Origin of the sequence: Roseburia sp. CLA-AA-H209, assembly GCF_020687575.1 — a bacterium.
Lineage (GTDB): Bacteria > Bacillota > Clostridia > Lachnospirales > Lachnospiraceae > Roseburia_C > Roseburia_C amylophila.
The window spans coordinates 57672-98594 of record NZ_JAJEQU010000012.1; the positions used below are offsets into that span (position 1 = coordinate 57672).

Genomic DNA, 40923 nt, shown 5'->3' on the forward strand with positions numbered 1-40923 from the left:
GGTTCGGGATTCCGGTCAGTGCATCGGTCTGGGACTGCTCTAAGAGAATCCTGTTTTCTTTTTCCATCTTCTTTCTGCTGTGGTTCGTCTCTTCCAATGTATAACGCATATCTAAGATGCAGGTCATGATATATTTATTTTCTTTTTCCAGTATCTCGGACAATTCAAAAAACAAACCGCATGCCTGCAGATATTCACGATTCTTTTCCTGCCGCTTATAATAACGGATTTTTAAAGTCAGAATCCGCTTCTGCATATAAATAATCTTAGCTTCCCTTGCCATCTTCTCTAAAAGTTCTACTAATTTCCAGAATTTCTCTTCCTTTCTGGTATCTAACAGCATCTCACAATAAGCATAAAGATCATCAAAAATATCAAGAATCGGCATTCTGGTATCTGATACCTTCTGCACAATTGCTATATTCCGGTCACATTCTTCTTTCTTTCCCATGGCATTACAGAGTCTTGCTTCAAAGCAGGCAAAGGCAATCTGCTCTAACTCTTCCAGATGTCCACTGCACACCTCTTTTGCCCGCAGTGCATATTCCTGTGCCTGCATATACTCTTCCTGATAAAAGCAGCTGTTTCCCAGTCCTATATAGATATTCAGAAGATAACTGTAATATTCCGGTATTTCCTTATTCTTCTGCAATAAATCATATGCCTGCTCTAAATATTTTTCTGCCTGCCGGTATTCCCCAAAATTATTATAAAGCATACCGATATTAATATTGATAATAATACCAATATCATATAATTTATATTTTTCACAATACATTCTGGCATTCAGATAATAATCCATGGCAAAAGGAGCATTTCCACGATTCATGGACGTAATGGCAAGAATATTATAGGCTCTTGCCAATAAACCATGCTGTCTGGAATGCTCCAGGTATGGCAGGGAACAGGAAAGATTGCGAAACAGTTTATCCACATCATTCAGAAGATAATATGTCTCGCCACTGTAATAATAGGCATAGCCTAACAGTTTCTCATCATCCTGCTCTCTGGCATAATCTCTTATATTTTTACATAGCATCAATGTTTTTTCGGCATCTGTTCCCCGATTCTTCCGGACACCCTCTAACCATTCCAATACTTCGCTGCTGTAAGCATTAAAATCCATCTTTTTGCGCACCCTTTTTCGTATTTTTTAATGTCTTTTATTATATAGGTATGCGGCTCTTTTTTCAAGTATGGCTCTTTTACTCAAAGAAGCTTACCGGGTCTACCGGTTCGCCATCTTTCTGCAAGGCAAAATAAAGATTACTTCCTTCCACGGAATAATATTTCGTCGGTTCCGCAATATAACCTACCAGTTTTCCTTTGCCGACAATGTCGCCCACTTCATACGGCACTTCCTTAAGCTGCCCGTAAATAGCACTATAACCATCTCCTAAATCCATAGTCACGGTACATCCTGTGACCGCACTGTTGGAAATATCAGTTATCTTTCCTTCTGCGGCTGCGGATACCCTGTCATTTACTTCTCCGGCAATAATCACTGCCGGATTATATTTATACTGATCCAGCGTTGCAAAATACACGGTCTGATCCATGCTGTAATTTAAGACTACATTACCCTGTAATGGCCAGTTTAATCCATCCTCTTCCGCAAAATGCAGTGTTTTTGTGGTGGCTGCTGCCGCCTTTGTCTCAGGTTCATTTTCTACCTCAGCCACTGCATTTGTTACATTTTCTTCTTCCGTCTGCCCGCTGTCGGACTGTGCCTGTCCATCCGAATCCTTTGAAGCAACTACGTTATCAGAAGGTTTTATGATACTGTCTGTCTCTGCCAGTTTCTCCGATGTTTCTTCCTCTGTCTTTGGAAGCGTTGCCACAAAATCATCCGAAGCTCCATCTTCTTTTTTATTGCCTTTGTCTTTTCCTGCATCCTTATCTGCAACATTTTCCTGCTGCTTTTTTTCTTCCTTCTGGGAATAATTATATACTGCTGTCATTGCTCCTGCTGCCAGTACCATGACAGCCAGGGCAATCATCCATGATCTTCTTCCTTTCATTTTCTCACCATCCATATCTTATTTTTTATAAGTATGAACAGTTTTTTCATATATTATTCTTTTTTATATTTTATTCTTCTTTATATTTCATTTTTTTGTAATTTCAATTCCGGAATAATAATAGCTTAAAATTTCCTGATAAGTTTTTCCCTCTTTTGCCATCTCATTTGCTCCATATATGCTAAGTCCATAACCGTGTCCTAAACCTTTGGTCACAATACGTACCCTGCCGTCGATTTCCCTGATATAAAAACAGGCGGAATTCAGGGAAAATGCCTTGCGGAATTCCTCCCCGCTGACACTACTGTTCCCAACCTGTATGGTTTTTACATATCCGCTTTCTTCCCGCTCTGTCACCACCAGCGTATTCACCCAATCCTCCGTTGTAAGTCCTGCTTCCGGAAATGCCTGATTGCAGGTATCCACCAGTTCTCCTGCATCATAGAATTCCACCTTAAGAAAATCCTCTGATGTAATGTCCCATATGGATTCCACACTTTTGAGATAAGGAAGCTCTGTCCCTCTCGTTTTCTCTGCACTGACTGCAAAATAGGGAGCCTCAATTTCCTGTCCCTGATATGTTAAGACTTCCCCCTCGGTATCTATCAGGCAATTTTCTAATTTCTGATAATATCGATTATAATTTTCATTTCCAAATAATTTGGTCTGCTCTGCAACACTCAGTCCCGTCTCCGGTGCTTTTCCCTGCGACAGGGCATATTCATAATTGGTCCGCACAATAACTGCCTGCGCACGAATCGCTTCTTCTTCATAGGTAACCGGGATATCCCGTGCCAGAATAGACACAAGAGCAGCCATCTTCTCTTCTTCATCGGGATGACTGCTCTTATGTTGTATTTCATTGCTGTCTGTATCCAATAATATCTCATCCCCCTGGAACACCAGGGTCATAAGTATCGGTAATCCTGCAATAATCAGACACAGACACAGTATCATTTTTATTTTTTCTTTCATATCCTGTCCACTCCTGTTCTACATATATATGTAACAGAAATGGATGTATACCAGTAAAATATTACTGATTCATACGCTGTCCTATCTCATTGGAAAGTTCCGCAAACTGCTCTAAGGACAGTGCCTCTCCACGAATGTTCTCCGGAACTCCAAGGCTTACGATACTTTCCTGTATTACCTCTTTCGGCAAATGTATCTCCGGGGAATTATTCAGTCCGTTTGCCAGTGTCTTTCTGCGCTGGTTAAAGGATGCCCGGATAATACGGAACATCAGTTTCTCATCTTCCACTTCTACCGGCGGCTTCTCATGCCGGGTCAGACGGATGACCGCACTGCCTACATTCGGCCTTGGCATAAAACAGTTCGGTGGTACATTTGCCACGATTTCCGGCTTCGCATAATACTGTACTGCAAGGGAAAGTGCTCCATATTCCTTGCTTCCCGGTCCCTCCTGCATACGTTCTGCCACTTCCTTCTGCACCATAATCGTAATGCTGTCAATTGGCACATGGCTTTCAAACAGTCCCATAATAATCGGTGTGGTAATATAATAAGGCAGATTCGCCACTACCTTGATTGGCTTTCCCTGATTCTTCTCTTCTGCCAGCTTACAGATATCAAGCTTTAAAATATCTTCATTGATTACTGTTACATTGGAATAATTCTTCAGTGTGTCCGACAAAATCGGAATCAGATTCTTATCTATCTCCACCGCAACCACTTCTCTTGCCCGCTCGCAAAGATACTGTGTCATGGTTCCGATTCCCGGACCAATCTCCAATACAAAATCATCCTCCTTCACTCCGGATGCATCGATAATCTTATCCAGCACATGAGTATCTATCAAAAAATTCTGCCCGAATTTCTTCTGAAAATTAAACCGGTACTTCTGCAGTACCTCTATTGTATTCTGTGGATTTCCTAATTCCGCCATGCCTGCTCCTTTATTTAACCGCTCTTTCTATCTTTTTTTCGAATAAATGTTCGGTTTTTGTTGCCAACTGCATATTTCTGTGTTACAATCATTTTAGAACAAACGTTCTGATTTGTCCAGTCCTTTTTATGATAACAGAGGAAAATAGTTCTACGCAACTATTATTGGGGATTTTATAGAAAAGGTGATTGCTTTGAATATAACAGAAAACATGTCTTTATTGGAAAAACTGACCATCCTTTCGGATGCCGCCAAATATGATGTTGCCTGTACCTCCAGCGGTGTAGACCGCAAGGGAAACGGCCATGGCATGGGTAATTCCATTGCTCCCGGAATCTGCCATACCTTCTCTGCCGATGGACGCTGTATTTCCCTGCTTAAGATTCTTTTTACCAATGAATGCATTTTCCGCTGTGCCTATTGCCAGAATAACTGCAACAATGATGTGCCAAGGGCTTCCTTTACACCGGACGAAGTCTGTACCCTTACCATGGAATTTTACCGCAGAAATTATATTGAAGGTCTTTTCTTAAGCTCCGGTATTCTCATCAGCCCGAATTATACTATGGAACTGATTTATCAGACACTTTACCAGCTCCGTGTCCGCCATCATTTTAACGGATATATTCATGTAAAAGCTATTCCTGGTGCCGACCCAGTTCTCATTGAAAAAGTAGGCTTTCTTGCTGACCGTATGAGCATTAATCTGGAGCTTCCAACCGCAGACGGACTGAAGGCTCTTGCACCAAATAAGTCCCGCAAAACCATCTTAAAGCCCATGCGTCTGATTCAAAATGGCATTATGGAAAATCAGAATGAGCTGATGGTTTACCATAAGACACCGAAATTTGTACCGGCAGGCCAAAGCACCCAGATGATTATCGGTGCCACCCCAGAAAACGATTATCAGATTATGAAGGTAGCAGAAGGCTTATACCAGAATTTCCAGTTGAAACGAGTCTTCTACTCAGCCTTTGTCAATGTAAATCACAATTCCAATCTGCCAACCCTTCCCGGTGGTCCGCCCCTTCTGCGGGAACACCGCCTGTATCAGGCAGACTGGCTGCTTCGCTTCTATGGTTTTTCTGCCGGAGAGCTATTAAGCGAAGACCGTCCGGATTTTAATATCTTCTTAGACCCGAAATGCGACTGGGCACTCCGCCACTTAGAAGCCTTTCCGGTAGAGATTAACCGGGCAGATTACAACACCTTACTACGTGTTCCGGGCATTGGTGTGAAATCTGCCAACCGTATTGTAAAAGCCCGCCGTCACAGCCGCCTTGATTTTTCCGATTTAAAGAAAATCGGAGTTGTCTTAAAACGGGCTGCCTACTTTATTACCTGCTCCGGTCGTATGATGTATTCCATTCCACAAAATGAAGATTATATCTGCAGCTGTCTGATGCAGGATAAAACTCAGATTCCGAAGGAAATACGGGATTCCAGTTATAAGCAGATTTCCTTCTTCGATGAAGATGCCTTAAGTGATTTTAAACTGACCACCAACGATTTATGCGTCGGATAAACTGCTATAACCATGATTTTTCAGTAAACAGGAAAGGACTTTTTCTTATGCATATATTTCTCTGTGAAGATTCCATCGATGGCATCTTTACCGGCATCTATGATGCCTGGGCCAGCAGATACGGGCACAAAAATATAAAGCTTTGTATCAATGATACGATAACTTACGAACTCTTTTCTGAATATATTACTGTCACACCGGATTCCGAAAAGAGCGAAAAGGTTGGACGCACCATTATTGCCCGTCTTGGCATGGAGGTCTATCAGGATATTCTTCAGGCGGTTCTTGCCCATGATGATAAGAAAAAGAATGAGCATCCAGACAAAGCCGACTGCATTTACCGTACACTCTTATATGGATTTTCTTTAGCGGATGGTCATCGGATTTTACAGGCTCTTGGCAATCCTTATATTGCAAGAGTCTTTGAACTAAGTCGTTCCACCGGAAATGAAGCCCACCATCTGCTTGGTTTTTTACGTTTTCAGGAACTGGAAAACGGAGTCCTGTTTTCTACCATCCACCCTAAGAATCAGGTGATTTCCGTTCTGGCAGAACATTTTACTGACCGCCTTCCACAGGAACATTTTATGATTTATGACGCAACACACCAGATTGCCGCCATTCACAAAGCCGGCAGTGGATACTTCCTTACGGATGCATCCAATTTAAATCCGGACGTTATCACACGGCTTTCCCCTGCCGAAAAGGAATACCAGAAGCTCTGGTGCGGTTTCTTTGACAGCATTGCCATTGAAGCAAGAAAGAATCCGAAGCTGCAAAGTCAGAATATTCCAAAACGATTCTGGAAAGACACGGTGGAACTGGCATCCGGTAAATAAATGTTTCTATTGTTTTCTGGCTGACTTTACCTGGCAGTCTCTACCCGGCAGACATTACCCGGCAGCAGAGTACATGCAGATGAAACCATAAACTGGATAATGTCTACTTTGCGCCATATCCTGGAAAAGATTTGTGTCCTGCCGGTATGACAGAAGAAGAACGTACCGATTATGCACTGTTTGAGCTGAATAAATTATTGAAATATGTTGTCTATCCGGAAGATGTTGCCTGCATTTATATGGAACCGGTTATGGGCGAAGGCGGCTATGTCGTTCCTTCCAGGAAATTCGTACAGAGTGTCCGTGAAATTTGTGACAACCATGGAATTCTCCTGATTTTCGACGAAATCCAGTGTGGCTACGGACGTACCGGCAAAATGTGGGCAAGCCAGAACTTCGACGTTGTACCTGATATTATGACAGTTGGTAAAGCCATTGCCGGCGGTCTTCCAATGAGTGCCGTGATTTCCACCCCGGAAATTATGGATAAATGGCCGCTTGGTACCCATGGAACCACTTTTGGTGGAAATCCTTGCATCTCCGATGTCCGTGGTATCGGTCTTATGGTTGCCATTGAATTTTCCCATGAGGATGGCACCCCGGCACCAGACATCTGGGCAAAAGTAAAGAAGGGCTTCTTAGAACGTCATATGCTCACCTTAAACTGCGGTGTAAATGGAAATGGTATGTGGTTTGCCACTCCATTAAATGTCAAAAAAGAAGAAATCGATGAGGGACTTTCTGCCTTCCGAGCGTGTTCTTGCAACACAATATGGAGTCAGCCGTAATGTCATCCGGGAAGCTATCAAGATTCTTACCGAGAAAAAACTGGTTACGAATGTAATCGGCAAGGGCAATTATGTTACGCTTCCAAATGAAACGGTTCTTGTAGATATGGTTGAATCTGCCCTGAACACTTCCGCTTCCTGTCTTCTATATGACACTGAATAACCTGATCAGTAAATCGATTTATTATGGCGAAGGAAATACCTCTTATGGAAGAATTACTGCACAGCAGGAGCATGAACAAATTTTATTATCCCTTAAGAACCGGGATATGGATGCTTATAAAAAGGCTATCCACTTACACTTAGAATTAATCAGGCAGCTACTCCAGTAGGAGTGCTGCCCTTTTTTTGTTCCATACTACTGATATTTTTCCAGTATCCGTTTCGCCTGCTCTTCATCTATCTGCAGTTCTTCCTGCAATAATGACAGAATTTCCGTATCTTCTTTTCCAAGTTTACGGCTGAGTTTTATAATGCCTTCTTCCAGACCTTCTTTCTTACCTTCTTCCAGTCCGGCTTTTCTTCCTTCTTCTTCGCCCTGTCTTCGAATCCTCTCTTCTCTCTCAAAACTCTTCATATATGCAAGACCTACCTCTCCATCCCGCTTGACTGCTGTTACCATCCGGTGTAACTTTTTCAGATTCTCGGTGGAAGCATTCTCTATGGATGAATGCTCCATGTAATGCAGTAGCTGTTTTAATATCTACTTCACTTTTTGAAATAATTTTTTTGCATTCTCCCAGGTAACTGCTTCCACTTCTTCCGGTGTTGTTCCGGTCAGTTCGGCGATGGTTTTTACTACATAAATAAGATTCCTTGAATCGTTCCGGGTGCCACGATGCGGTTCCGGTGCCATATATGGACAGTCAGTTTCCAATACAATGTGAGGCAGTCCGATTTCTGCTACGGTCTCCTTTAACTTCTTTGCATTTTTAAAGGTAACTACACCGCCGACACCAATGTAATATCCCATTTTCACATATTCTTTCGCCATTTCCTTTGAATAAGAATAACAATGTATGACACCCGGAATGCCATCCTTATGCGCCTGCTGCATAATATTCATGGTATCCTCTGCGGCATCTCTGGAATGAATGATAACCGGAAGACTCATCTCTTTTGCCAGCGCAAGCTGACGGCAGAACATTTCCCGCTGTGCCTGCTGCACTGTTGGCTCCTTATCCCAATAATAATCAAGCCCGATTTCTCCGATGGCAACGGTTTTCTCCCAGGAAGCCTTTCCCTTTATCCATGCTAAATTTTCTTCCGTTGCATCTTCGATATTGCTTGGATGAATTCCGATTGCTGCATAAATATAATCGTATTTCTCTGCCAATGCTACGCTATCCACGCAGCCGGCAAAGTCTGCACCTACGTTAATTACCCGCCTTATGTTCTGCTCCGGAAGAGAAGAAACAAGCTGTTCTCTGTCCTCTTTGAATTTCTCATCATCATAATGTGCATGTGTCTCAAAAATCATAAAAATCCTCTTTCTTTTTTTATAAATGCTGGTAATAAAATACCGCCAGCTGCGTCCGGTCTCTTAGGGACAGCTTTTCTAATATGCTGCTGATATAGTTGCGGACGGTTCCCTCACTTAAAAATAATGCTTCTGCAATTTCTTTATTGCAGCGTCCAAGTGCCACCTGGTGAATGATTTCCTGCTCTTTTTCACTGATATCATAGCTGGCATAGTCAAAGCTTTCCTTATTCTGCATCAGAACCGGAAGCTTATTCACAATTTCTCCACCAAAAACGCTCTGTCCGCTCATGACTGCATTTAACGACGGAACAATTGCTGCAAAATCCTGCTTCAGGCAATAGCCTTTCGCACCGATTCGTAACGCCTCCACAATATATTCATCATCAGAAAATGTGGTCAGAAACAGCACCCTTGCCGTCTTGTCTTCTGCAAGAATCTGCTCTGCCGCATCCAGCCCATTCATAGGCTTCATCTGGATATCCATTAATAAAATGTCCGGCTGAAGCTCTTCATACAATTTTACCGCTTCGCTTCCATCGGTGCCTGTTCCAACTACCTCCACTCCCTTGGCGCAGAGAATGGTCTGCAGGGAAAATACCACATCTTCGTCATCATCTATTATCAGGACTCTCATACTGCCTCCTCTTTCTTTCGAATTGATATAAATATTTTAAAACCTTTTTCGCAGTTTACATGAATGCTTCCGCCCAACGACTCTACACGTTCCCGCATATTCGAAAGTCCCATGCCTCCAGCCGCACTCTTAAGGTCATCCTTTTCTTCCCGCATCTGCTCCGTTGCCTTTTTCTGCTTTTTCTCATCCGTACCATTGTCCTCGATGGTCATCTGATACAGTGCCGGATGTTCCCTGAGAACAATCTCAATCCGGTCACCATTGCTGTATTTTACAATATTTGACATTGCTTCTTTTACGGCTGCGATAAAACAATATTTGACTTTTCGTGGAACATTTTGTGACATATCGTATTCTAAATCCAGATGATAATGCTGCTTCATTTCCCGGGTTGCTTCTAATAATGCCTGCTTTAAATCCACGGAATCATCATGCAGATCATGCACACTTTCCCGGATATTATTCATGGCAAGATTTAAGGTATCATTTACCTTTAAAAGCTGACCATGCAGCGGCTCTTCCTCATATACGGTGCTCAGTGCTCCCATCTGAAGAATTGCCCGGGACAGCATATGTCCCACATTATCATGGATTTCCCTTGCAATCCGGTTCCGCTCCTTTAGCGTTGCCATATAGATTTCTGTATCCTGCTCTTCCAAAAGCTTGCGGTTCTTCTCCCGCATCACAAGGCTTAACTCCGTGCTGGTATCCCGGAGCCGAATCAGATTCCGCTTTAGCTCCGTTGCCTGTCTGGTGCAATAAGCCAACAGCACCGCTGCCAATGACAAAAAGAGCCAGATGGCTGTCATCCATGGCTGGTACACCGGCAGTGCATAAAAGAATAAAACTGCAAATCCCATGCCCCACCACAGGCCAAACCAGAAGCTGTCAAAAAACACCAGCGGCAGCAAAAAGGTAAATCCCGGCTCGATTAGGCACAATACTGCCATTGCTATCAGCAATGCGCCAATGACTTTCCGGTTTTCAATATAAAGAGTCAACGCTGCCACAATCAGACCAATGATGAAGATTACAACTCTGCGGTAGTCTCCCTCTAACTGGTAAATAAGGCAGCTGCACATGGCAAAAAGAAGTAACTTATCCAGTATTCTTAACATTTTTCTTCCCCTTCCTTAGGGTTCTACTGCATTTACTGTATCATTTTTCCTAAGATATGACAAATGTCATTTTATTTCCTGACAGAATGCACTTACCAGTCCTCCGGTCACTCTACTATACTACATTTATAAAACCGCTATTATTTATCTCTATCTACAGGAGGCATAACATGGATGCAATACAGATTTCACACTTGAAAAAATATTATTCCGATATAAAAGCAGTAGATGATATTTCTTTTTCTGTTAAAAAAGGAGATTTATTTGGACTGCTCGGTGTAAATGGTGCCGGAAAATCCACTACAATTCATATTCTTTGTACCTTACTGAAAGCAACTGCAGGAACTGTCAAAATATGTGATTACGATGCTTTAAAAGAAGCCGATGCCATCCGCAATAAAATTGGAGTTGTTTTTCAGAATAATACTTTAGATGATTATCTGACAGTAAAAGAAAATCTTTTGATGAGAGGCTTTCTATATGAAAAAGATTTAAAGACGGTTCAAAAAAATCTCTATGAGATTGCCGAAATTCTTAACATTCAAAATTTATTATCACGACCTTTTCGTAAATTATCCGGTGGTCAGAAACGACGCTGCGAAATTGCCCGGGCACTCATGAATACTCCTGAAATATTATTTCTAGATGAGCCTTCTACCGGGCTTGACCCGCAGACCAGAAAACTTATGTGGGACTGTCTGGAAAGTCTCCGGTTAAAGCGCCATATGACAATTTTTCTCACCACACACTATATGGAAGAAGCCTCTATGGCACAACAACTTTGCATTATGGATGCCGGAAAAATCATTGCTTCCGGCTCTCCATCCCAGTTAAAAAATAAATATGCTTCCGATACTTTAAAAATCTATACTAACAAAATTACACCATTGAACCGGGAATTGGCTGCTCTTTCACTGGCTTCTTATCGTCTCCCTAACGGAATTGCAATTCCCCTATCTACTACCAAAGATGCTTTGCATATCATGCCCCGGATAACCACTCCCTATGATGGCATTGAAATTATTCAAGGCAGTATGGATGATGCTTTTATTCAAATAACAGGAAAAAAACTGGAGGATTAACCTATGATACTAATTTCATTTATAAAACGTAATATCTTACTTTATTTCCGAGACCGAATCAGTGTATTCTTTTCTCTTCTTTCTACTCTTATTGTGTTAACCCTTATGATTGCATTTCTCGGACAGGGAAATATTGATTCCACAATTCAGGTTCTTGGAACCGGTCTGAAATACGAAGCTGTTCATGCATCTTCGCTCATCATTATCTGGACCATTGCCGGTATCCTGGTTGTCAATGCCGTAAGCATTTCCATGACTCTGGTGGGAACCATGGTAAGAGATGAGGAATCCGGTAAGATATCTGCATTTTTTGTTGCACCCGTAAAACGCGGATACTATGTTGCAGGTTATGTCATTGCTGCAATTATTGTCTCCTTTATCATGTGCCTGCTCACATTGATAATCGGAGTCATCTATCTTGGTATTGCTAATGGCTCCTTTATAACTGCCCATGATACTTTAGAAATTCTCTTTGCACTTCTTGCAATTATTTTTTCCTCTGCTTCCTTTGTCTTTTTATGCGCTTCTTTTATTCATACCAATAGTGCATTCAATGGTCTGACCACGCTTTTGGGTACTCTGATTGGATTTTTTGCTGCAATTTATGTTCCATACGGCAATATGCCCCAGACTCTTAAATATATCATCCGCTTTCTTCCAGCCTTTCAGGGGGCTTCCGCCATTCGTGAAATCTGGATGAATCAGGAATTGCAATGGTTTCATTGCCCCTCCGAAATAAAGACCGGATATGCGGATTATATGGGACTTACCATTTCTTTTGGAAATGCCACTCTTTCCCCTCATATGAAAATACTATATATGTTTATCTCAGGTCTTATCTTCCTTGGTCTTGCAACGGCTATTCTTTCAAGGAAAAGACAACAGGAACGTTAAGATATGACAAATGTCATTTTATTTCCTGACAGAATGCACTTATCTTCTGCACCCGCTTCCCCTATACTTAGTTTATAGGCGATTGCGAGAAGAGAAAATTTCATAAAGAAGCTGGCTTGCCAATGTCTGGCAAAAGCGCTGGAGCGTTCATCGGAATACGGATACCTTATGAGGCTTGTTAGGGGCACTTGGAATTTCGCCCAATATCCGGCAACGCCGGTACAGGGATGTACCGGCGAGGCGCATATGAACATGGATGCGAATTTGCGCCGGTTGCCGAAAAAACTACTCATGTTTCGAAATTCTTAGTGCCCCTTTTCAAGCATCATGCAGTATCCAGTTTCGACGAACACTCCAGTGCTTTTGATGTAACACAGCAAAACAGTTTTTATAAATTTCTTTTCTCCTCTCGCAATCGCCTGCACAACCAATCAACCTAAAAAAGGAGGAAACCTATGAGTACCCCAGTTGTAAAAATAGAAAACCTGGTGAAACGCTACAAAGAGCTTGTAGCATTAGACCACTTTAACTTAGAAATTGAAGAAGGTGAGATTTTCGGTCTGCTCGGTCCAAACGGTTCCGGCAAGACTACGACCATCAACTGCCTTCTTTCCCTGCTTTCCTATGACAAAGGAAACATTGAAGTATTTGGGAAAAAGATGAACCCGGATAGTTATGACCTGAAGCGGCAAATCGGCGTTGTTATGCAGAACGTTGCCGTAGTGGATGAACTGACGGTATATGAAAACATTGATTATTTCTGTGGGCTTTATGTAAAAGATAAAGCACTCCGGAAACAGTATGTAGAGGAAGCCATTGCTTTTGTAGGCTTAGATGATTTCCGTAAATTCTTTCCGAAGAAATTATCCGGCGGACTTTTAAGGCGGTTAAATATTGCCTGCGGCATTGCCCATAAACCAAAGCTGATTATCATGGATGAGCCGACCGTTGCCGTTGACCCGCAGAGCCGGAATAAGATTCTTGAGGGAATCGTGGAGCTGAACCGGAACGGTGCCACCATCATTTACACTTCCCATTACATGGAAGAGGTGGAGCAGATTTGTTCCCGGATTGCCATTATGGACAAAGGAAAAAATCTTGCCATCGGCACGAAGGATGAATTAAAGCAGATGATTAAGAAGAGCGAAAGCATTTCCATTGATATCTTAGACCTGCCGGATGCAGCAATTGATGAAATCCGTGCTTTAAAACATGTTTATGAAGTGACTTACGAAAATCACATGCTGACCGTTTTATGCAGCGGTGGAAGCCACAATCTCATTCATGTGCTGGATTATCTGCAGCAGCATGAGATTACCTTCGGAAAAGTGTATTCCGAGCTTCCGACCTTAAATGACGTATTCTTAGAGATTACCGGCAAAGAATTAAGAGACTAGGAGGAGAAAGATATGCTTCAAATCATGAAATATCATTTCCGGATTCTCCTTAGAAATAGGGAGCAGATGTTCTGGATACTGCTTTTTCCGATTCTGCTTGGCATTATGTTCAAGGTAGCATTTTCCAATATCAGCAGTTCCGAAATACAAAAGCCGGTTTCCATTGCTGTTGTAGAAGAAAATAATTCGGATGCATTAAAAAATATCAAGACCTTTTTAGAAAAAACGGAATTGAAAGATGGAGTTGCCCTCTTTGTTCCAACCTACTGCACAGAAGAAAAAGCCGTTTCCCTGTTAAAGGATCAGACGGTGGATGGCATTTTGTATACAGATGATTCTGCATCTGATACAGTCACACTTTCCCTTACGGTTTCTTCTTCCAGCTCTGATACCGTCCGCATGAATCAGAGTATTTTGCAGGCATTTGTAAAGCAGTACAATTCCTCGGTTTCTGCCATTGCGGATACTGCAAAAAATCACCCGGAGAACTTAGAAGCACTGCTTCAAAGTCTCTCTGAGCAGGTTACTTATACCAAAGAAGTTTCTTTAAACAAACATAATACCGATACTTATACACAGTACTTTTACAATCTGATGGCTATGGCATGCCTCTTTACCAGCCTTTCCGGACTGTATGTTTCCCTCAATAACCAGGGAAATCTCTCCGCTATTGGTGCAAGACGCAATGTCTCTCCGGTTCATAAAATGAAGGTCATTATAGCAGAGCTTTTTTCCAATGTGATATTCCAGTTTATCTGTAATCTGGTTTCCTTTGCATTTATTGTACTGGTGCTTAAGATTGATTTAACCTACCATCTCCCACTGGCAATCCTGACGGTATTTGTCGGCTGTCTGACCGGAACTGCCATGGGCTTTTTCGTAGGTGCCATCGGAGCCTTTTCCGAGGGAACGAAACAGGGCATTCTTGTCTCCGGCAGTCTGCTGCTTTGCTTCTTAAGCGGGCTTATGGTTGGAAATATGTGGATCATTGTCGAGAATACCTGTCCGGTTATCAACCGGATTTCACCGGCTGCCCTGATTTCCCGTGCCTTCTATACACTGGGCATTCAGGATAACCTAAACCAGTATTACCAATGTATTCTGACACTGATTGGCATTTCCGCTCTCTTCTGTTTGGGTGGATTCTTACTGACAAGGAGGAAAAAATATGCAAGTATTTAAAACTTTTCTGAAAATTGCAAAGAAGAAATTTCCTTCTGTGCTTTTATACTATATTATTTTTACCGTTATTGTAATTGCCATGAGTAAAATCGGAGCATCCGACCATGAAACTTCTTTTACTGCCACAAAGGCAGACATTTATATTATTGACGAGGATGACAGCACTGCAAGCCACGCTTTAAGTGATTATCTTTCCTCCATGCACAATCCGGTCACTTTAAAGGATACGGATACTATGACCTTACAGGATGCCCTTTATTATCAAAATGTTGACTATATTTTAACCATCCCGGAAGGCTTTGAAGAACAGCTTACTGATTCTGATGCCAGAGATTTCCTTCCGGTTTCCATGCGAAAGGACAACTCCAATGGCTATTTTGTAGACCAGCAGGTAACTGAGTATCTTTCCAGTGTCCGCTTATTTATGGCTGGTGGCTTCTCTCTTTCCGAAGCAGTAACAAAATCCAGTGAATCACTTTCCAAAGGAAACGATACTACGGTTCTTAACCTTGAAGAAAAGGAAACGGATGGTGCACAGATTGGACTTACCTATTTCTTCCAGTATCTTCCTTATGTGCTCATTAATATGCTGTTACTTGGTATGACTCCGATTCTGATGACCTTTAACCAGAAAGATTTAGGTGCAAGGATTTCCTGCTCCTCTCTTTCCTTAAAGTCCAGAAATGCGCAGATTACTTTAGGATGTATCGTATTCAGTCTCTTTGTATGGCTGCTCTTTATCCTGACTGCACTTTTTATCTACGGACCAGACACTCTGTTCTCGATAAACGGACTCCACTCTCTTTTAAACAGTGCCATGGTTCTGCTGTTTTCCATAGCACTTACGCTCCTTGTAAGTACTTTTGCACTCAAACAGCAGTCCCTCAGTATGATTGCAAATGTTGCCTCCCTGGGATTGAGTTTCCTCTCCGGAATCTTCGTTCCGCAATACCTTTTGGGAAAAGGTGTTCTTGCTGTGGCGCATTTTCTTCCAACCTACTGGTATATCCGCCTCAATTCCATGCTGGGCGGCATATCAGATGAAATACTTACCACCGCAAAATACTGGCGCTTTATCGGTATCCAGTTTGGCTTCTTCGTCGCAATATTCTGTATTTATCTGGTTTCCAGCAAATACCAGAAACGCAGCCGCAACGCATAATAGAACCCCCGGAAAAACCAATTTGCAATGGTTCTTCCGGGGGTTCTTTATATAGCTAATCTGAAAATCTTATAATTAGCAGATTTCTGCTCCTGCCGGCATATCCTTTTCCGGTGTCAGAAGTGCTAATTCTCCATTTTCATCCTCTGCGCAAAGTAACATTCCTTCAGATAATACACCTGCAAGTTTTGCCGGTTTTAAGTTTACTAATACCATAACTTTCTTACCGACCATTTCTTCCGGTGTGTACTGTTTGCGGATACCGGATACAATCTGTTTTATCTGGCTTCCGATTCTTACCTGTGAACACAGTAATTTCTTGGATTTCTCTACTGCCTTACACTCGATGATTTCACCAACCTGGAACTGCATTTTCATAAAATCATCATAAGTGATTTCTTCCTTTGGCTCAATGTCGATGACAGCGGCATCTGCTTTTGCTTCTGTCTCAACTTCTTTACCTAATGCTTTCTGCTCTGCTTCGAATTCTGCTTTCTGGGCAGCGCGGATTGCTTCTACCTTCGGCATTACTTCCTTCGGGTCTAATCTTGCGAAGAGAATCTCCGGTTTCTCCGTTACTTTATTATCATTTGGATAAAGTCCAAACTGATTCAGCTCATCAAATCCACGCAGTCCTGTATTAAGCTGCGCTGCGATTTTCTCTGCAGTCTCCGGTAGGAAGCTTGCTAAAAGGCTTGCGCCGATAGCGATGGACTCGATCAGATTATAAAGCACTTCGCTTAAGCGGTCTTTCTTTGCTTCATCCTTTGCCAGTACCCAAGGGGCTGTTTCATCAATATATTTGTTGCAGCGGCGGAATACGTTAAATACTTCTGTAATGGCATCTGCCACACGAAGTCCGGACATCTTATCTGCAATCTTATCTCTTGCGCCGGTTACGACTGCCTTCAAGTCATTATCTACTTCTTCTGTGACTCCGGTGCTCTTTACGACACCGTCAAAATATTTATTGCTCATGGAAATGGTACGGCTTACCAGGTTTCCAAGGATGTTGGCAAGGTCGGAATTGAAACGCTCTACAACCAGCTCCCAGGTAATGATTCCATCATTTTCAAATGGCATCTCATGCAATACGAAATAACGGGTTGCATCTACACCAAAGAGGTCTACCATATCATCAGCATAGATTACATTTCCCCTGGATTTGCTCATTTTCTCGCCACCCTGTAAGAGCCATGGATGTCCAAATACCTGCTTTGGCAGTGGCAGGTCTAATGCCATTAAGAAAATCGGCCAGTAAATAGTATGGAAACGGATGATGTCTTTTCCAATCAGATGTAAATCTGCCGGCCAGTTCTTTTTGAATAAATCGGAAGAATTGCCATCTGCATCATATCCAATCTTGGTAATGTAGTTGGTCAGTGCATCCAGCCATACGTATACTACATGCTTTGGATCAAAGTCTACCGGAATTCCCCAGGAAAATGAGGTTCTGGATACGCACAAATCCTGAAGTCCCGGAAGTAAGAAGTTGTTCATCATCTCATTTTTACGGGATACCGGCTGAATAAATTCCGGATGAGTGTTGATATGCTCGATTAAGCGGTCTGCATATTTGCTCATTTTAAAGAAGTATGCTTCTTCTTTTGCCGGCTGCACTTCACGGCCACAGTCCGGACATTTTCCATCTACTAACTGGGACTCCGTCCAGAAAGACTCACACGGAGTACAATAAAGTCCCTCATAGGAACCCTTATAAATATCACCTTTATCATAAAGTTTCTTAAAAATCTTCTTAACCTGTGTCTCATGGTCTTCATCGGTAGTACGCACGAAATTATCATAAGAAGTATTCATCAAATCCCAGATTCTCTTTACTTCTCCGGCAACTTCGTCTACGAACTGCTTCGGTGTAATTCCTTTTTCCTCTGCCTTTAATTCAATCTTCTGTCCATGTTCATCGGTACCGGTCTGGAAATATACATCATAGCCTTCCAGTCTTTTGTATCTTGCGATTGCGTCTGCCAGTACAATCTCATAAGTGTTTCCAATGTGCGGTTTACCTGATGTGTAGGCAATCGCGGTGGTCATGTAAAACTTTCCTTTGCTGCTCATCTTCATTCTCCTTTTTATACTTTTGGTGCTCCTCAAGCGTTCCTGCGAGCCGCTTCGCTACTCGCGACCTGAGAAACTTCGTTTCACAGGTTTTACGGTATTTCTCAAGTGTTCCTGCGAGCTGCCTTTCGCTACTCGCGACCTGAGAAACTTCGTTTCACAGGTTTTCGCGGTGCTCCTCAAATGCTCGTGCGAGCACGGCATTTTCATCGCTACTCGCGAAAAAAAATCCCGCCTTCTAATGAAAGAAGACGGGTGTTATCCGTGTTACCACTTCTATTTTACACATACCTTACAATATGTGCCTCATGAAGTATCCTGCAATACTTCCCGCTATAACAGGCGGTCCTGTCGAAGCTTTGTCTCTTAAGATTCAGCCCCGCCACTCCAAAGCCATCTTCCATCTATCACCCTTGATTCCATCTCAGCTAAACCCTGCGGTTTATTGGAACTCTCTGTACAATTCCGATAAATGTACTCTCTTCTTCCTTGCGTTTATCATCTAGGTGTAAAACTAACACAATTTATTTGAAAAGTCAACCTTTGCAACCGGACCATCCGATATCCTTAAGCTTCACAAATTGCCTTTATCATCTGGTAAATCTCATCTTTATTTTTCTGCAATACTAATTCAAGTTCAGAATACAGAAGATTTTCTGCCAGATTAAAATAACGTCCATCTACTGTAGTTGTTTTCTTTCCCTGCTCCTGGCGCGTCTTTTTCCTCTGATAGATTAGCTTTATAATACAATTTGTTGGAATCTGCTACAAAATCCGGATTTACAATGTCCTTTATTTTGCATACTCCATTTGTTGATTTTACAATATATGCTCCAATTGGATACATTTTCTCACCTCTGACACCACATATTTTCGCTTTTTATGATAAACTTTTCAGTCTGCAATTTCAAAGGCACTTTTTCACAATTTTAGAATTGCTATGGTTGTATATTTATTCCACATGGAAATACTGTACGCTTCCTGCCAGCTGGTCAGCAATCTCACGAAGCTGCTCTGCGCTCATGTATACCTGCTTAAAGGTATCTACAACCTCTTCCACTACCTTCTGGGTATCCTGCATGCTCTCGCTCTGGCTCACAATGATCTCCTGCCGCTTTCACCGGCTCTGGCTGCCTCAATGGATGCATTCAGACTAAGTAAATCCGTTTCTGCTGCTTTTTCACTGGATTGATGCATGAATTCCGCATTGCTGTTTAAAGCTTCTACCTCTGCGGAAGTCTCTGTAATATTTTCTCCCATCAGACGCATATGCTCAGAAGTACTCTTTGAATTTTCTGCCTGTTCGGCAGAATTCTCCACAATCCGGTTTACAGCGGAGCGTACCTTATTCATCGTTCCATTGGTATGATTTTCTCAAAACAAATGGGTAGGTTGTCCACTAATCTTCAAAGATATTCAGTTTTGCTCCACATTTTCCACAGAACTCGGTGTCCTCCGGAACGGTTGCACCACACTGCGGGCACTGACGCGCTCCTTTAATCTTTAATACTTCCTCTTTCATATGGTCAATTGCTGCAAATGCCTCTGCAATTGCCTGCATCTGCTGTCCATATGCACCATCTGCTTCTTCCTTGTGGTCTTCATAATAAAGCTTTCCAATCTGTGCATACTGCTTTTCAATAAAATCCTCTTTTGCCTTGATGTCAAAGTTTAACTTTGCAGTTCCGGATAAATCTTTTGCCTTCTGTGTGACATCCTTTCCTGCAGTTACCAGTTTCTCTCCCATGCGGTCAAAAAAATCCATTGTGTATCCTCCTGTTCTTACTATATTCCCCTGCGCGTCCGCACTTTACCTGATTATATACCTCTTGATATTGCTTTTCAATTGGGCGAATCTTAAAAAAGAATAAAGTTTATACGAAATGGATATTCCCACCGTTTATCGAGTCCGGACGCGATATAAGGGCTGCTAGGGGCACTAAGAATACCGAATGTCCGTGTTGTTCAGCAAAGTGCAGATGCATGATAAGAGCAGCTAGGGGCACTTGGAATTTCGGATAATGCCAGGCAACGCCGGCACAGGGACGTGCCGGTGAGGCGCAGATGAACATGGATGTGAATTTGCGCCGGTTGCCAGCCAATCTCATATCCCTTCGAAATTCTTAGTGCCCCTTGCCGCCCTTATGTTGCATTCGGACTCACTGAACAGCACGGACATTACGCTTCTTTCACCCCCTAACGCTTTCCCCGGAAAACTTCATTCTTTTTTAAAGATTTTTCCAGATAAAATGTGCTATACTCTAGGTACGAATGCGAACCACAAGGAGATATCTATGAAGCAAAGATTTATTGCCCTGATTTGTATTGCCACCCTGGTCTTTTGCGGATGTGGTGGGAAGAAACAGTCTTCTGTACAGACGGATTCCGGCAGTGAACAGCCGGACGCTACAGAAGAATCAACAGAACAGTCCCGGAATGACCCGGTAACAATAACATTTAATTCCAAAACAGAGACTTATCATGCCGATGATTTATCTACTGTTTTATTATATACCTCCTATCAGAAACCCATGGTGACCATAGACGGTCATCCGAAGATTTCCAAAACCATTACACAATCTTTAAACGAAGAACTGGATGCTTTCCAGGATGCCCGATTAGAAAGTCTGCTTTCCGCAAGAATTTCTTTTGCTGAGTCACCGGATTCCTTTTCCGCCTATCACTTAGATGAGGATTTTTCCTGTACCAGACAGGACAGCCGGATTATCTCTTTTGAGAGTACCAGAAAAGAATTTACCAGTGAGGAGACCCACAGTGCTGCTTATGGTGGGTTTAATTATGATCTGGAAAATGGTGAAACACTTTCTCTTTCTGATATTGCTACAGATTCCAATGCCCTGATAAACAGTGCACTTTCTTTTATTAACCAGCAGCTTTTGTTACCGAACTACAACAAAATCAGCCAGCTTGCCAAACATGACGGCTCCGATGTATCTTCGAACCTTTTAGAACATGTACTGAGGGATGGCAACTGGTATTTTACCAAAGGCGGTATTACCTTTATCGCCAATCATGGTGCTATTACACCGTCTTATTCCGGTACACTTTTATTTTCCGTTCCTTATCAGCAGCTGAATGCCCTGAAGGCTGAATATCATTACACCGGTAATTTTCAGCTGAACGCTTTAATGGGGTCTGCTGTTTCTGCAGATATGGATGGAAACGGAGAAATGGATGCCGTCTACTATGACACCACTTACAACGAAGAAACGGGAATGCTTTCTTCTACCCTGACGGTAGATGGAACAGATTATTCTGAAATGCTTTATGATGGCAACTTTACACTGTCCCGCAGTGCTGCCTCCGATATAACAAATGAATATTATCTCATTGACCTTGATACAACAGATGAATATATCGAGCTTGCCATCCCGGATGATGGATTAAGAACAACCTATTTCTTCCGCTATGCCGGCTTTCATCTGGAATACTTAGGTTCCATTCCGGACCTGATAGACAGCTCCACCTTCCAGCTTAACAATGTACTTTCCCAGTTAGAAGAATCGGAAAATTAGTCAGCATCCTGCAGAATCTGCCACCGGCAGCTTCTTACAGATATTTTTGCTGCGCGCATAACACAATAAGAAGCCCACAAAAACGGGCTTCTTATTTCTTATCAAATATATTATCTCATACAGATATAGACCATATATCCCGCATAGGAAAGCAGCATAATTGCTCCTTCAATGCGGTTTATTTTCTGCCTGCTCCAGGCAAACAGCAGTACCATTATGCTCATTGCAATTAAGATTACAATATCAATCACATTTTCCATGATAAAGGCGACCGGACTTATGGCTGCGGCAATACCAAGAACAAAAAGGATATTGAAAATATTAGAACCAATGACATTTCCCAAAGCCATATCTACTTCATTTTTACGGGCTGCCACAATAGAGGTTACCAGCTCCGGTAATGACGTTCCCATTGCTACTATCGTAAGCCCGATTAAATTCTGGCTCAACCCGAATGCTGCTGCAATAGCAGACGCACTGTCTACTACCATGTCGCCACCAAATGCAATGGCTGCTGCTCCACCTACAATGTATACAAGACAGAGCCATACCGGGATTGGCTTTGCACGTTCAATCTCATCTGCTTCTTCAGAAGCATCTGTTGTAATTCCTGCTGTTCTTGCCTTTAATGCAGAATGCACCATCCAGAACATGAAGAGAGCAAAGAAAATCAATAAAATCACACCATCTATTCTGCCAACGCTCATTCCAATGTAACCCAGCACTAAAAGCAGGGCTGCCATAAGCACAGAAAACGGAAATTCCTGCTTTAAGGTCCTTTTTCCTACTGCAAGTGGTGTAATTACGGCACAGAAACCACAAACCACCATCAGGTTAAAGATATTTGAGCCAACTACATTACTGACTGCCAGGGCATTGTTTCCGGAAATAGATGCTGCCACACTGACGGCACATTCCGGCAGGGATGTTCCCATTGCCACTATCGTAAGTCCGATAATCAACGATGGCACCTTTAATTTCTTTGCAATTCCCGAACTTCCTTCTACAAAGAAATCTGCTCCTTTAATTAACAGTACAAAACCAACTACCAGTAATACATATGTCCAGATTGTTGTCATATTATATTCCTCCTTCTTTTAAAATGCCAAAATTCCAAGATGCTCCAGCAAAATCTTAAGTCCGATTAAGATAAGAATTATACCGCCAGCCAATTCCGCCTTCTTCTTATATCTGTTTCCAAAGAAGTTTCCTACATACACACCAATGACAGAAATCACAAAGGTCGTAATCCCGATGATGGAAACTGCCTCAACGATTGGCACCTGCAGAAATGCAAATGTGATTCCAACGGCAAGGGCATCGATGCTGGTTGCGATTGCCAGAATAAACATCTCTTTGAAATCCAATGGCGGATCCATTTTCCCGACTTCTACTGCTTCATCCTTTTCCCGGATTGCTTCCACTACCATTTTTCCACCGATAAATCCTAACAGGATAAATGCAATCCAGTGGTCAATGCTTGTAATATACTGTTCAAACTGGCTTCCCAGTACCCAGCCAATAAATGGCATCAGTGCCTGGAATCCTCCGAAGAATAAGCCAATTACAAGACATTGCTTTTTGTTTACCTTCCGCATGGAAAGTCCCTTACAAATAGACACTGCAAAAGCATCCATTGCCAATCCGACTCCCATCAGTAAGAGTGTAAAGAACATTACCATAAACACAATTTCCTCCGATAGTATATTTAAAATGAGACTGCATGTATGCAGTTATCCTGTGCTGCATACATGAGTCTCATTCATTAAGATTTGCCAGGCCTTCATCAGACCGAGGTTGTTGACAAATCACGTATTCACGCGAACTACTCCCTCACGGATTGTTATTCAAATATACGCTAAATGATAATTTATGTCAATTCTTTCCATTCTTGTTCTTCCTAAAATACAATTTCTATGGTGGTTCCCTCATCCAGCTCACTGTCTAAGTGAAGGGCAGCATTATGCTGTGCCACAATGTGCTTTACAATGGCAAGTCCAAGTCCTGTTCCGCCGGTGGATTTCGAACGGCTCTTATCTACCCGGTAAAACCGCTCAAATACACGTTCCTGGCATTCCTTTGGAATTCCGATTCCGGTATCCGCTACACTTAAGAACGGACGCTCATCCTTTGTTCCTACCGTTACTGTGACACTTCCGCCTGGCTTATTATAGCGGATGGCATTGCTGCAAAGATTATAAAAGACTTCATCCATCAGCCCCTTATTTGCCATGACCATGGTACTCTCTCCCTGCAGAATAAGTCTGATTCCCTGCTTTTCCGCAGTCACCTGCATCATCTGCACACAGTTCTCCGCCAGTTTATAAAGGTCGATTCTTTCCATTTCCATCTGGTGGTCTGCTTCATCCAGTTCTGAAAGCTTTATAATATCATTAATCAGGCTTAACAGCCGGTTGGCATTGGAATGTATCTCATTAGAGAAACGGATGGTATCCTCTTTACCGGTCATTCCGTTTCCGATTAACTCCGCATAACCGGAAATTGCCGTCAGCGGTGTCTTTAATTCATGGGATACGTTCGCGGTAAATTCCTGGCGAAGCTGCGCATTATTGATAATATTGACGTGCTGCTCCTTAATTGTATTCACAAAAGGACGGATTTCTTCATATACATTATTTACATCCACCAGCATAATATTCGTTGCCAGCTTCTCGATAGGCTCTACCAGCTTCTTCGTCAGATAATGGGAAATTCCCATACAGACAAAGAGGATACAAAGTGCAATTACCAGTACAATCACTAAAGTATTTACCATAATACGGTTTACACTGACGGAATCCCTTCCGATTCGAAGCACATTTCCATTCTGTAAACGCTCCGCATAGTAAAAGGTATGGGTTCCGGAAGTGGCCGAGTAACGGATGGCTTCGCCTTCGCCTTTTTCCCTTGCTTCAATAATTTCCGGGCGTTCATTATGATTGTCCATCTCATCCTTATTTAACAGACTTTCATATAATACTTCCCCTTCTGATCCAATCAATGTGATTCGAAGGTCATCATCGATGGGATTATACGGGTCTTTTTCTATTCCTGCTGCAAGGTCATCTATATTCAAAAGCTCTATCACATGGGCGTAGGCTTTCAAATCTCCAAATACCTGCTCTTTTAAAATATTATAATACACTAACATAGCAGACAGCGCTGTGACCACAATGGCAAGCGCTGCTATCATAATAAATCGTATATTTATTTTTTTCTTCATGAATGCTCCTACGGCTCCATCACATAGCCCACATTACGGACGGTTTTAATCTGTTGCCCGCCATCGCCAAGCTTATGCCGGAGCGTCTTTATGTGCATATCTACAGTACGGCTTTCTCCTTCGTATTCAAATCCCCAGACCTGATTCATCAGCTTGTCACGGGATAATACAATGCCCTGGTTTATCATAAGGTATTTTAATAGTTCAAATTCTTTAAAAGTAAGCTCACAGGTTTCTCCCTGAACGGTTACGCTGTGACGCTTATTATCAATCTCTATGCTTCCACAGGCTAATGTATCACCATCATCTTCCTTTTCGGTGCGGCGGAGTAATGCTTTCACTCTGGAAATCAGCTCCATAACGCCAAAAGGCTTACTGATATAATCATCTGCACCCATATCCAGTCCACGGACTTTATCAATCTCTGTGGTCTTTGCCGTTACCATAATCACAGGAGTCTTTTCTGTTGCCGGATTTTTCCGGACACGGCTTAAAATTTCCAGTCCATCCTCTCCCGGCAGCATAATATCTAACAGCATCAGGGATGGTGCCTGCTCTGCCACTCTCTGGAAGAAATCTTTTCCGTTATCAAATTCCTCTACTTCAAAACCACTGTTTTTTAGTGCATAACGTTCGATTTCCCGTATGTTTATATCATCTTCTACGATATAGATAAGTGCCATTGCATTTTCCTCCCGGCTTTTTTATTTTTCCGGCAAAGCGTATTTTTCTGTATATTCTTTTATCTGCTCTGCAAATTTTCTGTTGTCTTCTTCATCCATATGTGCCGTCAGGTCATGCTCTTCTACCTCTTTATCCTGTTCCTGGATCAGGCAGACTGCAATATTGGAACAATGGTCGGATACACGCTCATAGTTGGTAACGATATCTGCCAGCACCAGTCCTAACTCGATAGAACATTTTCCTTTCCGAAGACGTTTGATATGTCGTTTCTTAATTGCTTTATTTAATTCATCAATAACCTGCTCTAACGGTTCTACGGTCTTAGCCAGTTCTTCATCATCGGCAGTGTATGCAGTCATGGTACGGCAGAGAATGTCTTCTACTGCTTTTCCAAATACATGCATTTCTTCCTCTGCTTTCTTAGAGAAAACCAGCTCCTTCTTTGTCATCTCGATAATGGAATCTACGATATTCGCTGCATGGTCCGAAATACGCTCAAAATCTGTAATACAATGTAACAGCGTAGATACATTCTGGCTGTCTGCATAAGTCAGATTCTGACTGCTTAATTTCGTCAGATAAGCCCTCAGCTTGTCCTCGTATTTATCTACAAGATTTTCCTTTGCAATAATGTCGTCCGCTACTTCCTGTGTATAATTCTCCAAAAGTCCGATTGCTTCTAAGAAGGAATCCTTGGAAAGGTTTGCCATCTCAATGGACATGCTGTGGCACTGCTCAATGGCAAAAGATGGTGTTGCAAGGAAACGGTCGTCTAATAACGGGAACTCCTGTACCTCTTTCTTGCTCTTTTCCTCTTCGGTAATCGGAAGTGTCAGATATGCCAACTTCTCCAGACCCTTTGTAAACGGGAATAAAACTACAGTTGCAAATATATTAAAGATACTGTGAATCAGTGCAATTCCTGCTACACCAACTGTATCATTTGCAAACGGGAAATGAATAACTGCATTCAAAATACTATATAATGTCAGGAACAATACGGTACCAATAATATTAAAATACAGATGCACAAAAGCAGTACGCTTTGCATTCCGGTTTGCTCCAACAGAAGAAATCATAGCTGTAACACAGGTTCCGATATTCTGTCCTAAAATAATCGGAATAACTGAGCCATAAGTAAATGCTCCTGTTACAGACAGTGCCTGCAGTATACCTACAGATGCGGACGAGCTCTGAATCACCGCTGTCAGAAGTGCTCCTACCAGAATTCCTAAAATTGGATTATGGAACATAGTCAGTATATTGGTAAATTCAGGAACATCAGCCAACGGTTTTACTGCTCCGCTCATACTTTCCATTCCGGTCATCAATACTGCAAATCCTAATAAAATCTCCCCTACATCAGCTTTCTTGCTTTTCTTTCCGGTCATCATTAAAACAATACCTATCATCGCAAGAACCGGTGTAAAAGAAGATGGTTTTAAGAGATTAATCCATACATTTCCACTATCTATTCCGGTCAGACTTAAGAGCCAGGATGTTATCGTTGTACCGATATTGGCACCCATGATAATACCAATTGCCTGGGAAAGTTTCATAATTCCGGAGTTTACAAAACCAACTACCATTACGGTAGTTGCTGAAGATGACTGAATAACAGCAGTTACTCCGGCTCCTAACAGCACTCCTTTGAGCGGATTGGAAGTTAATTTCTCCAGTATCCGCTCTAACTTGCCTCCTGATACTTTCTCCAGCCCAGCTCCCATAACATCCATTCCATACAGGAATAGGGCCAATCCTCCAATCAGTGTCAGTATTCCAAAAATGTCCATTTTGTCCTCCTTATGCATCGTATATGCATAGACTTTTCAATTTTTTACATATTTTTCGTCTTACATATACACCATATACACTTTAGAGACTTTTTGCAAGGATATTTTATCAGTTTGTAAGAATTATGTATAAGCAGTGTAAAAAATGTACTTATTTTTTCTCTTTTGTCTAAGAATTTTTAGTCAATATGACTTCCCGTAATGGAATAGATGACCCACTCCGCAATATTGGTAGCATGGTCGCCGATACGTTCAAAATATTTGGCTACCATAAGGATATCTGCTGCCTGCTCGCCATTTTCTGCACTCTTATTAATCATCTGGATTAAATCCTGTTTTACTTTCATAAAAAGGTCATCCACAACATCATCCTGTGCAATTACTTTTTTTGCCAGCTCCATATCGCGTTTTACAAAGGCATCAATGCTCTTGATAACCATGTCTGTGGTTTCCTTTGCCATACCCTGAATCTCTTCCGGGCTGATGATATACGGTTCATCAGACATCAGCAGTGTCATCTCGGAAATATCACCGGCATGGTCACCGATTCGCTCCATATCGGTAATCATCTTTAATGCTGCAGAAATCAGACGCAAATCTCTTGCTACCGGCTGCTGCTGCAATAAAAGCTTCATGCATAAGGATTCAATATCACGCTCCTGATGGTCGATTTCCACATCATATGCCATTGCTTTTTTGGCTTTTTCCGTATCCTGGTTTACCAGGGCAGAAACTGCCATTTCAATGGCATGCTCTATCATGCTTCCCATCTGGATTAATTCATTGTTCAACTGTTCTAGCTGTCTGTCAAAACGATTACGCATTTAACCGAACCTCCCTGTAATATAATCTTCTGTCCGTTTGTCTGTTGGAACGGAGAATAATTTTTCGGTATCTCCACTCTCTATAATCTCTCCCAATAAGAAAAATACTGTTTTATCCGATACACGGGTTGCCTGCTGCATATTATGAGTTACCATAATAATGGTATAATCTTTTTTTAATTCGATTACCAGATCCTCGATTTTGGAAGTAGAAATCGGGTCCAGTGCCGAAGTCGGCTCATCCATCAGGATTACTTCCGGCTGTACTGCCAGCGCTCTTGCAATACAAAGTCTCTGCTGCTGTCCACCGGACATGCCCAGTGCACTCTTATTCAGACGGTCTTTTACTTCATCCCAGATAGCTGCCTGCCGCAGAGATGTCTCCACGATTTCATTTAATTTGGCTTTGTTGTGGATACCGTGGGTCCTCGGGCCGTATGCAATATTGTCATAGATACTCATCGGAAATGGATTCGGCTTCTGGAATACCATTCCCACACGTTTTCTAAGCTGGCTGACATCCATGCCGCTGTAAATATTTTCACCGTCTAACCTTACATCTCCGGTAATCTTACATCCCTCTACCAAATCATTCATTCTGTTTAATGTTTTTAAAAATGTAGACTTTCCACAACCGGATGGTCCGATAAATGCAGTTATCTCTTTTGCATTGATATCAAGATTCACATCTTTTAATGCGTGGAAGTCTCCGTAATATAAGTCAAGTCCTTTGACAGAAAATTTTGCCTGCTCACTCATTTTACTTCTCCATCTCCTTTCGTGAATTTCCTGGCTATCAAAGTTGATACACCATTTATCAGTAATACAATGACCAGAAGAACTACGCCGGTTGCATAAGCCTCATTGGTATGTAAGCCCTCTCTGGAAAGTGAATACATATGAACGGCCAAGGTTCGTCCGGATGCCATCAGGTTCGGTGCAAGGTCTGCTACCGTTCCTGCAGTATAAATCAGTGCTGCGGTCTCTCCTACAATTCGTCCTACTGCCAGAATGATTCCGGACAAGATTCCAGGCATCGCAGATGGGAGTACGATACGGAATACGGTACGAAGTCTTCCGGCCCCCAATCCAAAGCTTCCTTCCCGGTAGGTATCCGGTACACAGAGTAATGCCTCTTCTGTGGTTCGCATGATAACCGGCAATACCATAATGGCAAGGGTTGCCGCACCGGCTAACATGGAATAACCCCAGTGCAGATAAGTTACGAAAAATAACATACCAAACAGACCGTATATAATAGAAGGGATACCCGTTAAGGTCTCTGCCGTAATTCTGACTACTTTAACCAGTTTACTTCCCTTCGATGCATATTCCACCAGATAAACTGCGGCTCCGATTCCAAGCGGCACTGCAAAAAGCAGGGAAAACAGCGTCATTTCCAGTGTATTTATCATTGCCGGAAGCATGGATACGTTATCCGAATTATATTCCAGTGCGAAAAGACTTGGTTTTAAATATGGCACACCGTGAATCAATATGTACGCCACCAGATAAAGTAATACTGCTACTGTTATAATTGCTGCTGCTACTACCAGCAGAAATAAAAGGAAGGAACCCGGATGCTTTTTATAAGAATTCATTTTATCTTTGAATTTTGTCATTATTCTTTATCCGCCTTTCCTTTTACAATTGAAAATACCAGATTGATAATAAGAATAAATACAAACAGTACAACGCCGGTTGCAATCAATGCCTCACGGTGCAGGTCCGTTGCATAACCCATTTCAATTACGATATTTGTTGTCAGGGTACGTACACCCTTAAATATACTGTTTGGAATACGCGCCTGGTTACCTACTACCACCATAACCGCCATGGTCTCACCAATGGCACGGCCGATTCCTAAGATGACTGCTGCCATAATTCCCGATTTTGCTGCCGGAACCACAGTCTTAAAAACACTCCGCTCATGGGTTGCGCCAAGTGCCAGTGCTCCTTCATAATAATGCTCCGGTACTGCACGGATGGCAGCTTCCGATACACTGATTATGGTTGGAAGTATCATGATTCCAAGAAGGATCGATGCGGTAAATATACTGTTTCCGTTTCCTTTAAAATGTTCTCTTACAAATGGTACTATGACTACCAGACCAAAGAATCCATATACGATGGACGGGATTCCTGCTAACAGGTCTACCATCGGCTTTAAGAAGCTATGAAGCTTCTTCGGGCAAAATCTTGCCATAAAGATTGCCATTAAGATCCCAATTGGTACTCCCACCACAATTGCTCCGGCGGTTACATAGATACTGCCTAAAATCATCGGGAAGATCCCGTAGAGGTTATTTCCCGGTTTCCATTTTGTACCTAGCAGAAAATCCGGCAATCCGATTTCTTTGATTGCCGGTATTCCATTTGCAAAAAGGAAAACACAGATTAAGGCAACAGCCAGTATGGAGAAACTGGCTGTGAGTAAGAATACTATTTTCATTGCTTTTTCTTTGAAATTATTCATACTGTTCTTACCTTATCCTACTTGCAGATTTATTTTGCAACTTCATCCCAGGTTGTTACTGCACCTGTGAAGATATCCTTTACATTATCTGAACTCATCTCATCCATTGGGTTGCTGTTGTTTACTACTACTGCGATACCATCCATTGCGATTACCTGTGCGGTAAGTCCGCCTTCTGTTTCGCTGTCTTTTAATTCTCTGGAAGCCATTCCGATATCACAGGTTCCTTCCATTGCTGCTATCATACCTGTTGTAGAATCAGATTCCTGAAGTTCGATTTCTGCATCTTTGTTGATTGCTTTGTATGCTTCAATTAATTTCTCCATTACTGGTTTTACGGAAGAAGAACCGGCTACTACGATTTTTCCGGTAGAACCATCCGATGTAAATGCTCCGTTGCTTCCCTGTGAAATATAACCATTGTCTTCGATTACTTTCTGTCCTTCATCACTCATGATGTAGTTGATGAAATCTGCTGCAAGTCCTGTTGCATCACCTTTGGTTGCAATGTTAAATGGTCTTGCGATTTTGTATGTACCGGCTTTGATGTTTTCTGCAGTTGCTTCTGCTCCGTCAATCTTTAATGCCTTTACGGTATCATTTAAAGAACCAAGTGATACATAACCGATTGCATATTCATCACCAGCTACTGATGTAAGCATTACTTCTGTACTGTTTGTGATGTTTGCTTCCTCAGTTGTGTTATCAATTTTATTTCCATCTGCATCTTTCTCTTCGATGCCGAACAGCTCGATAAATGCTCCTCTTGTTCCGGAACCATCTTCTCTGGACTGTACGTTAATCATTTCACTGTTATCAAAATCTGATGTATCTGCTGCATCACTGCTGCTGTCTGCCTCTGTTGTTGTGCCTGTCTTCTGACTGTCATCTGATGCGGTTTCTTTGCTTCCACATCCTGTTAATGCGCTGATTGCTAATGCTCCTACCAGCATTACGGATAATAATTTCTTTTTCATTTTCTTTCCTCCAAAATGATTTATTTTTTCTTTTCTCGTCTTCGTGACAATTGTTATCATAACGGGGGAACGTAAAATGCAAAGCTATGGTTTTGTAAATTGTATGTAAAAAAGCAGGTAACTGCTCTCACAATTACCTGCTTTCTTCTTATTTTATAGATTTTTGATTTTAATTACTCTGTTGCTACATCTAATAATGCTTCATCAAGCTCTGTCATGCTTCCATCAGAAATGCTGTATACGTTGTCTTCTCCAATCACTTCTACAACAACTTCCTGTGGATCATTGTATGTGATGCTGTCTACTCTTGCACTCATAAGATCATACATCATCTGATACATCTGTTCATACATTTCATCCTCTGTTGGATAAGTATCTGCATCAAAGGAATTTGCCCACTCTGTGAACTCTGTCATAAGTTCTTCCTGGATTCCGTTAAAAAGGCCTGTCATCTGCTCAATTTCAACAGTTACATAATATCCGTCTTTGTCATCCATCTTCTCAGCATCTTTTACAGTGTATTTTGCTTTTGCATATACATCTTTAAAAAGCTGACGATAGCTGTTGCTTAACTCATCGGATAAGTTGAACTGATCCATCTCTGTCATCATAGCGTCGATGTTAGATTCGTAATCAGATTCTGCCTGCTCTTTGCTACGGCCGGTCATTTTCATGTACTGCTCTGTCTCTCCTTTTGTTAAAAGATCCAGACAGGACTCTACATAAGCTGCTGCATCAAATTTTCCACAGCCAGCCAGGTTTACTACCATCATTACGGCAACTAAACCAGTTACTAATGCTTTCTTCAATGTTTTCATGATAATTTCTCCCTTACATTCATTGTTCTTTAGCGCATTAACGCAGTTACATAGAGTAATATACCATACCTTATTCTATTTCGCAACCGATTTCCTTTGTACCAATTGTCCTTTTACCTTATTCCAGTCACTTCTGATTTTTCATACGCTTTACAATCTTGGTTCATTTTTTACGCAAATCCACTTATGGATTTTACCTGCTTCTCTTAGAATGTCATTTGTGCTTATACAAAAAAACGACATTTTATGGAGGTTATTATGAAAAAGAAATTTGTAAGTACTTTATTAATTATCAGTATTTTATCAACCGGTTTACTCAGTGGCTGTGGTAAAAGTTCATCCTCTGAATCCGTAGACCTCACTTCCGTATCCTTAGATACAATTAAGGAAAAAGCCAAAGAAGAAGGAACTATTTCTTCTGTTGGAATGCCGGATGACTGGGCCAACTGGAAAGGCAGCTGGGAAAATATCACATCAACCTACGGTCTTGAGCATGATGATACAGATATGACTTCTTCAGAAGAATTATCAATATTTGAAAGTGAAAAAGATTCTCCTACCAAAGATATCGGCGACGTAGGACAGGCGTTTGGACCAACTGCCGTTGATATGGATGTTGTACAGCCTTATAAAGCTTCCACCTGGGATTCCATTCCTGACTGGGCAAAAGATCCAGATGGTAAATGGACGATTTCTTATCTTGGCACTATGAGTGCACTGGTAAATACCAATAACGTTTCCGATCCGATCACTTCCTGGGAAGACCTGAAAAACAGTGATGCAAAAGTTACTTTAGGTGATGTATTAAGAGGTGCCAGCTCACAGATGGCAGTTTTATCCTGTGCTTATGCCATGGGTGGTGATGCAGAGAATCTTGATCCTGCTTTTGACTACTTCAAAGAACTGGCAAGTGAAGGACGTATTGATGTTGCTGACGGCAGTGTAGAACGTCTGAACCGTGGTGAAATCGATGTTTTAGTAACCTGGGATTATCTTTCTTTACAGTATCGTGATATTGTAGCAGATAATAATCCAGACCTTAATATGGAATGTCATGTTATGCAGGACGGTGCTGTCCAGTCCGGATACTGTCTGGTTATCAATAAATATGCACCACATCCTTACTCCGCTGCATTAACAGTAGAATATCTCTTAAGTGATGAAGGTCAGATTGACCGGGCAAGAGGATATGCAAGACCAATCCGTGAAGATGTTGTCCTTCCAGATGATCTGAAAGCAAAAATGATTTCTGATGACGAATATACAAACACCATTCCATTAACAGATAACGATACTGTTACCAAGGCTTGTTCTGAAATTGCCAACCGTTGGGAAGAAGAAATCATTCCTCTTATCGGTGAATAGAAGTTGGTGACAGCATGAATAATTTCAAAAAAAACTGGCGGAAAATGGGCTTTTTTATGCCCTTTTTCCTTTTAATTATCTTCTTTTTATTTGTTCCATTCTTCCAGATGCTTGCCAAAAGCTTCTCCACAGGAGAAGGACATTTCGGCTTATCCTGGTATATCGAGATTTTTTCTAAAACAAGCTATCTGGTTGCCATTAAAAACAGTATCTGGATTACAATATGTTCCACTTTCTTAGGAACAATCCTTGATTTCCTGCTTGCACTTGCATTAAGCAATGCCGAAAAACGTAACAAACGGTGGTATTTATCCCTTTTAAATCTTACTTCCACCTTCGCCGGGCTTCCATTGACCCTGGCCTTTGTCACGCTGCTTGGAACTGCCGGAGTATTTGTCTTAATCGGAAAAAATATGGATATTTCCTGGCTTGCAAATTATAATTTGTATTCTTTAAAAGGAATGTTTATTATTTTCCTCTATTTCCAGATTCCAATGGGAACTCTCCTGCTGCTCCCGGCCTTTCAGGAAATCCGGAAAGAATGGAAAGAAGCGGCTTTACTGATGAACTGCAGTTCCTTCCGTTTCTGGCGGAAAATCGGATTACCGATTATGATGCCTTCCATCATGGGAACCGTCAATATGCTCTTTGCAAATGCTTTAATTGCTTATACGACACCATATCTGCTGGTAAACAACGGTGTTCCGCTATTACCGATTAAGATTACAGATATGTTTGTAGGTGATGTCAGACAGCGTCCGGAACTTGGTAGTGCATTATCTATCGTTATGCTTCTTATCATGCTATTAGTGCTTGGCTGCACCAACTTTGTTAAAAAATTATTTCAGAAAGGAAGGGATTAAATGAAAAAGAATCGTACACTGGGATTTATATGGCAGATTATCATTGCCCTGTTTTTACTCCTTCCTCTGACTGTTTCCTTTATTTATTCCTTTGCAGGAAGATGGACTTCTATTTTACCTCAGAATCTGACTTTTCAGTTTTATATTGATAAATTTACCGATTCTGCCTTTTTCCTTGGAATTTTACGCGGTATTTTCATCTCCGCACTCCCTGTTATCCTTGTTAACATCATCATTCTGTTAACACTTTTTGCCACTATCGTATATTTTCCACGCATGGAAAAATATATCCAGGTCTGCTGTATTATACCTACTACAATTAATGGTATTATCCTTGCAACCTCAATCCTGTCAACCTATGCAGGAAGCGGCACCATCTTTTCCAACCGGATTATCATGCTGATGTGCGCATACTGTATTTTCTGTCTTCCGCTTACTTATCAGGGAATCCGGAACAGCCTGTATGCCGTAAATACCAAAACATTATTAGACGCGGCTTCCATTCTTGGTGCCAATAAATTTTATGGATTTGTAAAGATTATCGTTCCTACTGTTCTTCCGGGACTTATGAATACTGCGCTTATCAGTTTCTCTGCCCTGTTTGGAGATTTTGCCATTATCAAGATTATCGCATCCTCCCAGTACGAAACAGTACAGACCTACCTTTACAAAAACCGGAATACCGATTTGCAGTCATTCAGTGCCGGCGTGGTAATCTTACTGGTTTTAACCATGATCATTAATCTGACTGTTCATAAATGTGCAGCCAGAAATAACCCTCAGGGAAATAAGGAGAATTAAATCAAATGAGTTACATGGAGATTTCAAATATAGAAAAATCTTTTGACAAAAACGAAGTACTGAAAGGTATTTCATTAAATATAGAGCAGGGAGAATTTGTAAGTTTACTTGGTCCTTCCGGATGTGGAAAATCCACTCTGCTCCGCTGTCTGTCCGGTCTTGAGACCATTGACAAAGGCACCTTTGTTCTGGATAGAAATGATGTTACGGAAACACCTGCCCAGAACCGGAATATCGGTATGGTTTTCCAGCAGTATTCACTTTTCCCGAATATGACTGTGGAAGAGAATTTATCTTTCCCGCTCACAATCCAGAAAATGCCAAAGGCTGACCAGAAAGCCAAAATAGATGATGTCCTGAATATCGTTGGTCTGACCGATAAGAAGAAAGCCTATCCAGGTAATCTCTCCGGTGGTCAGCAGCAGCGTGTTGCTTTAGCCAGAGCAATCATTTCCCGCCCGAAGGTTCTGCTTCTGGATGAGCCTTTAAGCGCAATTGATGCCAAACTTCGTAAGAATCTGCAGATTGAAATCCGGCGCATCCAGCAGGAGCTTAACATCACTACGATTTTTGTTACGCACGACCAGGATGAAGCCATGAGTATGTCTGACCGCATCTGTCTTCTGAATGATGGCAGAATCGAGCAGGTCAGCAGCCCGATTGAACTGTATACAAAGCCAAAGACCCGCTTTGCCGCAAGTTTTATCGGTCATTATAATGTTTTATCCCCGGAGGAATTCTTACAGGCATTCCAGATGGCCGCTCCTGACAATAAAATGACTGCCATCCGTCCGGAAACCATTCAGATTTCCACGGAAAAGCCGGAAGGAAATGACTCCATGCATACCCTTTCCGGAAAAATCATAAATAACCGTTCTGTTGGAAATACTTTACACTATCATATTGATGTAAATGGAATTACTTTTAAAGTAGATACGCTTTTCAGAAGTTTTGCTTTATATAAAGATGAACAGCAGGTCTGGCTTTCTTTAGAAAAACGGAACTGTCTGCCACTTGAAGATTAAGGAGGATAATTACTATGAAAGCCTGTGATAAAATGTTTTCCGAAGAAGGTTCCTGGTTTAAAGGAAACCTTCATTCCCACACCGTAAATTCTGATGGCCGTCTGACACCTGCGCAGTCGGCTTCCTATTACAGAGAGCATGGATATTCCTTCCTCTGTCTCTCTGAACATGATTATTATACCGATCTCAGAGAAGAATTAGACCGTGATGACTTTATTATTCTTCCGGGACTTGAAGCAAGCACCTATCTCATTACATCCGACGATTTTTCAGATGTTTTCGATGCGGAAACCTTAAACCGTGGTTACTGTGATATGACTTTTCAGGAACTTATGGCATTCCGGAATAAAAACTTCCACTTCTGTCTTAAGAAAGCCCATCACATCCATGGTATTCTTGGCACAAAGGAAATGCAGAAAACTGCCGATGCAGATGCTTTTACCACAAACCAGCTTTATCCGATCCGCGTCTATCTAAATCAATGGAACGGAATAGCGGCTGCACAGACCTTATCTGATAATTTAAAGAAAAAAGGCTGTTTTACCACCTATAATCACCCTGTCTGGTCCCGTGTGGATATCGAAGATGTAAACGGACTGCAGGGCATCTGGGCAATTGAATGTTACAACTATGATACCGTCAATGAATGTGCTGAAGGGGAAGATACCGTATTCTTCGATACCATGCTTCGTCACGGAACCGACATCTCCTGCTTTGCCTCCGATGACAATCATAACGGTGGAACTTTCCAGGATAGTTTTGGTGGATTTGTAATGGTAAAATCCGAGAAACTTGACCACGAAAGCATTGTAGCAAATCTGCTGAAAGGAAATTACTATTCCTCTAATGGAGCAGTCATTACACAATGGGGCTTCCGGAATGGTGAAATCTATGTGGATTGTGAAAATGCAGAACGGGTAAACTTCATCTGTGGCGGTAATATTGGAAGTAGCAGAACCGTCATGATGGAAAATAACATTCCTCTGCAGCATGTCTCAATCCCTCTGACCGGTCTGGAGCAGTATGTCCGTATCGAAGTAAAAAATACGCTTGGACAGACCGCCTGGACCAACCCGATTGTATTTTGAATGTGCGCCGCTAGGCGCACATTCAAAAAAGGACGATTCTTTCGAATCGTCCTTTTGTATACGTTGTGTACCTGCCGGTTTCAGAATTAATCCTGAACGTAAGGCATAATTGCGATATGACGTGCTCTCTTGATAGCAACTGTCAAAGCTCTCTGATGTTTTGCACAGTTTCCTGTGATTCTTCTTGGAAGGATTTTTCCTCTCTCAGAGATATATCTTTTTAACTTATTTACATCTTTATAATCGATGGTGTTGTCTTTTCCACAGAAAACACAAACTTTCTTTCTTCTGTGCATTCCGCCTCTTCTTCTCATTGGCGCACCATCTCTGTCTGTCTTATTGAAAGCCATGGCTATTACCTCCTATTGATTTAGTTAAATGGTAATTCCTCATCAATTCCGTCAGGGATATTCATAAATCCATCGCCTGCACTGCTTGGTGAAGGTCTGTCAGCCGGTGCAAAACCGCCTGCATTGTCGGATGCTGATTTACTCTCAGCAAATTCCTGCTCTTCTATTATGACATCAGTGGTATATACTTTCTGACCGTCTTTGTTGGTGTAACTTCCGGTCTGGATACGACCTGTTACAAGTACCTTAATTCCTTTATGGAAATATTTCTCAGCAAACTCTCCTGCTCTTCCAAATGCTACACAGTTGATAAAATCAGCGGTCTGCCCATCATTCCCTTCACGTCTGCCTCTGCGGTCTACAGCCAGTGAATATCTTGCGATTGCCATCTGGTTATCTCCGCTGGAGTAACGAACCTCCGGGTCTCTTGTTAAACGTCCCATAAGTATAACTTTATTCATACCACTTTCTCCTTCTCTTCTATTTATGCCTCGTCTTTTCTAACGCATAAGAAACGAAGTACGTTGTCCATAATACGAACATTCTGCTCTACTTCTGCCGGAACAGATGATTCTGCCTCGAACTGGATGAAATAGTAGAAGCCGTCGCTCATTTTCTGAATGTCGTAAGCTAATTTCTTCTTACCCCACTCTTCTACTTCTGTTACAGTTCCACCTGCACGAGTGATATACTCTTTTGCTCTCTCAACTGTAGCAGTTCTGACATCGTCTTCGATCTTGGCATTCACAACAAGTGCTAATTCATATTTGTTCATGCTAGATTTACCTCCTTTTGGTCTCTGGCCTCCTGTCTATGCGGGAAGCAAGGAATTTTTACATATCACGAGCCTATATGATAGCATAATCCGACCCGTTTCGCAAGTGTTTTTCTTATTATTCTTACGATTCTGTTTCATTTTTTTTTCGAAGCCCTTTGGTATTCTTCTCCACCAGTTTTCTGGCAATCATAATCTGATGGTCACAACCCATGCATTTCAACCGGAAATCCGCTCCTACCCGAAGAATTTCCCACTCCTGGCTTCCACAGGGATGCTGTTTTTTTAATTTTACAATATCGCCTACTTCGTATTGATAATTATTCATGTCGTCCCTTTCTTCTATGATTATCTTCTATATTATTAGGTAATTTCTTCTGCCTCTTTCAGACCTCTGACAATACGGCTCCGATGCTGCCCTGTATCAGTAAGTCTGCCCGGTTGTCCAATGGCGTGGTGGACTTATTAATCAGCACCAGCTTATTGCCCCGGTAATAATCGATAAGTCCTGCTGCGGGATATACTGCCAGTGAAGTACCGCCGATAATGAGCATATCTGCATGGCTGATATAATACACCGCATCCTCTAAGGTCTGCTGGTCTAAGCCTTCCTCATATAAAACCACATCCGGCTTGATGCTGCCGCCGCATTCATCACAGGTTGGAATTCCACTGCTCTTTAAAATGTACTCTGCATCAAATAGCTTTCCGCAGCTCTGGCAGTAGTTCCGGTGGACACTGCCATGAAGCTCTAATACCTTTTTGCTGCCGGCCGCCTGATGCAGTCCATCAATATTCTGCGTCACAACCGCCTTTAACTTACCGGCTGCCTCAAGCTCTGCCAATTTCTTATGTGCTGCATTAGGCTTTGCATCCAGGCACAGCATTTTATCCCGGTAGAATCGGTAAAATTCTTCTTTTTTACGCATATAAAAGCTGTGGCTTAAGATGGTTTCCGGCGGATAATCGTATTTCTGGTTATAAAGTCCGTCCACACTCCGGAAATCCGGAATGCCACTCTCCGTAGATACACCTGCACCTCCAAAGAATACAATATTATCTGAGTCCATGACCCATTGCTTTAATGTCTCGATACCATCCATTCTGCTGCCTCCTGTTCCATTAAAAGTAGTCTTTCTCTTTTATTCCGCTTCGCTTTCTGTGCCTGCATTCTCCTCTGCCGGTGCCACGTCACCGTTTGGAACCGCCTCTGTCTGTACCGCATGTACCAAGAAACGGTAATCATAGCCTGCCTTGTTGCAGGTCATCAATGTAATTACTTTATCCTCTGGTGTTACCTCTACGCCGGTATCATACGCTGACTGTGCCTTTACACCATCTAAGAATTCCTGAAACTGCTCATCGGATGCAAACTGGGTATAGAAATCCACTTCATTATCCACTCTTGCCAGATAACAGGAAAAAATATCATAACGGTAGGTATAATCCGGTGTATAAATATAAAAATACGGATTTTCTTTATAAAATTCCTCATCCTTATAGTTATTTAATTTACCAAACATGGTCTTGTCCTTCATATTATGACCATAGATGAAGGTATTCTGGTCAGAAAAATCAGCATGATTGTTGGCATCCATGAAAATACTTGCCGCTGTTACAGCCTGTCCCTCAAAGGTATGCTTCAGATAATATTCATTATCCTCTCCCTGCATAATCGGATAGCTGATATCAATATTTTCAAACCGGATCCAGCCGATGCAGTCCGGGTTCAGCTCCTTTAATCCGGAAAAATCTACGGTAAATTCTCCGTTTTCTTCCGTACTGATTTCATCCTTTGGCTGTTCACTGACATATTTCTGCAGTCCCTTATATTCATGGCTTCCTTTCCAGTAAGTAATTCCATACAGAATCAATCTTACTGCCGCATACAAAAATACTGCCAGTGCCAGCAGAAATAAAATCCGAAACAGGATATTCTGCTGTTTTTTCTTCTTTCGCTCATTTTTAATCTTTCCTGTCATTGTCACACCCCTAATTTTTCTCTATTTGCTGCAATAGACCTACAGAACCTGCCACTGGCAGCTTCTTACGGATGCGTTGGTAACTGCGAGCAACTCGCGTAAAAAAGAATGTGCCTTGTCACATTCTCGCGCCTGCGGCGGTCGCTTGCGACATCTACCTTATACGCCTCAGTGCGCATCCTCGCGGAGCGGTTTTTTACTTTACAGGAAAGCAATTTCCTGTAAAGTAAAAA

At 41.9% G+C, this 40923-nt stretch carries 45 protein-coding genes (1 of these 45 cut by a window edge); 15 read left to right on the forward strand and 30 right to left on the reverse strand.

What is annotated here, in order from left to right; all coding sequences use genetic code 11:
- The 4 genes from LKD41_RS11535 to rsmA form a co-directional block, all read right to left on the reverse strand.
- Positions 1–1126, reverse strand: partial view of a GGDEF domain-containing protein gene (locus LKD41_RS11535; protein WP_227701247.1) — the 5' portion only. It extends 476 nt beyond the left edge of the window; the window shows 1126 of its 1602 coding nt (coding positions 1–1126); its start codon is at positions 1124–1126; its stop codon lies off the left edge, out of view.
- A 79-nt stretch (positions 1127–1205) separates the two neighbouring features.
- Complete coding sequence (locus LKD41_RS11540) at positions 1206–2021, reverse strand: M23 family metallopeptidase (RefSeq protein WP_227701248.1); 816 nt, start codon at positions 2019–2021, stop codon at positions 1206–1208.
- Positions 2022–2108: 87 nt separating this feature from the next.
- Complete coding sequence (locus tag LKD41_RS11545) at positions 2109–2996, reverse strand: SpoIID/LytB domain-containing protein (RefSeq protein WP_227701249.1); 888 nt, start codon at positions 2994–2996, stop codon at positions 2109–2111.
- 61 nt (positions 2997–3057) lie between these two features.
- On the reverse strand, positions 3058–3930 hold the full coding sequence (rsmA, locus tag LKD41_RS11550) for a 16S rRNA (adenine(1518)-N(6)/adenine(1519)-N(6))-dimethyltransferase RsmA (RefSeq protein ID WP_227701250.1): 873 nt from the start codon (positions 3928–3930) through the stop codon (positions 3058–3060).
- 193 nt (positions 3931–4123) lie between these two features.
- Between rsmA and LKD41_RS11555 the strand changes: the two genes are divergently transcribed.
- The 4 genes from LKD41_RS11555 (at position 4124) to LKD41_RS11570 (ending at position 7245) form a co-directional block, all read left to right on the forward strand.
- Positions 4124–5455 carry a putative DNA modification/repair radical SAM protein gene (locus LKD41_RS11555; RefSeq protein ID WP_227701251.1) on the forward strand — a complete coding sequence of 444 codons (1332 nt, stop codon included), beginning with the start codon at positions 4124–4126 and terminating at the stop codon, positions 5453–5455.
- Between the two features lie 47 nt (positions 5456–5502).
- Entirely contained in the window at positions 5503–6294 is a 792-nt protein-coding gene (locus LKD41_RS11560; RefSeq protein ID WP_022244231.1) for a TIGR03915 family putative DNA repair protein, read from the forward strand.
- A 92-nt stretch (positions 6295–6386) separates the two neighbouring features.
- The gene (locus tag LKD41_RS11565) at positions 6387–7082 is read left to right on the forward strand and encodes an aminotransferase class III-fold pyridoxal phosphate-dependent enzyme (protein ID WP_227701280.1); all 696 of its coding nucleotides are present in this window, start codon (positions 6387–6389) and stop codon (positions 7080–7082) included.
- Complete coding sequence (locus tag LKD41_RS11570; RefSeq protein WP_227701252.1) at positions 7024–7245, forward strand: FadR/GntR family transcriptional regulator; 222 nt, start codon at positions 7024–7026, stop codon at positions 7243–7245. Before LKD41_RS11565 ends, LKD41_RS11570 begins: the two co-directional genes overlap by 59 nt.
- Positions 7246–7440: 195 nt before the next feature.
- On the opposite strand, the gene LKD41_RS11575 is transcribed toward LKD41_RS11570, so the two are convergent.
- From LKD41_RS11575 to LKD41_RS11590, 4 genes are read right to left on the reverse strand one after another with little or no spacing between them, the layout of a single operon-like run.
- A complete protein-coding gene (locus LKD41_RS11575; RefSeq protein WP_227701253.1) occupies positions 7441–7761 on the reverse strand; it encodes a hypothetical protein in 321 nt (106 codons plus the stop codon).
- A 24-nt stretch (positions 7762–7785) separates the two neighbouring features.
- A complete protein-coding gene (locus LKD41_RS11580) occupies positions 7786–8562 on the reverse strand; it encodes a TatD family hydrolase (RefSeq protein WP_227701254.1) in 777 nt (258 codons plus the stop codon).
- A 19-nt stretch (positions 8563–8581) separates the two neighbouring features.
- On the reverse strand, positions 8582–9199 hold the full coding sequence (locus tag LKD41_RS11585) for a response regulator (RefSeq protein ID WP_117842127.1): 618 nt from the start codon (positions 9197–9199) through the stop codon (positions 8582–8584).
- The gene (locus tag LKD41_RS11590) at positions 9196–10317 is read right to left on the reverse strand and encodes a sensor histidine kinase (RefSeq protein ID WP_227701255.1); all 1122 of its coding nucleotides are present in this window, start codon (positions 10315–10317) and stop codon (positions 9196–9198) included. Before LKD41_RS11590 ends, LKD41_RS11585 begins: the two co-directional genes overlap by 4 nt.
- Positions 10318–10487: 170 nt before the next feature.
- Between LKD41_RS11590 and LKD41_RS11595 the strand changes: the two genes are divergently transcribed.
- From LKD41_RS11595 to LKD41_RS11615, 5 genes are all read left to right on the forward strand, one after another.
- A complete protein-coding gene (locus LKD41_RS11595; protein WP_227701256.1) occupies positions 10488–11399 on the forward strand; it encodes an ABC transporter ATP-binding protein in 912 nt (303 codons plus the stop codon).
- Positions 11400–11402: 3 nt separating this feature from the next.
- The gene (locus tag LKD41_RS11600; RefSeq protein WP_117842130.1) at positions 11403–12293 is read left to right on the forward strand and encodes an ABC transporter permease; all 891 of its coding nucleotides are present in this window, start codon (positions 11403–11405) and stop codon (positions 12291–12293) included.
- Positions 12294–12748: 455 nt separating this feature from the next.
- Positions 12749–13690, forward strand: a complete 942-nt coding sequence (locus tag LKD41_RS11605; protein WP_117697909.1) for an ABC transporter ATP-binding protein — start codon at positions 12749–12751, stop codon at positions 13688–13690.
- 12 nt (positions 13691–13702) lie between these two features.
- Positions 13703–14872, forward strand: coding sequence for an ABC transporter permease (locus LKD41_RS11610; protein ID WP_227701257.1), 1170 nt, complete (start codon positions 13703–13705; stop codon positions 14870–14872).
- Positions 14859–16034 carry an ABC transporter permease gene (locus LKD41_RS11615; protein ID WP_227701258.1) on the forward strand — a complete coding sequence of 392 codons (1176 nt, stop codon included), beginning with the start codon at positions 14859–14861 and terminating at the stop codon, positions 16032–16034. Before LKD41_RS11610 ends, LKD41_RS11615 begins: the two co-directional genes overlap by 14 nt.
- Positions 16035–16109: 75 nt before the next feature.
- On the opposite strand, the gene metG is transcribed toward LKD41_RS11615, so the two are convergent.
- The 5 genes from metG to LKD41_RS11640 form a co-directional block, all read right to left on the reverse strand.
- Complete coding sequence (gene metG / locus LKD41_RS11620; RefSeq protein ID WP_227701259.1) at positions 16110–18110, reverse strand: methionine--tRNA ligase; 2001 nt, start codon at positions 18108–18110, stop codon at positions 16110–16112.
- 664 nt (positions 18111–18774) lie between these two features.
- Positions 18775–18957 carry a hypothetical protein gene (locus LKD41_RS11625; protein ID WP_227701260.1) on the reverse strand — a complete coding sequence of 61 codons (183 nt, stop codon included), beginning with the start codon at positions 18955–18957 and terminating at the stop codon, positions 18775–18777.
- 105 nt (positions 18958–19062) lie between these two features.
- Positions 19063–19209, reverse strand: coding sequence for a hypothetical protein (locus LKD41_RS11630; RefSeq protein WP_227701261.1), 147 nt, complete (start codon positions 19207–19209; stop codon positions 19063–19065).
- The gene (locus LKD41_RS11635) at positions 19206–19463 is read right to left on the reverse strand and encodes a hypothetical protein (RefSeq protein ID WP_227701262.1); all 258 of its coding nucleotides are present in this window, start codon (positions 19461–19463) and stop codon (positions 19206–19208) included. The genes LKD41_RS11630 and LKD41_RS11635 overlap by 4 nt, the downstream gene beginning before the upstream one ends.
- Positions 19464–19509: 46 nt before the next feature.
- Complete coding sequence (locus LKD41_RS11640; RefSeq protein ID WP_022244247.1) at positions 19510–19875, reverse strand: zinc ribbon domain-containing protein; 366 nt, start codon at positions 19873–19875, stop codon at positions 19510–19512.
- A gap of 529 nt (positions 19876–20404) precedes the next feature.
- Here LKD41_RS11640 and LKD41_RS11645 point away from each other — a divergent pair.
- Positions 20405–21646 (forward strand): RsiV family protein, encoded by a 1242-nt coding sequence (locus LKD41_RS11645; RefSeq protein WP_227701263.1) that lies wholly within the window; start codon positions 20405–20407, stop codon positions 21644–21646.
- A 110-nt stretch (positions 21647–21756) separates the two neighbouring features.
- Here the strand turns inward: LKD41_RS11645 and LKD41_RS11650 are convergent, their stop codons facing one another.
- From LKD41_RS11650 to LKD41_RS11700, 11 genes are all read right to left on the reverse strand, one after another.
- Positions 21757–22725 (reverse strand): calcium/sodium antiporter, encoded by a 969-nt coding sequence (locus LKD41_RS11650; protein ID WP_227701264.1) that lies wholly within the window; start codon positions 22723–22725, stop codon positions 21757–21759.
- Between the two features lie 18 nt (positions 22726–22743).
- Entirely contained in the window at positions 22744–23328 is a 585-nt protein-coding gene (locus LKD41_RS11655) for a manganese efflux pump MntP (protein ID WP_227701281.1), read from the reverse strand.
- Positions 23329–23546: 218 nt separating this feature from the next.
- A complete protein-coding gene (locus LKD41_RS11660) occupies positions 23547–24869 on the reverse strand; it encodes a sensor histidine kinase (protein ID WP_227701265.1) in 1323 nt (440 codons plus the stop codon).
- 8 nt (positions 24870–24877) lie between these two features.
- Positions 24878–25552, reverse strand: a complete 675-nt coding sequence (locus tag LKD41_RS11665; RefSeq protein WP_227701266.1) for a response regulator transcription factor — start codon at positions 25550–25552, stop codon at positions 24878–24880.
- Between the two features lie 21 nt (positions 25553–25573).
- Complete coding sequence (locus tag LKD41_RS11670; protein ID WP_227701267.1) at positions 25574–27346, reverse strand: Na/Pi cotransporter family protein; 1773 nt, start codon at positions 27344–27346, stop codon at positions 25574–25576.
- Between the two features lie 179 nt (positions 27347–27525).
- On the reverse strand, positions 27526–28170 hold the full coding sequence (phoU, locus tag LKD41_RS11675; protein ID WP_227701268.1) for a phosphate signaling complex protein PhoU: 645 nt from the start codon (positions 28168–28170) through the stop codon (positions 27526–27528).
- Positions 28171–28929, reverse strand: a complete 759-nt coding sequence (pstB, locus tag LKD41_RS11680) for a phosphate ABC transporter ATP-binding protein PstB (RefSeq protein ID WP_117697924.1) — start codon at positions 28927–28929, stop codon at positions 28171–28173.
- Positions 28926–29792, reverse strand: coding sequence for a phosphate ABC transporter permease PstA (pstA, locus tag LKD41_RS11685; RefSeq protein WP_227701269.1), 867 nt, complete (start codon positions 29790–29792; stop codon positions 28926–28928). Before pstA ends, pstB begins: the two co-directional genes overlap by 4 nt.
- Positions 29792–30646 (reverse strand): phosphate ABC transporter permease subunit PstC, encoded by an 855-nt coding sequence (gene pstC, locus LKD41_RS11690; protein WP_022244257.1) that lies wholly within the window; start codon positions 30644–30646, stop codon positions 29792–29794. Before pstC ends, pstA begins: the two co-directional genes overlap by 1 nt.
- A gap of 29 nt (positions 30647–30675) precedes the next feature.
- Positions 30676–31623: a substrate-binding domain-containing protein gene (locus tag LKD41_RS11695; protein ID WP_227701270.1), complete on the reverse strand. Its 948-nt coding sequence runs from the start codon at positions 31621–31623 to the stop codon at positions 30676–30678.
- Between the two features lie 173 nt (positions 31624–31796).
- On the reverse strand, positions 31797–32441 hold the full coding sequence (locus tag LKD41_RS11700; protein WP_117697928.1) for a hypothetical protein: 645 nt from the start codon (positions 32439–32441) through the stop codon (positions 31797–31799).
- A gap of 258 nt (positions 32442–32699) precedes the next feature.
- On the opposite strand from LKD41_RS11700, the gene LKD41_RS11705 reads away from it, so the two are divergent.
- From LKD41_RS11705 to LKD41_RS11725, 5 genes are read left to right on the forward strand one after another with little or no spacing between them, the layout of a single operon-like run.
- Complete coding sequence (locus LKD41_RS11705; protein ID WP_227701271.1) at positions 32700–33806, forward strand: ABC transporter substrate-binding protein; 1107 nt, start codon at positions 32700–32702, stop codon at positions 33804–33806.
- 14 nt (positions 33807–33820) lie between these two features.
- Complete coding sequence (locus tag LKD41_RS11710; RefSeq protein ID WP_227701272.1) at positions 33821–34669, forward strand: ABC transporter permease; 849 nt, start codon at positions 33821–33823, stop codon at positions 34667–34669.
- Positions 34670–35470: an ABC transporter permease gene (locus LKD41_RS11715; RefSeq protein ID WP_227701273.1), complete on the forward strand. Its 801-nt coding sequence runs from the start codon at positions 34670–34672 to the stop codon at positions 35468–35470.
- 5 nt (positions 35471–35475) lie between these two features.
- Positions 35476–36495 (forward strand): ABC transporter ATP-binding protein, encoded by a 1020-nt coding sequence (locus LKD41_RS11720; protein ID WP_227701274.1) that lies wholly within the window; start codon positions 35476–35478, stop codon positions 36493–36495.
- A 14-nt stretch (positions 36496–36509) separates the two neighbouring features.
- Positions 36510–37583: a PHP domain-containing protein gene (locus tag LKD41_RS11725; protein ID WP_227701275.1), complete on the forward strand. Its 1074-nt coding sequence runs from the start codon at positions 36510–36512 to the stop codon at positions 37581–37583.
- An 86-nt stretch (positions 37584–37669) separates the two neighbouring features.
- On the opposite strand, the gene rpsR is transcribed toward LKD41_RS11725, so the two are convergent.
- The 6 genes from rpsR to srtB all read right to left on the reverse strand — a co-directional run bounded on the left by rpsR (position 37670) and on the right by srtB (position 40690).
- Positions 37670–37933: a 30S ribosomal protein S18 gene (gene rpsR, locus LKD41_RS11730; protein ID WP_022244266.1), complete on the reverse strand. Its 264-nt coding sequence runs from the start codon at positions 37931–37933 to the stop codon at positions 37670–37672.
- Between the two features lie 20 nt (positions 37934–37953).
- Complete coding sequence (locus LKD41_RS11735; protein WP_022244267.1) at positions 37954–38394, reverse strand: single-stranded DNA-binding protein; 441 nt, start codon at positions 38392–38394, stop codon at positions 37954–37956.
- Between the two features lie 23 nt (positions 38395–38417).
- Positions 38418–38708, reverse strand: coding sequence for a 30S ribosomal protein S6 (gene rpsF, locus LKD41_RS11740; protein WP_022244268.1), 291 nt, complete (start codon positions 38706–38708; stop codon positions 38418–38420).
- Positions 38709–38832: 124 nt separating this feature from the next.
- Positions 38833–39036 carry a DUF951 domain-containing protein gene (locus LKD41_RS11745; RefSeq protein ID WP_227701276.1) on the reverse strand — a complete coding sequence of 68 codons (204 nt, stop codon included), beginning with the start codon at positions 39034–39036 and terminating at the stop codon, positions 38833–38835.
- Positions 39037–39094: 58 nt separating this feature from the next.
- Positions 39095–39811 carry an NAD-dependent protein deacylase gene (locus LKD41_RS11750; RefSeq protein WP_022244270.1) on the reverse strand — a complete coding sequence of 239 codons (717 nt, stop codon included), beginning with the start codon at positions 39809–39811 and terminating at the stop codon, positions 39095–39097.
- A 39-nt stretch (positions 39812–39850) separates the two neighbouring features.
- Positions 39851–40690 (reverse strand): class B sortase, encoded by an 840-nt coding sequence (srtB, locus tag LKD41_RS11755; RefSeq protein WP_022244271.1) that lies wholly within the window; start codon positions 40688–40690, stop codon positions 39851–39853.
- Positions 40691–40923 lie beyond the last annotated feature (233 nt).

What these genes read in the sequence shown, in the direction of transcription:
- LKD41_RS11540 (WP_227701248.1), bottom strand. Translation starts at nt 2,021, where the DNA reads ATGAAAGGAAGAAGATCATGGATGATTGCCCTGGCTGTCATGGTACTG.
- LKD41_RS11545 (WP_227701249.1), bottom strand. Translation starts at nt 2,996, where the DNA reads ATGAAAGAAAAAATAAAAATGATACTGTGTCTGTGTCTGATTATTGCA.
- rsmA (WP_227701250.1), bottom strand. Translation starts at nt 3,930, where the DNA reads ATGGCGGAATTAGGAAATCCACAGAATACAATAGAGGTACTGCAGAAG.
- LKD41_RS11560 (WP_022244231.1), top strand. Translation starts at nt 5,503, where the DNA reads ATGCATATATTTCTCTGTGAAGATTCCATCGATGGCATCTTTACCGGC.
- LKD41_RS11570 (WP_227701252.1), top strand. Translation starts at nt 7,024, where the DNA reads ATGAGGGACTTTCTGCCTTCCGAGCGTGTTCTTGCAACACAATATGGA.
- LKD41_RS11575 (WP_227701253.1), bottom strand. Translation starts at nt 7,761, where the DNA reads ATGGAGCATTCATCCATAGAGAATGCTTCCACCGAGAATCTGAAAAAG.
- LKD41_RS11580 (WP_227701254.1), bottom strand. Translation starts at nt 8,562, where the DNA reads ATGATTTTTGAGACACATGCACATTATGATGATGAGAAATTCAAAGAG.
- LKD41_RS11585 (WP_117842127.1), bottom strand. Translation starts at nt 9,199, where the DNA reads ATGAGAGTCCTGATAATAGATGATGACGAAGATGTGGTATTTTCCCTG.
- LKD41_RS11590 (WP_227701255.1), bottom strand. Translation starts at nt 10,317, where the DNA reads ATGTTAAGAATACTGGATAAGTTACTTCTTTTTGCCATGTGCAGCTGC.
- LKD41_RS11595 (WP_227701256.1), top strand. Translation starts at nt 10,488, where the DNA reads ATGGATGCAATACAGATTTCACACTTGAAAAAATATTATTCCGATATA.
- LKD41_RS11600 (WP_117842130.1), top strand. Translation starts at nt 11,403, where the DNA reads ATGATACTAATTTCATTTATAAAACGTAATATCTTACTTTATTTCCGA.
- LKD41_RS11605 (WP_117697909.1), top strand. Translation starts at nt 12,749, where the DNA reads ATGAGTACCCCAGTTGTAAAAATAGAAAACCTGGTGAAACGCTACAAA.
- LKD41_RS11610 (WP_227701257.1), top strand. Translation starts at nt 13,703, where the DNA reads ATGCTTCAAATCATGAAATATCATTTCCGGATTCTCCTTAGAAATAGG.
- LKD41_RS11615 (WP_227701258.1), top strand. Translation starts at nt 14,859, where the DNA reads ATGCAAGTATTTAAAACTTTTCTGAAAATTGCAAAGAAGAAATTTCCT.
- metG (WP_227701259.1), bottom strand. Translation starts at nt 18,110, where the DNA reads ATGAGCAGCAAAGGAAAGTTTTACATGACCACCGCGATTGCCTACACA.
- LKD41_RS11625 (WP_227701260.1), bottom strand. Translation starts at nt 18,957, where the DNA reads ATGTATCCAATTGGAGCATATATTGTAAAATCAACAAATGGAGTATGC.
- LKD41_RS11635 (WP_227701262.1), bottom strand. Translation starts at nt 19,463, where the DNA reads ATGAATAAGGTACGCTCCGCTGTAAACCGGATTGTGGAGAATTCTGCC.
- LKD41_RS11640 (WP_022244247.1), bottom strand. Translation starts at nt 19,875, where the DNA reads ATGGATTTTTTTGACCGCATGGGAGAGAAACTGGTAACTGCAGGAAAG.
- LKD41_RS11645 (WP_227701263.1), top strand. Translation starts at nt 20,405, where the DNA reads ATGAAGCAAAGATTTATTGCCCTGATTTGTATTGCCACCCTGGTCTTT.
- LKD41_RS11650 (WP_227701264.1), bottom strand. Translation starts at nt 22,725, where the DNA reads ATGACAACAATCTGGACATATGTATTACTGGTAGTTGGTTTTGTACTG.
- LKD41_RS11655 (WP_227701281.1), bottom strand. Translation starts at nt 23,328, where the DNA reads ATGGTAATGTTCTTTACACTCTTACTGATGGGAGTCGGATTGGCAATG.
- LKD41_RS11660 (WP_227701265.1), bottom strand. Translation starts at nt 24,869, where the DNA reads ATGAAGAAAAAAATAAATATACGATTTATTATGATAGCAGCGCTTGCC.
- LKD41_RS11665 (WP_227701266.1), bottom strand. Translation starts at nt 25,552, where the DNA reads ATGGCACTTATCTATATCGTAGAAGATGATATAAACATACGGGAAATC.
- LKD41_RS11670 (WP_227701267.1), bottom strand. Translation starts at nt 27,346, where the DNA reads ATGGACATTTTTGGAATACTGACACTGATTGGAGGATTGGCCCTATTC.
- phoU (WP_227701268.1), bottom strand. Translation starts at nt 28,170, where the DNA reads ATGCGTAATCGTTTTGACAGACAGCTAGAACAGTTGAACAATGAATTA.
- pstB (WP_117697924.1), bottom strand. Translation starts at nt 28,929, where the DNA reads ATGAGTGAGCAGGCAAAATTTTCTGTCAAAGGACTTGACTTATATTAC.
- pstA (WP_227701269.1), bottom strand. Translation starts at nt 29,792, where the DNA reads ATGACAAAATTCAAAGATAAAATGAATTCTTATAAAAAGCATCCGGGT.
- pstC (WP_022244257.1), bottom strand. Translation starts at nt 30,646, where the DNA reads ATGAATAATTTCAAAGAAAAAGCAATGAAAATAGTATTCTTACTCACA.
- LKD41_RS11695 (WP_227701270.1), bottom strand. Translation starts at nt 31,623, where the DNA reads ATGAAAAAGAAATTATTATCCGTAATGCTGGTAGGAGCATTAGCAATC.
- LKD41_RS11700 (WP_117697928.1), bottom strand. Translation starts at nt 32,441, where the DNA reads ATGAAAACATTGAAGAAAGCATTAGTAACTGGTTTAGTTGCCGTAATG.
- LKD41_RS11705 (WP_227701271.1), top strand. Translation starts at nt 32,700, where the DNA reads ATGAAAAAGAAATTTGTAAGTACTTTATTAATTATCAGTATTTTATCA.
- LKD41_RS11710 (WP_227701272.1), top strand. Translation starts at nt 33,821, where the DNA reads ATGAATAATTTCAAAAAAAACTGGCGGAAAATGGGCTTTTTTATGCCC.
- LKD41_RS11715 (WP_227701273.1), top strand. Translation starts at nt 34,670, where the DNA reads ATGAAAAAGAATCGTACACTGGGATTTATATGGCAGATTATCATTGCC.
- LKD41_RS11720 (WP_227701274.1), top strand. Translation starts at nt 35,476, where the DNA reads ATGAGTTACATGGAGATTTCAAATATAGAAAAATCTTTTGACAAAAAC.
- LKD41_RS11725 (WP_227701275.1), top strand. Translation starts at nt 36,510, where the DNA reads ATGAAAGCCTGTGATAAAATGTTTTCCGAAGAAGGTTCCTGGTTTAAA.
- rpsR (WP_022244266.1), bottom strand. Translation starts at nt 37,933, where the DNA reads ATGGCTTTCAATAAGACAGACAGAGATGGTGCGCCAATGAGAAGAAGA.
- LKD41_RS11735 (WP_022244267.1), bottom strand. Translation starts at nt 38,394, where the DNA reads ATGAATAAAGTTATACTTATGGGACGTTTAACAAGAGACCCGGAGGTT.
- rpsF (WP_022244268.1), bottom strand. Translation starts at nt 38,708, where the DNA reads ATGAACAAATATGAATTAGCACTTGTTGTGAATGCCAAGATCGAAGAC.
- LKD41_RS11745 (WP_227701276.1), bottom strand. Translation starts at nt 39,036, where the DNA reads ATGAATAATTATCAATACGAAGTAGGCGATATTGTAAAATTAAAAAAA.
- LKD41_RS11750 (WP_022244270.1), bottom strand. Translation starts at nt 39,811, where the DNA reads ATGGATGGTATCGAGACATTAAAGCAATGGGTCATGGACTCAGATAAT.
- srtB (WP_022244271.1), bottom strand. Translation starts at nt 40,690, where the DNA reads ATGACAGGAAAGATTAAAAATGAGCGAAAGAAGAAAAAACAGCAGAAT.